Source organism: Moraxella sp. TY6, from assembly GCF_048551375.1.
Lineage (GTDB): Bacteria > Pseudomonadota > Gammaproteobacteria > Pseudomonadales > Moraxellaceae > Faucicola.
On the sequence record NZ_JBLYZJ010000016.1, the window covers coordinates 1 to 50429 of the forward strand.

Annotated in this window: 47 protein-coding genes and 1 pseudogene; 20 read left to right on the forward strand and 28 right to left on the reverse strand. The window is 42.5% G+C overall.

Features of this window, described 5'->3' with window-relative positions:
• The 5 genes and pseudogenes from ACK1U4_RS10340 to ACK1U4_RS10360 all read right to left on the reverse strand — a co-directional run.
• Positions 1-73: pseudogene (locus ACK1U4_RS10340) on the reverse strand (elongation factor Tu); the annotation flags it as partial.
• A gap of 169 nt (positions 74-242) precedes the next feature.
• Positions 243-2369: an elongation factor G gene (fusA, locus tag ACK1U4_RS10345; protein WP_419401615.1), complete on the reverse strand. Its 2127-nt coding sequence runs from the start codon at positions 2367-2369 to the stop codon at positions 243-245.
• 364 nt (positions 2370-2733) lie between these two features.
• Entirely contained in the window at positions 2734-3207 is a 474-nt protein-coding gene (gene rpsG / locus ACK1U4_RS10350; RefSeq protein WP_419401616.1) for a 30S ribosomal protein S7, read from the reverse strand.
• Positions 3208-3356: 149 nt separating this feature from the next.
• Positions 3357-3731 (reverse strand): 30S ribosomal protein S12, encoded by a 375-nt coding sequence (gene rpsL, locus ACK1U4_RS10355; RefSeq protein ID WP_007116468.1) that lies wholly within the window; start codon positions 3729-3731, stop codon positions 3357-3359.
• A 114-nt stretch (positions 3732-3845) separates the two neighbouring features.
• Positions 3846-4808 carry an EcsC family protein gene (locus tag ACK1U4_RS10360; RefSeq protein WP_419401617.1) on the reverse strand — a complete coding sequence of 321 codons (963 nt, stop codon included), beginning with the start codon at positions 4806-4808 and terminating at the stop codon, positions 3846-3848.
• A 229-nt stretch (positions 4809-5037) separates the two neighbouring features.
• On the opposite strand from ACK1U4_RS10360, the gene ACK1U4_RS10365 reads away from it, so the two are divergent.
• The 3 genes from ACK1U4_RS10365 (at position 5038) to ACK1U4_RS10375 (ending at position 8305) form a co-directional block, all read left to right on the forward strand.
• Positions 5038-6270, forward strand: a complete 1233-nt coding sequence (locus tag ACK1U4_RS10365; protein ID WP_419401618.1) for a beta-ketoacyl synthase N-terminal-like domain-containing protein — start codon at positions 5038-5040, stop codon at positions 6268-6270.
• A gap of 63 nt (positions 6271-6333) precedes the next feature.
• Positions 6334-6792 carry a hypothetical protein gene (locus tag ACK1U4_RS10370; RefSeq protein WP_419401619.1) on the forward strand — a complete coding sequence of 153 codons (459 nt, stop codon included), beginning with the start codon at positions 6334-6336 and terminating at the stop codon, positions 6790-6792.
• A gap of 10 nt (positions 6793-6802) precedes the next feature.
• A complete protein-coding gene (locus ACK1U4_RS10375; RefSeq protein ID WP_419401620.1) occupies positions 6803-8305 on the forward strand; it encodes an anthranilate synthase component I family protein in 1503 nt (500 codons plus the stop codon).
• Here the strand turns inward: ACK1U4_RS10375 and ACK1U4_RS10380 are convergent.
• Both ACK1U4_RS10380 and hisC read right to left on the reverse strand, forming a co-directional pair.
• Entirely contained in the window at positions 8302-8547 is a 246-nt protein-coding gene (locus ACK1U4_RS10380; RefSeq protein WP_419401621.1) for a hypothetical protein, read from the reverse strand. The genes ACK1U4_RS10375 and ACK1U4_RS10380 overlap by 4 nt on opposite strands.
• The gene (gene hisC, locus ACK1U4_RS10385; RefSeq protein ID WP_419401622.1) at positions 8544-9701 is read right to left on the reverse strand and encodes a histidinol-phosphate transaminase; all 1158 of its coding nucleotides are present in this window, start codon (positions 9699-9701) and stop codon (positions 8544-8546) included. Before hisC ends, ACK1U4_RS10380 begins: the two co-directional genes overlap by 4 nt.
• Positions 9702-9836: 135 nt before the next feature.
• Here hisC and ACK1U4_RS10390 point away from each other — a divergent pair, with 135 nt between their 5' ends.
• Positions 9837-11075, forward strand: coding sequence for a CynX/NimT family MFS transporter (locus tag ACK1U4_RS10390; RefSeq protein ID WP_419401623.1), 1239 nt, complete (start codon positions 9837-9839; stop codon positions 11073-11075).
• Positions 11076-11372: 297 nt separating this feature from the next.
• The gene (locus tag ACK1U4_RS10395) at positions 11373-11921 is read left to right on the forward strand and encodes a ferritin (RefSeq protein ID WP_419401624.1); all 549 of its coding nucleotides are present in this window, start codon (positions 11373-11375) and stop codon (positions 11919-11921) included.
• A 61-nt stretch (positions 11922-11982) separates the two neighbouring features.
• Here the strand turns inward: ACK1U4_RS10395 and lon are convergent, their stop codons facing one another.
• Positions 11983-14379: an endopeptidase La gene (lon, locus tag ACK1U4_RS10400; RefSeq protein WP_419401658.1), complete on the reverse strand. Its 2397-nt coding sequence runs from the start codon at positions 14377-14379 to the stop codon at positions 11983-11985.
• 392 nt (positions 14380-14771) lie between these two features.
• Between lon and gspE the strand changes: the two genes are divergently transcribed.
• The 3 genes from gspE to ACK1U4_RS10415 all read left to right on the forward strand — a co-directional run bounded on the left by gspE (position 14772) and on the right by ACK1U4_RS10415 (position 17594).
• Complete coding sequence (gene gspE / locus ACK1U4_RS10405) at positions 14772-16286, forward strand: type II secretion system ATPase GspE (protein WP_419401659.1); 1515 nt, start codon at positions 14772-14774, stop codon at positions 16284-16286.
• A gap of 219 nt (positions 16287-16505) precedes the next feature.
• Positions 16506-16838 (forward strand): hypothetical protein, encoded by a 333-nt coding sequence (locus ACK1U4_RS10410; RefSeq protein ID WP_419401625.1) that lies wholly within the window; start codon positions 16506-16508, stop codon positions 16836-16838.
• 18 nt (positions 16839-16856) lie between these two features.
• Positions 16857-17594, forward strand: a complete 738-nt coding sequence (locus ACK1U4_RS10415) for a hypothetical protein (RefSeq protein ID WP_419401626.1) — start codon at positions 16857-16859, stop codon at positions 17592-17594.
• A 99-nt stretch (positions 17595-17693) separates the two neighbouring features.
• On the opposite strand, the gene truD is transcribed toward ACK1U4_RS10415, so the two are convergent.
• Positions 17694-18761, reverse strand: coding sequence for a tRNA pseudouridine(13) synthase TruD (truD, locus tag ACK1U4_RS10420; protein WP_419401627.1), 1068 nt, complete (start codon positions 18759-18761; stop codon positions 17694-17696).
• A 25-nt stretch (positions 18762-18786) separates the two neighbouring features.
• The gene (locus tag ACK1U4_RS10425; protein WP_419401628.1) at positions 18787-19224 is read right to left on the reverse strand and encodes a DUF2147 domain-containing protein; all 438 of its coding nucleotides are present in this window, start codon (positions 19222-19224) and stop codon (positions 18787-18789) included.
• Between the two features lie 300 nt (positions 19225-19524).
• Between ACK1U4_RS10425 and trpB the strand changes: the two genes are divergently transcribed.
• The gene (gene trpB, locus ACK1U4_RS10430) at positions 19525-20760 is read left to right on the forward strand and encodes a tryptophan synthase subunit beta (protein WP_419401629.1); all 1236 of its coding nucleotides are present in this window, start codon (positions 19525-19527) and stop codon (positions 20758-20760) included.
• Between the two features lie 66 nt (positions 20761-20826).
• The gene (locus ACK1U4_RS10435) at positions 20827-21387 is read left to right on the forward strand and encodes a GNAT family N-acetyltransferase (RefSeq protein ID WP_419401630.1); all 561 of its coding nucleotides are present in this window, start codon (positions 20827-20829) and stop codon (positions 21385-21387) included.
• A 19-nt stretch (positions 21388-21406) separates the two neighbouring features.
• On the opposite strand, the gene ACK1U4_RS10440 is transcribed toward ACK1U4_RS10435, so the two are convergent.
• From ACK1U4_RS10440 to ACK1U4_RS10465, 6 genes are all read right to left on the reverse strand, one after another.
• Entirely contained in the window at positions 21407-22117 is a 711-nt protein-coding gene (locus tag ACK1U4_RS10440) for a glutathione S-transferase family protein (RefSeq protein WP_419401631.1), read from the reverse strand.
• A 17-nt stretch (positions 22118-22134) separates the two neighbouring features.
• Positions 22135-22515 (reverse strand): hypothetical protein, encoded by a 381-nt coding sequence (locus tag ACK1U4_RS10445; RefSeq protein WP_419401632.1) that lies wholly within the window; start codon positions 22513-22515, stop codon positions 22135-22137.
• Entirely contained in the window at positions 22512-22721 is a 210-nt protein-coding gene (locus tag ACK1U4_RS10450; protein WP_419401633.1) for a hypothetical protein, read from the reverse strand. The genes ACK1U4_RS10445 and ACK1U4_RS10450 overlap by 4 nt, the downstream gene beginning before the upstream one ends.
• A 42-nt stretch (positions 22722-22763) precedes the next feature.
• Positions 22764-24065 carry a glutamate-5-semialdehyde dehydrogenase gene (locus ACK1U4_RS10455; protein ID WP_419401660.1) on the reverse strand — a complete coding sequence of 434 codons (1302 nt, stop codon included), beginning with the start codon at positions 24063-24065 and terminating at the stop codon, positions 22764-22766.
• Between the two features lie 27 nt (positions 24066-24092).
• Complete coding sequence (locus ACK1U4_RS10460) at positions 24093-24551, reverse strand: hypothetical protein (protein ID WP_419401634.1); 459 nt, start codon at positions 24549-24551, stop codon at positions 24093-24095.
• 88 nt (positions 24552-24639) lie between these two features.
• A complete protein-coding gene (locus ACK1U4_RS10465; RefSeq protein WP_419401635.1) occupies positions 24640-25467 on the reverse strand; it encodes a phosphodiester glycosidase family protein in 828 nt (275 codons plus the stop codon).
• A gap of 265 nt (positions 25468-25732) precedes the next feature.
• Here ACK1U4_RS10465 and ndk point away from each other — a divergent pair, with 265 nt between their 5' ends.
• The 5 genes from ndk to ACK1U4_RS10490 all read left to right on the forward strand — a co-directional run bounded on the left by ndk (position 25733) and on the right by ACK1U4_RS10490 (position 31108).
• Positions 25733-26164 (forward strand): nucleoside-diphosphate kinase, encoded by a 432-nt coding sequence (ndk, locus tag ACK1U4_RS10470; protein ID WP_419401636.1) that lies wholly within the window; start codon positions 25733-25735, stop codon positions 26162-26164.
• A gap of 763 nt (positions 26165-26927) precedes the next feature.
• On the forward strand, positions 26928-27416 hold the full coding sequence (gene ispF, locus ACK1U4_RS10475; protein WP_419401637.1) for a 2-C-methyl-D-erythritol 2,4-cyclodiphosphate synthase: 489 nt from the start codon (positions 26928-26930) through the stop codon (positions 27414-27416).
• A gap of 79 nt (positions 27417-27495) precedes the next feature.
• On the forward strand, positions 27496-27834 hold the full coding sequence (grxD, locus tag ACK1U4_RS10480) for a Grx4 family monothiol glutaredoxin (protein ID WP_419401638.1): 339 nt from the start codon (positions 27496-27498) through the stop codon (positions 27832-27834).
• 8 nt (positions 27835-27842) lie between these two features.
• Positions 27843-29951 carry a DNA polymerase III subunit gamma/tau gene (dnaX, locus tag ACK1U4_RS10485; protein ID WP_419401639.1) on the forward strand — a complete coding sequence of 703 codons (2109 nt, stop codon included), beginning with the start codon at positions 27843-27845 and terminating at the stop codon, positions 29949-29951.
• A gap of 257 nt (positions 29952-30208) precedes the next feature.
• A complete protein-coding gene (locus ACK1U4_RS10490; RefSeq protein WP_419401640.1) occupies positions 30209-31108 on the forward strand; it encodes a LysR family transcriptional regulator in 900 nt (299 codons plus the stop codon).
• A 71-nt stretch (positions 31109-31179) separates the two neighbouring features.
• Here ACK1U4_RS10490 and ACK1U4_RS10495 read toward each other — a convergent pair whose 3' ends face one another.
• From ACK1U4_RS10495 to trmB, 7 genes are all read right to left on the reverse strand, one after another.
• Entirely contained in the window at positions 31180-32136 is a 957-nt protein-coding gene (locus tag ACK1U4_RS10495; RefSeq protein WP_419401641.1) for a sel1 repeat family protein, read from the reverse strand.
• A gap of 325 nt (positions 32137-32461) precedes the next feature.
• Positions 32462-33118: a 2-polyprenyl-3-methyl-6-methoxy-1,4-benzoquinone monooxygenase gene (coq7, locus tag ACK1U4_RS10500; protein WP_419401642.1), complete on the reverse strand. Its 657-nt coding sequence runs from the start codon at positions 33116-33118 to the stop codon at positions 32462-32464.
• A gap of 241 nt (positions 33119-33359) precedes the next feature.
• Complete coding sequence (gene phaC / locus ACK1U4_RS10505; protein ID WP_419401643.1) at positions 33360-35324, reverse strand: class I poly(R)-hydroxyalkanoic acid synthase; 1965 nt, start codon at positions 35322-35324, stop codon at positions 33360-33362.
• A 109-nt stretch (positions 35325-35433) separates the two neighbouring features.
• Positions 35434-36072, reverse strand: a complete 639-nt coding sequence (locus ACK1U4_RS10510) for a phasin family protein (RefSeq protein ID WP_419401644.1) — start codon at positions 36070-36072, stop codon at positions 35434-35436.
• A gap of 392 nt (positions 36073-36464) precedes the next feature.
• Positions 36465-37673, reverse strand: coding sequence for an acetate/propionate family kinase (locus ACK1U4_RS10515; protein WP_419401645.1), 1209 nt, complete (start codon positions 37671-37673; stop codon positions 36465-36467).
• Between the two features lie 132 nt (positions 37674-37805).
• Positions 37806-38717 carry a bifunctional enoyl-CoA hydratase/phosphate acetyltransferase gene (locus ACK1U4_RS10520; RefSeq protein WP_419401646.1) on the reverse strand — a complete coding sequence of 304 codons (912 nt, stop codon included), beginning with the start codon at positions 38715-38717 and terminating at the stop codon, positions 37806-37808.
• A gap of 216 nt (positions 38718-38933) precedes the next feature.
• Positions 38934-39695, reverse strand: a complete 762-nt coding sequence (gene trmB, locus ACK1U4_RS10525; protein ID WP_419401647.1) for a tRNA (guanosine(46)-N7)-methyltransferase TrmB — start codon at positions 39693-39695, stop codon at positions 38934-38936.
• A gap of 104 nt (positions 39696-39799) precedes the next feature.
• On the opposite strand from trmB, the gene ACK1U4_RS10530 reads away from it, so the two are divergent.
• Positions 39800-40747: a DUF2628 domain-containing protein gene (locus ACK1U4_RS10530; protein ID WP_419401648.1), complete on the forward strand. Its 948-nt coding sequence runs from the start codon at positions 39800-39802 to the stop codon at positions 40745-40747.
• A gap of 113 nt (positions 40748-40860) precedes the next feature.
• A complete protein-coding gene (locus tag ACK1U4_RS10535; protein ID WP_419401649.1) occupies positions 40861-41394 on the forward strand; it encodes a hypothetical protein in 534 nt (177 codons plus the stop codon).
• A 174-nt stretch (positions 41395-41568) separates the two neighbouring features.
• Here the strand turns inward: ACK1U4_RS10535 and ACK1U4_RS10540 are convergent, their stop codons facing one another.
• The gene (locus ACK1U4_RS10540) at positions 41569-42738 is read right to left on the reverse strand and encodes a pyridoxal phosphate-dependent aminotransferase (RefSeq protein ID WP_419401650.1); all 1170 of its coding nucleotides are present in this window, start codon (positions 42736-42738) and stop codon (positions 41569-41571) included.
• 217 nt (positions 42739-42955) lie between these two features.
• Complete coding sequence (gene htpG, locus ACK1U4_RS10545) at positions 42956-44893, reverse strand: molecular chaperone HtpG (protein ID WP_419401651.1); 1938 nt, start codon at positions 44891-44893, stop codon at positions 42956-42958.
• A 151-nt stretch (positions 44894-45044) separates the two neighbouring features.
• Here htpG and ACK1U4_RS10550 point away from each other — a divergent pair, with 151 nt between their 5' ends.
• Entirely contained in the window at positions 45045-45842 is a 798-nt protein-coding gene (locus tag ACK1U4_RS10550; RefSeq protein ID WP_419401652.1) for a hypothetical protein, read from the forward strand.
• A 367-nt stretch (positions 45843-46209) separates the two neighbouring features.
• On the opposite strand, the gene ACK1U4_RS10555 is transcribed toward ACK1U4_RS10550, so the two are convergent.
• A complete protein-coding gene (locus ACK1U4_RS10555; RefSeq protein ID WP_419401653.1) occupies positions 46210-46677 on the reverse strand; it encodes a pyrimidine dimer DNA glycosylase/endonuclease V in 468 nt (155 codons plus the stop codon).
• Positions 46678-46693: 16 nt separating this feature from the next.
• Complete coding sequence (gene ispH, locus ACK1U4_RS10560; RefSeq protein ID WP_419401654.1) at positions 46694-47635, reverse strand: 4-hydroxy-3-methylbut-2-enyl diphosphate reductase; 942 nt, start codon at positions 47633-47635, stop codon at positions 46694-46696.
• Positions 47636-47798: 163 nt separating this feature from the next.
• Here ispH and gmk point away from each other — a divergent pair, with 163 nt between their 5' ends.
• Positions 47799-48416, forward strand: coding sequence for a guanylate kinase (gene gmk / locus ACK1U4_RS10565; protein WP_419401655.1), 618 nt, complete (start codon positions 47799-47801; stop codon positions 48414-48416).
• Between the two features lie 145 nt (positions 48417-48561).
• Here gmk and ACK1U4_RS10570 read toward each other — a convergent pair whose 3' ends face one another.
• On the reverse strand, positions 48562-49551 hold the full coding sequence (locus tag ACK1U4_RS10570) for a LysR family transcriptional regulator (RefSeq protein WP_419401656.1): 990 nt from the start codon (positions 49549-49551) through the stop codon (positions 48562-48564).
• Positions 49552-49624: 73 nt separating this feature from the next.
• Between ACK1U4_RS10570 and ACK1U4_RS10575 the strand changes: the two genes are divergently transcribed.
• Entirely contained in the window at positions 49625-50362 is a 738-nt protein-coding gene (locus ACK1U4_RS10575) for a hypothetical protein (protein ID WP_419401657.1), read from the forward strand.
• Positions 50363-50429: the final 67 nt, after the last annotated feature.

A 50429-nucleotide genomic window follows, 5' to 3' on the forward strand; every position in this document is an offset into this window, starting at 1 on the left:
TACCGTGGTCAACGTGTCCGATAGTACCTACGTTAACGTGTGGTTTGGTACGTTCAAATTTGGCCTTTGCCATAATAATGTCCTCTTTGTTATTACTACTTAGTTGTGACTCGTTAATTGCTGAGAAGCACGAGTTTAAAACTGGATAATCTATGAATTACCCCATTAATTTTATGTTAACACATCAAATAATGGGGTAGTATTACTACATTTACAAATATATTCACACAAACAATGATAGATTATTCGTCATCATCTTTGTTAGTGAATTTTTTGATGATTTCGTCAGCAACGTTTTTAGGTGTTTCTGCGTATTTTTCAAAGTGCATTGAGTAGGTAGCACGACCTTGTGACATTGAGCGAAGTTGGGTTGCATAACCAAACATTTCGGCAAGTGGCACTTCAGCACGAATTTGTTTCACACCGCCAAACAAATCGTCCATACCTTGTACCATACCACGGCGACGGTTTAAGTCACCCATGATGTCACCCATGTAGTCTTCAGGGGTTTCAACTTCAACTTTCATCACTGGCTCAAGTAGTACAGGGCTTGCATTCATAAAGCCTTTACGGAATGCAATCGAACCTGCCATTTTGAATGACAATTCGTCAGAGTCAACGTCATGGTATGAACCATCGTATAGGGTTGCTTTTACGCCGACCACTGGGTAACCTGCAAGAACACCATTTTTCATACGTTCTTGGATACCTTTGTCAACCGCACCAAAGAATTCTTTTGGTACAACACCACCAACAACTTCTTCAGCAAATTCATATTCTTTGCCATCTGAAGTGTCCATTGGCTCAAGACGTAACCAAACGTGACCAAATTTACCACGACCACCTGTTTGACGTACGAATTTACCTTCTTGTTCAACAGTGTTACGAATCGTTTCACGGTAAGCAACCTGTGGTGCACCCACATTGGCTTCAACACCGAATTCACGTTTCATACGGTCAACCAAGATTTCTAAGTGAAGCTCACCCATACCGCTGATGATGGTTTGACCTGATTCTTCGTCAGTGTGAACACGGAATGAAGGGTCTTCTTTTGCCAAACGGTTCAAAGCGATAGACATTTTTTCTTGGTCAGCTTTGGTTTTTGGTTCGACAGCCAATGAGATTACTGGGTCTGGGAATTCCATACGCTCTAGCGTAATCACGTTGTCTTCGTCACATAGTGTATCACCAGTGGTTACGTCTTTTAGACCAACGAATGCCACGATGTCACCTGCACGCACTTCGCTGACTTCTTTTTGTGAGTTAGCGTGCATTTCTACGATACGACCGATACGTTCACGTTTCATTTTAACAGGGTTATAAACGCTATCACCTTGTTTTGTAACACCAGAATAAACACGAACGAAGGTTAAGTTACCAACATATTTGTCATTCATAATTTTGAATGCCAAACCTGCAAATGGTTCGTCATCTGATGATTCACGAGTGGCTTCAGTTTCAGCTTTGTCGTCTAAGATACCTTTAATGGCATCAACGTCATTTGGAGCAGGTAGGAATTCAATCACAGCGTCAAGCATACGTTGAACGCCTTTGTTTTTGAACGCTGTACCACAAAGCATTGGCTGAATTTCGCCTGCAAGGGTACGAGCACGCAAACCTGCAATGATGTCTTCTTTTGACAAATCACCTTCATCAAGGTATTTATCCATCAATTCTTCTGAAGATTCGGCAGCGGCTTCAACCATGTTGCTACGCCATTCATTCACGGTATCAACGAGGTCAGCAGGAATGTCGCCATATTCAAATTTCATACCTTGAGATGGTACATCCCAAATGATGGCTTTCATTTCTAATAGGTCAACAACCCCTTCAAAAGTGTCTTCTGCACCGATTGGCACAACGACTGGCACTGGGTTACCACCCAAACGGGTTTTAACTTGCTCAACCACACGGAAGAAGTTTGCACCCGTACGGTCCATTTTATTAACGAACGCTAGACGAGGTACTTTATATTTATTTGCTTGACGCCATACGGTTTCTGACTGAGGTTGAACACCACCTACCGCACAGTACACCATACATGCACCATCAAGTACACGCATTGAACGTTCTACTTCAATGGTGAAGTCAACGTGGCCGGGGGTGTCGATGATGTTGATGCGATGCTCTGGGAATTGGTTGCCCATACCTGACCAGAAGCAAGTCGTTGCTGCTGAGGTAATGGTAATACCACGTTCTTGTTCTTGTTCCATCCAGTCCATGGTAGCTGCACCTTCATGCACCTCACCAATCTTGTGGCTTTTACCTGTATAAAACAAAATACGTTCTGTGGTTGTCGTTTTACCTGCATCAATGTGTGCAGAGATACCGATGTTACGGTAACGATTGAGGGGAGTTGTACGTGCCATAGTGGATTCCTAAGGACTAGAGATTAAAATTATTCCGTTATCAATATGCGGTCATGTCAATCAAAAAACAAGATAGCTATTTATTTACCCATTATTTAATTAAAAAAACAAAAATAAGTTGGTTATCAATCTGTATTGGTTGGCATTTATGATGTTGCGATGATTAATAATTGATTGGTACAAAATCATTATCAAGGCTAGTTATTGTAGCTGTTCATCATAAAACAACGCCTTATTGATGACATAAGTGCTTTATGATAAGAGCTTGCCATGACAAAACCATGACAAGCTACTTGTTTATTTACGCCATACAATTGTTAAAATTATACGGCTGATAAAATTTAATAAAAAACAATCGCTTAAATTAGAAGCGGAAGTGTGAGAACGCTTTGTTAGCGTCAGCCATACGGTGAACTTCATCACGTTTTTTCAACGCATTACCTTTACCGTCAGCAGCGTCTAGCAACTCACCAGCAAGGCGTAACGCCATTGATTTTTCAGAACGCTTGGCAGCGGCATCAACTAACCAACGCATTGCCAAGGCGGTACGGCGGGAGGGACGTACTTCCATAGGCACTTGGTAAGTTGCACCACCAACACGGCGAGCTTTAACTTCAACCATTGGGCGAACTTTATCTAGGGTTTCTTCAAAAAAAGCCACTGGATCAGTGATATTGTTTTTTTCAACAACACGGTCTAATGCACCGTAAACAATTGATTCAGCAACTGATTTTTTACCATCAACCATTACGTGGTTGATGAATTTTGCAAGTGTTTTGCTACCGAATTTTGGATCTGGTAGGATTTCACGGGCTGCGATGACACGACGTCTTGGCATATTAAATTCCTTGTGTATTCAGGGTAGTCTGGTATAAAAAGTCGATAACCTTTGTATTAACCAGCCTTACTGCATAAGATAAACGGGGGCAACCGTCAGTGTTATGCAAACAATATTAAAAAGCAATTGGATTAAAACGTAACAAGCGATTAGGCTTTAGGACGTTTTGCACCGTATTTTGAGCGACCTTGTTTGCGGTCTTTTACGCCAGCACAGTCTAATGCACCACGAACGGTATGGTAACGTACACCCGGTAAGTCTTTAACACGACCACCACGGATTAGTACCACGCTATGCTCTTGTAGGTTGTGGCCTTCACCACCGATGTAGCTTGATACTTCAAAGCCTGAAGTCAAACGTACACGACATACTTTACGCATGGCTGAGTTTGGTTTTTTTGGTGTAGTAGTATATACACGAGTACATACGCCACGGCGTTGTGGGCAAGCCTTCAACGCTGGAACTTTTGATTTTTCGGTAATGGTATTGCGACCTTTACGAATTAATTGATTTGTAGTTGCCATAAGGCATCCTTCTCCCATTTGTTGTAAAAAATACCTAAAATTAGCTGTTAGTTAAAGAAACTAGCCTAAAGCTATTTTTAGGACAGCGTATTATATAGCTTTCGTAAAGACTTTTCAAGCCTCATTGTGACCATTGGTCAAGCGGGGCGGTGGGGCAAAAGTGGCATGGGCAATTTGTACAACTTCGTTAATAATCATATTGTTATAAGCTGTGCCGATGCCGACTGTGGTAATGGGTAATACTTTTTGTAAAAATGCAAAATTAAAGTTGGATAAGTTGACATTGAGTGAGGTGGCGATTTGTTCAATTTTTTGCACAACACCACGAATACCTTGTGCATCATCATTATCCGAATTTTGTAGGCTATCATGGGTGGTATCCGTGGGGTGTAAATAAGATTCAAGACCTTGCTCTGCCACCACATCAAATACGCCCAAGCCTGCCAAAAGGGTTTGTTTTTCTTGTAATTTATTGAGGTTGGCTTTCCCCAAAATTTCATAGGCAATGCTAATGCCTTGCTCGCCTGTGAGCGGTTTGTCGTAGATTTCGGCAAGCTGAAAAATACTGCGTAAACTCACCGCCAATAGCCATAGCGTATCGACCAAAATCCCTGCCAAACCAACCACATTTGACACACCACCCAAGGTCGCCAAACTACGATTTTGGTCGCAGATGGCTTGGGCAAGGGCGTGGCGTTGGTTAAGGTCAAGTTTTGTCCCTGCAAATCGTGGGTCGGTTTTTAGGTCGAGTTTTGCCCAGTTTTGAGCCAGTTTGCCCAGTTGTAAAAAGGCTTTATCGGTGGCTTTTTCAAAGGTGGTTTGCGGTACAACACGGCTGGTAAATTGGCTATATTTGCCTAATGGCATACTGACGAGTAGCTTGCGAGAAAGTTTGGGGATTTGCTCGTGAAAGGCATTTTTGGACTTTTTAAGGTCTTGGGTGAGTTGGTCTAAATTCAAATCTTGCAGTTGTTGTACGCTTAATGGTTGGCTTTTATTGAGTTTTGCTAATTTTTCCCCCATGCTTTCTAAGCCAGTGCGAGCGAATGAGCCAACAAGTTGAAAGGCGGTTGCCATGATAGTTCCTTAAAGTTATCAAAAAATAGGTATAGTAGTAGCTTAGTCAGATTTGACCTATTTTTCAATTACAATGCGTAAAGAAGTTGTTTGATGATGATTGGGTAATTGGAAATATTTCGTAACATTTTACCCAATTCGCTAGGATTTTGGCTTGCTAAAGTTTACAATGGGGGATTGTTTTTAACGGCTAAAAAATTTAATTTAAAGTTTTCAAAAGGAATTGCGTATGCGTCGTGTTGTCATTACAGGGACTGGGTTGGTATCGTGCATTGGTAATGACTGGCAAACCGTCAGCCAAGCCTTATTGCAAGGGCAATCTGGGCTAAAATTGAATCCAACCTATGCCGAAAAAGGCTTTAAAGCCTGCGTGTCTGGTTCGATTGATGAAGAAAGCCTAGATACCTCTGCGATTGACCGTAAACTTAAGCGTTTTTTGTCTAAGGCAAGTTTGTATGCGTATTTGAGCAGTTTGCAAGCCCTTGAACAAGCAGGATTAAGCATTGAGGCGATTGCCCATAACCCTCGTATTGGCGTGGTGGCAGGCTCTGGCGGTGCGTCCACCCTCGATGTGGTGAATGCGGTCGATGCCATGCGTGAAAAAGGCTTGCGTGGGGTCGGTGCGATGGCAGTGCCAAAAACCATGGCAAGCACGGTGTCAGCAAGCCTTGCGACTGGGCTACAAATCGGTGGGATTAGCTATTCGATTGCGTCAGCGTGTGCGACTTCAACCCATTGTGTCGGCAATGCGATGGAGCTGATTCAACTTGGCAAACAAGATATCGTGTTGGCTGGCGGTGGCGAGCTTGAGGACTGGACGCAGTCGTGTATGTTTGATGGCATGGGGGCGATGAGTACCCAGTACAACGACACGCCCACACAGGCAAGCCGTCCGTATGACAGTGGGCGAGATGGCTTTGTCATCGCTGGCGGTGGCGGTATGGTGGTGGTCGAAAGCCTAGAACACGCCCAAGCACGAGGGGCGACGATTTTAGCCGAGTTGGTCGGTTATGGGGCAAGTTCGGACGGTGCGGATATGGTCGCACCGAGTGGCGTAGGGGCGGTGCGTTGTATGCAACAAGCCCTTGAACAAGCCAATTTGACTACGGTTGACTATATCAATACGCATGGTACAAGCACGCCGATTGGCGATGTGACGGAGCTTGAGGCGATTCGTAAAGCCTTTGCAACCGCAGAAAAATTACCGCCAATTAGTTCAACCAAATCCATGACAGGGCATAGCCTAGGTGCGGTGGGCGTGCAAGAGTTGATTTATTGCGTGATGATGCTGAATGAAGGCTTTATTGCACCGAGTATTAATATTGAGAAAATGGACGAAAAAGCCCAAGATTTTGATGTGGTTCAGACCGCTCGTAAGGCGGAGTTAAACACCATTATGACCAATAGCTTTGGTTTTGGTGGGACAAATGCTTGCTTGGTGATTAAAAAGTTTGTCGAATGATGGTAAGATAGGGCAAGCCATTGATAAAAGAGGGTAAAATGGTAAATCGCTTAAGAGTTCAGTATGAAGCTGTTGTTTGACCAAAATATTTCGTTTCGTTTAATAATGCCTTTCATGTTACTGGTATTGTGTTTCTCCAATACCAGTTTTGCTCACACATACCCAAATGTTAAAACGACCTGTTATCAGTTCAATGCTAATAAATTAGCCAAGCAACAAAGCTGTACGATTGAGTCAGGCGGTGGGGCTGGTGGTGAAACAGAGATTATGCGGATGGGTAAAAACAGTTATCAATTCGATACCGTTTGGGATTATGATGAAAAAACCCAACAAAATGATGTGCATTACCAATATACGATAATAAAGGGTAATCGTTGGGTTTCACAGCCTGCCGAGCTTTATTTTAGAAATGCCAAAACACTAAAAATAGATAATGATGAGAAACTAAGCATTTATCAAATGCTGACTTGCTATCGAACGCAAGATAATAAACTTGACCTTTGCCATGCCAATCCAAAATAAATGTTAGAACATGATAAATATTCATTGCCCTTTTTTAACCGCATTACCGCCTACCGAATTGGTGTTAAAGTTTAGCCATTTTTCAACCATAAAACCGATTTGGCTGAATAATGACGGACAGAATATCATTGGTATTTTACCAAAAACCGCTTTTTTAGCAGATTTGGCGAACAATGATAATTCCCAAGCACAAACATTACAAATCCATCAACTCAATCGCCAAAGCATTGATTTCACCCAATCAAATTACAGCATTAACACCCTCGATAACGTCAACCAAGCGGATTTACAACGCTTATTGATTGACTATCAAAACATTCAAACCCCTCAAGAACCATCCAATCAAATCACAGAAAAACCCCATTTTTACAATGGCTATCTGGGTTTTATCAGTTATGACTTTTCAGCGGAAAATTTAGCCAATCAGTCGTTTAATGCTGACTATGTAAGCCAACCACAACCGTTAGCCTATTTTGGACATTATGATATTTATTTGACCTTGCAAGATGGCAAATGGTGGCTAAATCTGACCACTGAACAAGCGATTAAACAACGTGAGGCGATTGAGTGTTTTTTAAGCCAATTGTCGAAGCAGTTTTCTAATGTAGAAATTAATAACAACCCCAAGCCCTTACCGTTAGCCCCAGTATGGACAAAATCGGATTATGCCAAAGCCTTTGAGCAAGTGCAAAATTATCTAAAAGCAGGGGATTGCTACCAAATCAATCTAACCCAATGTTGGCAAGGCGATTTGGCTAACAATAAGGGTGGAAATAAATTGGTAGATTATTTACCAAGACTTCACCAAGCAACCAACGCCCCTTTTGCAGGTTATGTCAATTTAGACAACTCTTTATCCAATTATGAGTTATTAAGCTGTTCGCCAGAGTTGTTTTTTACTTTTGCCAAAAATACCAGTAGCATAAATAACAGGGATGAACATACCATTATCACCAAGCCCATCAAAGGCACAATTCCTCGTGGTTTGACGGTTGAACAAGATATCGCCAATAAAAATCAATTAGCCAATAGCGAAAAAGATACGGCTGAAAATGTGATGATTGTCGATTTGCTCCGTAATGATTTGGGGAAATATGCCAAAGTCGGCACGGTGCAAGTGCCGAAGTTGTTTGATATTGAGAGTTTTAGCAATGTGCATCACATGGTCAGTACGGTGACGGCAACGCTCAAAGAGGAAGTCAATCCGCTCACCGTGTTGTTGGATAGCTTGCCCGCAGGGTCGATTACAGGTACGCCAAAAAAACGAGCAGTAGAAATCATCCATGAGTTAGAAAGTCAGCCACGAGGGGCATATTGTGGGACGTTGGGCTATCTTAACTTTGATGGCACAGGACAATGGAATGTGTTGATTCGTACACTGCAAGCGGTGGATGATAAGGTGTCACTATGGGCAGGTGGTGGCGTGACCATCGCCTCGGCGTGCGAGGCGGAGTACCAAGAGTGCTTTGATAAAGTGGGGAATTTGTTAAAGTTATTAATGCAAAACGATTAAATTTTACCATCAATCGCCGTGTTAATTTCCCCACTATTAATGGGTAGGCTTTCACCATCAAACGGATTAAATAGCAAATCAATGTCATAAAAGGCGATGTGGGTATCGACAATCGCCAGTTTTTTATCAGCTAAAGTAGTGCTAAATGCCAATAATTCGTCTTGATGGGCGAAGCGGTAAGTCACAACTTCGCCTGTGTCTATGTTTTGACATTTTAAATAAAACTGTATTGTGGTTGTCATAAGCTTTTTAGCGTATCAATCAATCGCTGATTTTGTTCAGCTGTACCGATGGTAATGCGTAAATAATCACTAATTTTTGGCTTGTTAAAATGCCGTACAATCACCCCTTGCTCACGCAATTTGGTAAACACTTCGACCGTTTCACCCATGCTAACAGGCGGTTTGGCAAACACAAAATTCGCCTGTGACGGCAATACCACAAAGCCCAAGTCGGTCAGATTTTTCACCAAATCAGCACGCAAGGCAATCACCTTTTGGCAACAGGCTTTAAAATATTCGCCATCTTGCAAACTCGCCACCGCCCCCGCTTGAGCCATACGGTCTAGTGGATAGCTATTAAAGCTGTTTTTGTAGCGGTTTAACGCCTCAATCAATGAATGGTTAGCAAACGCCATCCCCACTCGCAAACCCGCCAATGAGCGAGATTTTGAAAAGGTTTGGGTCACGACTAAATTGTCATATTGATTGATTAGACTTACCGCAGAGGCATTTGGTGCATCGGCAAAATTTCCATCATAAAAATCCCCCTCGTAAAAATCAATGTACGCCTCATCAATGACAATCACTGCATTGGGATGTTCTTTGAGTAGTTTTTCAATATCAGCAAGCGGTAATAAAACCCCAGTCGGTGCGTTGGGATTGGCGATGATAATGCCCCCACACGGACGGCGGTAGTCATCCACATCAATGGTAAAATCGGCCTTGAGGGCGATTTTGGTGAGTTCGACATCAAAGGTATCGGCATACACAGGGTAAAAACTGTAGCCAATATCTGGGGTCAGCACTGGGCGGTCTTTCATAAAAAAACACGCAAAGACATGGGCTAACACCTCGTCTGAGCCGTTGCCGACAAATACTTGATTGCGTGCCACGCCATATACATCCGCCAAAGTTTGGCAAAGTTCATCCGACTCTGGGTCTGGGTACAGTTTGAGTGCGTCCGCTTGATTGGTTAAGACACTGGCAATGGCTTGGGCGACTTTGGGTGAGGGTGGGAAGGGGTTTTCATTGGTGTTAAGTTTGCACAGATTGGCAATTTTCGGCTGTTCGCCTGCGACATAGGGGGTAAGGTTGCGGACACGGTTACTCCACAGGCGAGTATCTGTGGTGGATTTTTGTATGTTAGAAGTAGGGGTGATTGATGTGTCCGACATGATTATCCTTATTTAAACTTTAAAACCGCAAAAATTTGCCAATTATTTTAGCATATTTGCCCATCATGCCATACAATAACCGAGCTAAACCACCAAAATTTGGCAAATTTTTTCAATCTAATTCGGTAAATTATTATGCGTCCGACACCTTCACAACCCTCAAATGCTTATCCCAAATCCTTGCTAATAGCAGTGGTGGTAGCGATTTTATTGTTAAGTATCAATATGCGGTCGCCGATTATTGGTTTTGGGGCGGTGGCGACTTGGATACAGCAGGATTTGCAATTATCCACGCAGGTGATTGGACTGATTGGGACGATTCCTGTCATGGCGTTTGCCTTTAGTTCGTTTATTGTGCCAACGGTGGCTCGTAAAATTGGCTTGGAAAACACCTTGGTTATGGCTTCGACAATGTTGGCATTGGGGATTTTTGGGCGGTCTTGGTTGCCGAATTTGAGTTTACTACTATTTGGAACAGTGCTGTTATCATTGGCGATTGCGTTTGGCAATGTGCTTGTACCTGCAGTGATTAAAAAATATTTGCCCAATCACATTAGCCAAGTGATGGGGATGTATTCGTTGATGTTGTCGGTGTTTGCAGGGCTGTCTGCAGGCGTGGCGAATCGTTTGGTGGCATGGCGAGATTGGCAGTTTGCGTTGAGTGTGTGGGGCTGGGTGTCGGTGTTGGCGTTGATGGGTTGGCTATGGGTCAGCCATCAACATACTCGCCAAAAACTTGCCATTAACGACAGTGAATTACGCAACCAAGCCATTGCCATGAGTGAACCCTCTAGCACTCGCTCAGTGTGGCGAATGCCAATGGCGTGGTGGATTAGTGGCTATATGGGGTTGCAGTCGTTGCTGTATTATACGTTGGCAAGCTTTTTACCTAGTTTGCTTCATGCCAAAGGCTTGAGCGATAGCCAAGTAGGGCAGGTGGGTATGGTATTTCAACTGATGGCATTTCCTTCGATTATGCTGTTAACCAAATGGGTGGGGGCAGGGTGGCATCTTCGTACACTTGGGGTATCGGCAGGTGTGGGGAACTTGTTGGGCGTGATTGGATTTGGGTTATTGCCTGCCAATGGTTTGATTTGGTTGTGGGCGGTGTGTGCAGGGTTTGGCTGTGGGGTGATTTTTACCTTGTGTATGATGATGTTTACCCTCAAAGCCAAGAATAGCCAACAAACTGCCGAGCTGTCTGGGATGGCTCAAACGGTGGGCTATAGCATTGCCGTGACAGGCCCTTTATTAACAGGATGGCTCAGAGATATCAGTTATGGTTGGACATTGCCAATGACGGTATTGACAGGGCTAATGGGGTTGTTATGTGTGTTTGCGTGGTTTGCCACAGCGGATAAACCGATTGAATAATGATGTAAACAAATATAATCCCTTGTAACTCGGCTGTTATGCTTTGCCCCTGTTTGCGTAAATTACCCTTACCAAGTAAGGGGAATTTTTTTATACTGTTACCGCCGTTAAGTTAGGTCGATAAGTACCAATAACAAAATTATCTTATAACATTTAGTCTAGTAGCTTGGGTTAGCAAAGCGTAACCCACGAAAAATCAGATTATAATTTAAATTTGTTCAGTTACTTAAGTTAGGTATTTGATTAAATTAAAAGTTATTCAATCGTCATTAAAATTACAATTTTAGGAGTCACACAATGGCAAACGATAAACGTATTTCAGACAGCATGGAAAAAGCGTTAAATAAACAAATGATGGAAGAAGCCACCCAAGCCCAAGCGTATTTGGCGTTGGGTAGTTGGGCGGAAGTCAATAACTATGCAGGTATGGCAGAGTTTTTTTATAAACACTCTGCCGAAGAACGTAACCATATGTTTAAGTTTTTATCATATATTAACGAGCGTGGTGGTGAAGCCAAAATCGGTGCAATTCCTGCCCCTCGTGATAATCCAAGTGATTTAGAAACTTGTATCGAAGACGTTTGGCAACATGAATTGGAAAATTCCAAAAAAATCTATGCCTTAGTTGACCAAGCGATGGCAGAAAAAGATTGGGCAACGTTTAACTTTTTACAATGGTTTGTCAAAGAGCAAATCGAAGAAGAAGCTCTTATTAATGATTTGCGTGATAAATTTGCCCTTGCCTCAAAAGACAAAGCCAATAATCAGAACTTTTATACCCTCGATAAAGACATGGCAACCGCCAGTCAAGAAGGCTCATTGCCTCGTGAAGCGAGCGTTGAGTAATTTTAACAAACCAAAAAAATCCCAATTCAACATTGGGATTTTTTTTTGGTAAAAATAACCATCAACTTCTTAAACTAATTTCCCCTGCTTCGACAGGCAGCTGGCTTGGTTTTAGGGCAATCGGCTGACGTACCAACGCTTCACGGAATACCTCATCAATGGTTTCGACAGGTTGAATGGTTAAGCCTGCTTTAACATTGTCAGGGATATCTTTAAGGTCACGTTCGTTGGATTTTGGAATCAACACGTGCTTGATACCGCCACGATGAGCCGCCAACAGTTTTTCTTTTAGCCCACCAATACGAAGTACTTTGCCACGCAAAGTCACTTCCCCAGTCATGGCGATGTCAGGGCGAATCGCAATGCCTGTCATCGCAGAGGCGAGGGCAGTGGTCAAGGCAATCCCTGCTGATGGACCATCTTTGGGGGTTGCACCCTCTGGCATATGCACATGAATGTCTGTACCTTTGAAGTTTTCGTAGCTAATGCCCAAGCTTTCGCCTCTGGCACGTACCACTGTCATGGCGGCACGGATGGATTCTTTCATCACATCGCCCAATGAGCCTGTAAAGTTAAGCTCACCTTTGCCCTGCATGGCGACCGCTTCGATGGTGAGTAGCTCGCCACCGACTTGTGTCCATGCCAAACCTGTGATACGCCCAACTTCTGGCTGTTGTTCGGCAAGCCCATAGTCAAACTGATATACGCCCAAATAATCAGCGATATTGTGATTATCTACGGAAATTTTGCCTAACGATTTAGCGTTAGTGTCTTTGTTAACCGTACTGTCATCCGTGCTTTGTTGCTGTTCAACATTGGCTTTGACGACTTTACGAGCGATTTTATTGATTTCACGCTCAAGGTTTCGCACGCCTGCTTCACGAGTGTAGCGTTGTACGATGGCTTGTAGGGCTTCTTCGCTAATTTCTACTTCGTCTTCGCTCAAGCCATTTTGTTTGATGGCTTTTGGCACAAGGTATTTTTCGGCAATATTGACTTTTTCGTCTTCGGTATATCCGGGTAGGCGAATGACTTCCATACGGTCAAGCAATGCAGGCGGGATGTCCATGCTGTTGGCAGTACAGATAAACATCACTTGCGACAAGTCCAAATCCATGTCGAGGTAATGGTCGTTAAAGCTGTGATTTTGCGATGGGTCTAGCACTTCTAGTAACGCAGACGCAGGGTCACCACGAAAATCTTGTGCCATTTTGTCAATTTCATCCAGCAAAAATAGTGGATTTTTTACTTCGACTTTTGCCAATGACTGCACGATTTTCCCAGGCATTGCCCCAATATAAGTACGGCGATGACCACGAATTTCGGCTTCGTCACGCACGCCACCCAATGCCATACGGATAAACTCACGACCCGTAGCACGAGCAATAGACTCACCCAGTGAGGTTTTACCGACACCAGGAGGCCCGACCAAGCATAGGATAGGACCTTTGAGGGTATCGACACGAGATTGCACCGCCAAAAATTCCATGATACGGTCTTTGACATCTTTTAGCCCATAATGGTCTTCGTCTAGCACGCTTTGGGCATTTGCCATGTCGATGGCGACTTCACTGGTTTTGTTCCAAGGCGTGTCAAGAATCCACTCAATGTAGTTACGCACCACAGATGACTCGGACGAGGCAGGGGGCATTTGCTTGAGTTTGCGAAATTCATTTTCGGCTTTTTTACGCACGTCTTCTGGTAGGTCGGCTTCTTTTAGGCGAGTTTCGAGTTCGCCAAGGTCGTCTTCATCTTCAAGCGGTTCGCCACCACGTTCTTCATGCAAGTCAGAAAGCTCATTTTTGATGGCTTTCATTTTTTCATTGAGAAAATATTCTCGCTGATTGTTGTCCATTTGACGGCGAACTTGTTCTTGTAGTTCTTGCTCAATGGTTTGCTCTGCCCCTTGTTGCACCAAGTATTCGGTCAAGGTTTTGATATGGGTTTCGAGGTCATCGACTTCGAGGATATTTTGTTTGATATCAAGGTTTAGCGACACACGAGTGGCGATAAAATACACCAATTCCTCAAGGTCGGTGATACGCTCGGCAACACGAGTTAGCTCACGAGCATTACGCAGACGGCTTTCGGCATATTGGGCAAACAGTCCGACCAATGCGGTTTTATACTCGTCTTGGGTCTTTTTATCCATGTTCATGCTGATGGGGGCAATGCTAAAATCAGCGGTCAAAATCCCATCATCATGTTGGTCAATGATTTCCAGTTTGGCACGATACAAGCCCTCGATAAGGACTTTGATGCAGTTTTCGTCATTCTCGTGAGGCATGGTGTTGATGACACGGCACACCGTGCCATATTGATACAGATTATCGTTGTCGATGGTTTCGGACAATGAGTCTTTTTGGGCAACAACAAAAACTTTGCTGTCAAATTTATCTTGAGCCAGCTCTACGGCTTTGACGGAAGGCAAACGTCCCACAAATAGGGCAATTTGCATATGTGGATACACCACCACGTCACGCAAGGCTAGCAATGGCAAATGGGTAGGCTCAATCGGTGTTGGCTCGTCAATGTTATCAATGTCATCAAGTAAGTGGTCGAAATCAAAGTTTTGATTGTCTTGCATTATTATCCCCTTCTTCGACAAAGGACGCAAAACCACGCCCCTTGTTTGGTATTAACGTTAATAATGGTGATAGCCAAAAAAATTACAAGACTTATCTATGGAAAAACCTTTGTAAAAAATATTCTTTGGCTTTAGCTTTTTTAAACATAGGGCTTATGCAATAAGCCCCTACCTTGGCTTTAGAGCCATGTAAAATTTGGGGCTGATTTGAGATGAGTTATGTTATAGTAAGGCATTGCTCAATGATACCGTTAGGATTCGCCATGCTCAACCCCATTGCCTTGCCTTATAGCTTTGCCAAACGCCACCAACTGCTCTTGCAATACCACAATATTGATAGTCTGCCTAATCTATTGATGACAGCCGATACCAGTATGGAAGCGGTCAACGAAGCCAATCGCTTTGCCAGTCAACAGGGTATTGGCTTGCCATTAAATTTGCAATTGGTCGATAGCGAAGCGTTTGAAAAGTTGCTAGGAAGCACCTACGCAGGCAACACAGGCGAAAGCCAACATATCGCTGCAGGGCTAGAAGACCACCCAGACCTCATGAGCCTTGCCGACAGCGTGCCAGAAACCGAAGACTTGATGGACCAAGAAGATGATGCTCCCATCATTCGTTTGATTAATGCCTTGCTGTCCGAAGCGATTCGTTTAAACGCTTCGGATATTCATATTGAAACCTTTGAAAAACGCCTATCAGTACGCTTTCGAGTGGATGGCGTGTTAAAAGAAATCGTCAGCCCAAAACGTGAACTCTCACCATTATTGGTTTCTCGTATCAAGGTCATGGCAAAACTCGACATTGCCGAAAAGCGTGTACCGCAAGATGGGCGGATTTCGCTACGTTTGGCAGGGCGAGAGGTGGATGTGCGTGTATCGACTTTGCCGTCCAACTTTGGCGAGCGAGTGGTGATGCGTCTGCTCGACAAGCAAGCAGGTCGCCTTAACATGACTTATCTTGGTTTATCCGACCATGATTATACGGTGTTAAAAACGCTGATTCACCGTCCGCATGGCATTATTTTGGTCACAGGTCCAACAGGTTCTGGTAAAACCACCACGCTATACGCCGCTTTGACCGAGCTAAATGACAACACTCGCAATATTTTGACTGCCGAAGACCCCATTGAATTTCAGCTTGATGGTATCGGACAGACCCAAGTCAATAATAAAGTCGATATGACCTTTGCTCGTAGCCTTAGAGCCATGCTCCGCCAAGACCCTGATGTGGTGATGGTGGGCGAGATTCGTGACCTTGAAACTGCCGAAATTGCGGTACAGGCTTCATTGACAGGGCATTTGGTGCTATCAACGTTGCACACCAATACTGCTATCGGTGCGGTGACACGCCTTGCTGATATGGGCGTTGAGCCGTTTTTGCTGTCGTCCAGTCTGATTGGCGTGGTGGCACAGCGATTGGTACGCACGTTATGTCCACATTGCCACACTTGGCATGAGGCAGATGCGTTTCAACAGCAAATTTTTAGTGAGATTGGTTTGCAAGGTGAACAGTTGGGCGAGATTAAATTGCCCAAACCAGTCGGCTGTGACAAATGCAATAATTCGGGCTTTCGAGGGCGAACGGCAATTTATGAAGTCGTGCCAGTTGATGATAAACTACGCCAATTGATTCATAGCCAAACCGCAGAGTTTGAGCTTGAGGCGTATGCTCGCACCAAAACGCCATCCATCCGAGCCGATGGACTTAAGAAAGTCTTGGCAGGTAAAACCACGCTAGAAGAAGTGTTAAGGGTGACTAAAGAAACGGATGGATAAACTATAGGTGTGTAAACTAGAAATAAATCAGTGTTGTAGGGGGGTATTGCATACGCCCACAATGCTAAAGTTTCATTTTTGATTTAATTCACCAACAGAAAGGTAAGTTATGTAAAATTATGCCATAAAAACATAATTATTTTTATAAAGCATAATTATGCAAAATAAAAATAATTATTTATAATTAAGCATTGTTAATCATCATGTGATGGAAAAATTATGTTAGCTTATCATAATGACCCTTTATATTACCCACGCACGGCTTTGGCTCAACTATTGGTGGATAATCTATCCATGGGGATTAGTTCGGCTTTTACCTTATTTGCCCCAAGGCGGATGGGAAAAACGCAGTTTTTATTAAATGATGTGCGAGCCGTTGCCAAAGACGCAGGATTTAATGTGTTTTATTTTAGCTTTATGAGTGAGCAACAACAGGCGATTCACAGCGATTTTACCCAAGCTCTACAGCAATTTGCCCATGATATTATGCCAAGCAAAACCCTAAAAGCCATCAAAAGTGTGGAGGTATTTGGGGTGGGTTTTGAGCGTTAAGAGCAAGCCACGTCTGCATTGTCGTTGACAGAGGCGATTGCCACCATTGCCAAAGATAATAAACCGACCTTGATGCTACTCGATGAGGTGCAAGAGTTGGCTCGTGTTCGTGGTACGGAGGGCTTGATTCGAGCATTACGCACAGGGCTTGACGTGCATAAAGATAAAATCAAAGTGATTTTTACAGGCTCATCGACCAATGGCTTACGGCTCATTTTTAATGATAGTAAAGCCCCATTTTTTCATTTTTCGCATGCGATTGACTTTCCAAAACTGGATAAAGGCTTTAGTGATTTTTTGGCAGATATATATGCCAAACGTACAGGGCAAGAAATTGATAAAGATGGTTTTTTTGAATTATTTCAACGACTTAATTATACGCCTTTATACCTAAGAGCCATCGCTCAAGATATGATTATCAACCCCAATTTGACCCTTGAACAGGCATCAGTCAGCCGTCTTGAGCAGTTGCACGAACAGTCCGACTTTAATACCCAATGGTTGGGTTTAACCGAGTTAGAAAAGCACCTTATATTGATGATTGGTCAAGGGGAAAGTGGGCTATATAAAAAGCACATTCGTCAAATTTTAGCACAAAAATTGGGTTTAGAAGGGGAAATCAGCACCAGTAATATCCAAACCAATCTCAAAAAACTTGAGCGTAAGGAATTGATTACCAAACAAATTAATGATTGTTATGTGATAAATAATTCATTATTTGCTCAATGGTTGGTAGAAAATGATACGCTTTATTAACACTGTTTCCATACCTAATTTTTGACAAAATATAGCGTGGTTAACACTTTGTTAACCTATGCTACTTAGTGGTTTGGTAACAAGTCTATTAACTGGTATTTAACTGATATGCCCCAATCCAGCCAATACCGCAGTCGCAAAACTTCCAGTCGGCAATGTAAAATCCAGTTGAAAGGTATCTTCCGCTAACCATTGCCAATTCAAATCCTGTGGTAATAGCCTAAGCGGACGGCGTTGTTGTTTTAGCCCATACTGTGCCAAACCTTGAGCCAGTTGTTGATATTTTTCTTCACTATCAATCACTTGCTTTTCAAGAGTACCAACTTCGCTATGGCTTTTTAACTCACCTTCGCCCCACATTGCCCCTGTCAAATGAATGTCTGCGGTTGCCAGTCGTTGCAAAATAGCCTCATCAACTTCTGCCACAAACACACTATGACTGCCATCAAGGTTAAACACCTCGCCTGTAAGTGGGGTTTGCCAAGTATTATCGCTGACTCGCTTTGCCAAAATCGCATTAAACAGCTCACTGCGAGCCGAAGATAGATACAGGCTGATTTTGTCACGGTCAAATTTGGGATGTGGTTTTTTGCCGTTAATTTTACCTGTGCTAAACAATTCTAAGGCAAAATTTACATTGTTATCCTCATGCCCAAAGCGTTGCTCACCAAAATAATTGGGAACGCCTTGCTTTTTAATCAAGTTGAGTTGGTTTTCAATGTCTGCTTTTTCACCAACCACATCACGCAAAGTAATGATAAATTGATTGGCTTTATGCGTGCCTCGATTGAGTTTTTTATTGTGCCAATGTTGGGCTAAAATCTGTATATTTTCGCCCTCTTGTAATTGAGCGGTCAAATATTCTGCCAAATCAGTTTTCGGCAGTGTCTTAGTTGGCAGGCGTAAACTAAACCATTGGCTTGTCACGGCAAGGCGGTCTTTTAGCCCAGAATAGCCCACATCTTTGACAGGAATATTCGCCCAATTTGCCAATAATTTGGCGAGATAGGCGGTGTTAAGATTAGTTTTTTGAAGCTGTAACCATAAATGTTCGCCCTCGTCCGTAAACTCGATATCCATGATTTCATTGACAATAAAATCTTGAGGGGTGGCTTTATAAATGGCGTGCTGAATACTAGGCATGTAGGTTTGGGGGTGTTGTTTCATAAAGCCTTGTTATCTTGAGAATCAGTTATCGTGGTACATTTTTAAAGGTATAGCCTTTGGGCAAACGTTGTAATGTCGAGCTAATCCCAAAATTCGGTAAGCCCTTATAGGCACGCATCGACAGGGTATCACCATTCAAGGTCAAATTAACATCATAGTTTGAGCCAGTGTAAGGGTTATAGGCCTTTCCACCACTATATTTGCCATTGCCTAATGATGAAATACCAGATAAGACAGTTTCACCAATGTGGTACTTGCTACCTGATGCCAATACACCCACAAAGCCTTGAGCTGTTTGGCTAATGGTGACGACATATTTGGGCTTTTGATTATCATAATAGACCCAATGCCCCTCGATGGGGTCGGCAACTGCTACGTTGGATGCACCCAACAACCCCATGACAACAAGGGGCGTGATGGATTTTTTGGTAGCAGAAAGCAAAAATGGTTTTAAATTTAGCATACAACACTCTTCTATAGCAATGGCAAAATAATTCATGGTTGTAAAAAATGCCTATCCTAAAACCATCGTATAAAAAACTCCATAAGGCTTTTGTTTCAATACCTTTCGCTTCATTCACTTTTACTTTATATGGTGCATGAAATTAGAAATCATACGTTTCTCTACTTCGCTAGGCAAAGATTAATCGTTATATATTATTTTGTACTAGTTTGTTGAAACATGAAAAATTATGCATTATAATAATTGCCATGATAAACAGTTATTTTAATTTCACAAACGAATACAATAAAAGGAACTCCCATGACTACACTTACTTACGGCTTAAACCCTCGTGTAAAACCAGATACTCAAGGCAATTTTGGCGAATTTGGTGGCAAAATCAACCACCCAGACTTGGCAAAAGCCATGCAAGAAATCGAAGACGGCTTTCATGCCATGATTGCTGACCCAGAATTTGTCAAACAAATCATCGAGTTGCAACAGCACTATGTCGGCAGACCCAGTCCGATTTTCCATTGCAAACACCTATCCGAACACTTGGGTGGTGCGGATATTTACCTCAAACGTGAAGACCTTAACCACACAGGCTCACACAAAATCAACCATTGTCTAGGTGAGGCGTTACTTGCCAAGCGTTTGGGAAAAAAGAAAGTCATCGCCGAAACTGGGGCAGGGCAACACGGCGTGGCATTGGCGACTGCCTCGGCACTGTTGGGGCTTGAATGTGAAATTCACATGGGCGTGGTCGATATCGCCAAAGAACACCCCAATGTGTCACGCATGAAAATCTTGGGAGCGACCATTGTCCCTGTCGAGCGTGGGGCTGGCACGCTAAAAGAAGCGGTGGACAGTGCGTTTGAATCGTATCTCGGACAGCTTGAAGACAGTATGTTTGCCATTGGTTCGGTGGTCGGTCCTGCTCCGTACCCTGAGATGGTGGCTTATTTTCAGTCGTTGGTTGGGCATGAGGCACGCCAACAGTTTCAAGCCATGACAGGCAACCTGCCCGATGTAGTGACTGCTTGTGTGGGTGGCGGTAGTAATGCGATTGGGATTTTTAATGCATTTTTGGACGATGCTGATGTCAAAAAAGTTGGTGTTGAGCCTGCGGGTGAGGGTTTAGATAGCCACCACCGCCATGCCGCCACCATGACCAAAGGGGTAAAAGGCGAGATTCAAGGCTTTAAATGCTATGTGTTATTGGACGAAAATGGCGAACCTGCCCCTGTCCATTCGATTGCATCTGGGTTGGATTACCCTGGCGTTGGACCTCAACACAGTAACCTCAAGGATACAGGCGTAGCTTACTATGACTCGGCAACCGATGCGGAATGTTTAGACGCATTTATGATGTTGTCACGCCTTGAGGGGATTATTCCTGCCCTTGAAAGCTCGCACGCTGTGGCATATGCGATTCGTGAGGCGAAAAAGTTGGGTAAAGGTAAAACTATTTTGGTGAATTTGTCGGGGCGTGGTGATAAAGACATTGATTTTGTCTTGGGGCAAATGGATGTAGCGAATTATCAAGTGAAATAGTGTATTGCTAAAAATTCAAAAGGGGTTATTATGGTTTTGATACCCCTTTTTTTGTGAGATTTTACCATGCGAGCCATCACTAAAACCGATATCAAACTCCGCCAAGCCACACTGTCCGATATTCCCCAAATTGTCGCCTTACTCAACCGTTGTTACCGCTCAGATGAGGGCTGGACAAATGAAGCGGACTTAATCGGTGGTATTCGTACCACGGAAGAGGAAATCCAAAACGTCATACAAGACGATTTACAGTACCTTTTTGTGTTTCCTCATCCCCAAGATGACAGCCAAATTCTTGGCACGGTGGCGGTGGACTTTACCCCCATTGATGGAAAACCATCTGCCTATATCGGTACATTTTCGGTATCGCCAGAGCTACAAGGACAGGGGATTGGTGATGCACTCCTATCAGCGGTGGAAACCTTTGCCAATCGCCATGCCAAAGCCAAAGGTTTAACCCATTTATCCATGAGTATTTTAAGCGAACGCCCAGAACTTTTAGCCTATTATCAGCGTAGAGGTTATGCGTTGACAGGCGAAACCATGCCATTTCCCACCGATGGCAATAATGGCGAGCCAAAGCGAGAGGATTTGGTACTGAATTTTTTGCAAAAATCCATCACCTAAATTTGGTAAACAATAAAGATTAATAAGCTAAATTACCCACGTATTCCCCTGCCTCATCTTCTACCACAATATCCGTTTCTTGTAAGGCTTGCTGTTGCCAAAGTTGAATACTGGGGTGGGCGAGCATGGCTTGAATATAGGCTTGCGTAGTCGGTTTTAGCTCGATGTTAGACGCTGTGGCGTAAGTATGCAGACGGAAAATAACAGGGGCAAAAAACACATCCGCTACGCTAAATTCACCCAATAAAAACCCTGTTTCACCATTCAAGCCGAATCCCTCACTGACAATCGCCTCAAACCGTGTCAAGTCTTTTAGGCAGTCTTGGCTTGGGGTGATTTTACGTTTGGCTCGGATATTCATTGGCATTTCATTGCGTAAGGCGACAAATCCGCTGTGCATTTCAGCGATTAGGCTCATGGCGAGGTGTGGTTGATTGCCCCATACGTTTTGTTTTATCAAATACTTTTCGGCGTATAACGCAATGCCAATCGTATCCCAAATGGTTTTGTCTTCATGCAATAGTACAGGGACTTTGCCAAGTGGGGTGTATTTGGTCAAAATTTCTTGGTTGCTTGGGTGAAAAAGTTTAATCGGCATTTCGTCAAATGCTACGCCAAAGGCATCAAGCATCAGCCATGCACGAAGTGACCAACTAGAGTAGTTTTTATTGCCAATGATTAAGGTGGGTTTGGAAAAGTTGTTGTTTGGATTGCCGAGTGGATGGTTCATGTTTTTCCTTGTTAAAATTATTCATGAATCAAATAACTTTCAGACGGCAGTTTAAAGGGTGGATGGTCGGAAAAATCGACAATCTTTATCATGTCGTCATATAACACATAATGCAAGATATATTCTGATGTTCTATCACCAAAAACTGTATTCACGTCATAGCTAGGAATACCAATATGATAATGCCAAAGATTGTATTGTTGAGCAAATTTTACTTTGCTCAGCCAATTAGGATTATCTTTTGGTACATTGTCAGATTTTTTGTTACGTCCTTCCAGTTGGTTTAAGCCATGTAATTGAACGTGTTCGATAAAGTTAGCGATTTTTTCTTGGTCAGCGGTGGGGAAGTGGCGTAATTCTTCACGGAATTGTTTGCCTAAGATTACTTTCAAACTCATTCCCCATTCTTTATCCAGTTTAGCAAGTCTTGTGTTTGGCTAAACTGTGGCACTTCAACCGTTTCATCATTGACCCGCTCTTGCAAGCGAGCCAAATCAAAATCAAAAGGGCGTTGAACAGCCAGCATTTTAGGTTGAGATTGTAAGGGTTTTCTTTTGACAAATTTTTTATCAGATAAGGTGGGGTGATAAGCCAAAGTTGTCATTTAACCGCTCCTTTTTTAATTGCCACTATTTTAACACAAAAATTAAACTCTTATTTCCCCATGCCCAAACACAATCCATTTTTGCGAAGTCAATCCCTCAAGCCCCACAGGGCCTCTGGCATGGATTTTATCGGTCGAAATGCCAATTTCCGCCCCCAATCCATACTCAAAGCCATCCGCAAAACGGCTAGACGCATTCACCATCACACTTGCCGAGTCCACCTCACGCATAAACTGCAACGCCTTGCTATAATTTTCCGTGATAATCACATCGGTATGCTGTGAGCCGTGACGGTTGATATGGGCAATCGCCTCATCAATCCCATCCACCAGCTTGACTGCCAAAATCGGCGCAAGATACTCGGTATCCCAATCGCTATCAGTTGCCAATGCCAAATGCCCTTGCAACGCCTCATTGTTTTTGACCAAATCCAACGCTTGCTGTGATAAGCGAAACTGCATCGCCTCATCCGCTTGTACCATCGCCACGAGGATTTTTGCCAAATTATCGTTGGCAATTGGGGTATCCATCAGCAAGGTTTCCATTGTGTTACAAGTGCCATAGCGACTGGTTTTGGCATTGACGCTCACGCTAATTGCCATGTCAATATTGGCTTCACGGTCGATAAAAGTATGGCAATTACCGTCCAAATGCTTAATCACAGGGACTTTTGCCTCAAGGCTAATCCGCTCAATCAAGCCCTTACCGCCACGAGGAATTACCACATCGACAAATTTGGTCATGGTAATGAGTTCGCCCACTGCCGAGCGGTCAGTAGTTTCGATGACTTGCACGGCTGAGGCAGGCAAGCCGACTTTGGTTAGACCTTGTTGCACGCATTTGGCAAGGGCTTGATTGGAATAAAACGCCTCCGAACCGCCACGCAAGATAATGGCATTACCAGATTTTAGGGCAAGGCTTGATGCTTCGATAGTGACGTTGGGGCGAGATTCATAAATCATCCCCACCACGCCCAGTGGTACACGCATTTTGCCCAGTTGAATCCCCGATGGGCGGAATGTCATGTCAGTCACCTCGCCAATTGGGTCGGGTAGGGTAGCGACATCTTTTAGCCCATCACACATGGCTTCAAATCGGTTCTCGGTGAGTTCAAGGCGGTCGAGTAGGGCATCGTCTAGCCCTTTTTCACGCCCGTTTGCCATGTCTTGGGCGTTGGCAGATAAGATGTTGGCTTTATTGGCTTGTAGGGTGTCAAAAATCGCCAATAATGCGTCATTTTTGCGTTTGGTATTGGCACGAGCAAGGACGGCAGAGGCTTCACGAGCTTGTTTGCCAACGGTTTGCATATAAGTTTGGGTGTCTGACATATTTATCTCTTTAATATTAAAACAATGATTTTAAACAATTAATTAGCTACCACATCCAACATAATAAATAGGCAAATCTGCATGGCTTTCAAATTCTTCACCAAATCCTTCAAAAAAAACATGGTCGCCCAACTCTTTATTGACCATTTGGTTATGGGTTTTTTGCAGTAGTTCGATAGCCGTAAAATGCTGACCATTATCCGCTTGTAGTTTTGCTAAGATATCAACTTGATAACCATATTCATCTTCATAAGGCTCAGTATTGGTCACATAATCCAAGTCTTCAGCCGTCAATTCTTCATTGGCTAACAAATCTTGTTTGCCTTTTATCCATGCTTGATATTGAATATAAACTTGCGATAAATCTATAATGATTTCAGTCGGTTGCCATTTATCAGCAGTTTCAAATATTTTTATTTGATATTCGGTCACTTGCTCGTTGAATATCGCATTATTGGTATATGGCGTTTTATTAAAAGTCCAAGCGATAGCGTCTAACATGACATATTCCTTTTTATACTTTTAAAGATTGAAGTTGACTTTCAAAGCATTTTAACAGGAATTCTGGGCGAGTGGTTTATTTAATCGCTTAGTTAACACCAACCACCATCACACCCATATATTCGCTGTCATTGCGTTGTAATTCTTGGCTATACAGTGCCGAGGCTTGCCCACCGTCCAAAAATAACGCATTATCACAGCCCAACTGGGTTTTGAATACATTGGCAAATTGATAAAAACTCACAGGCGTATCACTAATCACCAATTTCACCTGTCCATCACGGCACACGCCTACGCCATTTCGCATTTTATACGAGGTGCTTTTGGGGTCAAAACTGGGATGAATCTTGCCATTAATCACCAACATCGGGCCCGATTGTGTGGCATACAGTGGTTTTTTGCCCGCTTGCAATAGCTTTGCCATCGCATTGCTTTCAGTCACATAAAAGCCTGTCTTATCCCACCAAAACACGCCATTTGGCATCAGATGGAAATTACCACCGCCTTGTTTTAGGTTTAATGAGCGAATTTCTTTGCCATTTATCACTGTATAGCCAATGGGAGCGAATTTTTCATCATACATGCCTGCATTCATACCAAATAGCAAGGTTTGTGGTTTAGTTTGGTCGGCTTGTGATTTACTTTGCCAATGAGTTGAAGTCGTAGGGGAGGCGAGGTATTGGCGTAATTGATTAAACGTGAGCAACGGCTGATGATTTGCCCCTTGCCATACAAGGCGTAATTGCGTATTGGCTTTGGGGTTGAATTGGCACAGCGTATAAGTGAAAGGCTGGCGAGCCTCGACACAGCTTGGCTTAGGATGAGGCTTTAAATCATTGACTGCCACCGCCCCCAAAGTCGCTCCTAACGCTAGCACGCTGATGATTATCAATCGCATCATGGTTATCTTTGTCATTTGCACCCCTTAACCCACCCCAAAACACCTATTATAAAGCAAGCGTTAGCGTTTGGACATCCTTTTACCCATGTTAAACTGGGTAAAAAATGCCAAAATATTTATGATTAAAGACTGTATTTTTATGCCAATCTGACTATAATACGCTCAAAATCACCTACACGCACCGCATTGACATCAAATCGTCAATAACTTGTGTTATACTCATGCAGTATAAATGATTAATTGTTTAATTTTACTCACCTCAACTATAAGGATACCTAACATGGCTATCGAACGTACATTATCTATCATCAAACCAGATGCAGTCGCAGGCAACCACATTGGCGAAATCTACAGCCGTTTTGAAAAAGCAGGTCTAAAAGTCGTTGGGGCAAAAATGTTGCACCTAGATGATGAAAAAGCAGGCGGATTCTATGCAGAACACAAAGAGCGTCCATTTTATGGCGACTTGGTCAAATTTATGACCTCAGGTCCAGTGGTGGTATCGGTATTAGAAGGCGAAAATGCGGTATTGGCTCACCGTGACATCATGGGTGCAACCAACCCAAAAGACGCAGCTGAAGGCACGATTCGTAAAGATTTTGCGACCAGCATTGACGAAAATGCAGTACACGGTTCAGACTCTACCACCTCTGCCGAGCGTGAAATTGCTTATTTCTTTGCTGACAACGAAGTTTGCCCACGCACTCGTTAATTCAAAAAAATAAATAGCAAAAAAAGCGGTTGAATCAGTTATTCAATCGCTTTTTTTATTGGTAAATTAGATAAGAATTGGTAAATTAAATCGTATGATTAATCAAATAAATTGATTGAAAAAACAACAATTTACAATATCTGTCTAAAAAAAGAACAATCGTAAGCCCAAAATTGTAACATCATGTAATCAATGGGTTTGATTAAATAGAACCTTGATTGTTTAAAAAATGAACAGATAAATAAACAACCTATTTTTCTTTAGTTTAATCAGTAATTTATAGATAGAATTTAATTGATTTAAATAAATCATAAATAATGTTTAGAAATGATGAAGAAACGTAACTTTTACATTCAGTCACAAAACCTGTGTATTATAAGTAACTGAAAATAGGTAATATACACACATCAAAGGGAAAATGATTAAAAAATATACAAGTATCGCAAACAAAGCAGTCAAAACAATCATCAAAATAATAATAAGTATATAACTAGAAGAAATCTAACAATAAAAATAACTAATGAATCCCCTTACCCACACCCATTAAGTTTCCCCACTTAATGGGTTAATTTTTTTAGTATAAATTAGAAAAACCAATTATACCAGTTCTATATATTAAATAAAATAAAATATTTGCATTAATTAAATAAATTAATGAATTATTGTTTGTTTATTTGGATATTGATTGCTATTTTGTCAAACGTGGTGAATAATTTACGATTTATAATCCATAATCATTCAATTAAATCAATCCGAGGTAATTATGATAAGAATTGGTCAAGGTATTGACGTTCACGCATTTGTCAATGATGGCACAGCCGAGCAGTTTGTGACGTTGGGTGGGGTTAAAATTCCGCATACCCACAGCTTGCTGGCACATTCTGATGGCGATGTGGTGTTACATGCTTTATGTGATGGGTTACTTGGGGCGTTGGCGTTGGGCGATATTGGGCAATTTTTCCCTGATAATGATGAGCGTTTTAAAAATATTGATTCACGCATTTTGCTGTCACAAGTGTATGAATTTATCAAAAATAAAGGCTATCAATTGGTGAATGCCGATATCACCATCATGGCAGAAAGACCTAAGATTTTACCGCACCGCCAAGCCATCCAAGCCAGCATTAGCGAGGTGATGGGCGTGGCGATTGACCAAATTAGCGTCAAAGCCACCACCACCGAAAAACTCGGTTTTACAGGTCGCCAAGAGGGGATTATGGTGAGCTGTGTGGTATTGTTAAGTGATGAATAAGGCTAAATTGTCATCGCCAATTTTGGCAAAATAGCTTATAATGGCGGTTCAAATTTTTATTATTTTGATAGGAATTACCATGACTGACAGCACCCAACCTAGCATTGAACAAACCATCCGTGACCAAATCGCTAATCATAGCGTCTTGCTATATATGAAAGGCACACCACAATTTCCACAATGTGGTTTTTCGGCTCGTGCGGTGGAAGTATTGACCCAAATCGGTCGTCCGTTTGCCTTTGTTAATATTCTTGAAAATCCAGAAATCCGTGCCACTTTACCAAAAATCGCTAATTGGCCAACGTTTCCACAGCTTTGGATTGCAGGCGAATTGATTGGTGGTAGTGATATCATCGCTCAAATGTTCCAAGATGGTGAATTACAGCCTTTGGTTGAAGCCAACAGCCAAGCGGTGTAAGCCCAGTCATGTATCAAGTCCTAGCACGCAAGTACCGTCCAAAAAATTTCCACCAGTTGCTAGGGCAAGACCATGTCGCTCGTGCGTTGACCAATGCCATTAACCATCAGCGATTGCACCACGCCTATTTGTTCACAGGGACACGAGGTGTTGGCAAGACGACCATCGCTCGGATTTTGGCAAAGTGTCTAAATTGCGAAACAGGTATCACCAGTGAGCCATGTGGCGTGTGTGCTACCTGCCAAGCGATTGATGCTGGGCGGTTTATTGACCTTATTGAGATTGATGCCGCCTCTCGCACCAAGGTTGAGGACACTCGAGATTTATTGGACAATGTGCCGTATGCTCCGAGTCAAGGTCGCTATAAAGTCTATCTGATTGACGAAGTGCATATGCTATCGACCCATAGCTTTAATGCCTTGCTCAAAACCTTGGAAGAACCCCCCGAACACGTCAAGTTTTTATTGGCGACCACCGACCCACAAAAACTCCCGATTACCATCGTATCACGTTGTTTACAATTCGTACTGCGTCCGTTGCCTCAGCCGATGTTGGCGGATTATTTGGGACAAATTTTGACCACTGAACAGGTCAAATTTGACGCAGATGCGGTATGGCAGTTGGCAAGCAGTGGCAAAGGCTCGGTACGTGATGCCTTGTCATTGACCGACCAAGCCATCGCTTATGGTAATGGTGAAATCCATGCTGATACCATTCGCCAAATGTTGGGTTTGATTGACCAAGCCGATGTGGTACAGTTATTGATGACCATTTATCAAGGGCAAACCCAAGCATTAAGCGACAGTATGGCGTTGCTACGTCAACAAGTGGTCGATGCCAAAGCCGTATTTGACCACCTTGCCGATGTGTTGCACCAAGTGGCATTGTTACAGCTATTACCCAATATTGACCTGCAACTTAATCGCCAACAAACCCAGCAATTACAACAACTTGCCCAGTTGCTTCCTGCTGATATCATTCAGCTATATTATGAAATCGTGGTCAAAAGCCGTGATACCATTGCCCTTGCCAACACCCCATTACAAGCCCTTGAAATGGCATTGCTTCGTTTGTTGGCATTTCGTCCGCTGACACCACAACAGCTTACCCCACAACAGACTGCCCCACAGCCGTCAATTTCACCGCCAGCAATATCCCAGCAAGCAATACCACCATCAGCCGAACCACAACCACTGCAATTAGCACCTGCCGAACTATCAGAGCCTTCTGTTGACCAACCTCAGCCCTTACAACTTGTACAATCACCACAATACTTAGATAGCAATGAAGTCGAGATTCAAGCGGTAATACCATCTGCGATATTGCCGATTAATGAATGTGATAATGGTGATTTCAATCATTTAGAAGGCGTAGATAATTTAGATAGCCTAGATAATACAGTTACTTTCGATAATATGGCTAATTTAGATGATACGGTTACTTTAGACGCTGACTTAGATAATATCGACACCTTAGGTATATCTGATTATTCTGATACGCCAATGCCATCCACTATTCCAAGTATTTTAGATGATGTCGAAGTAGTTAATTTAGCCAATGTCAATGCTGATGAGCTTGTTACTGAGAGTTTTGCTACTGAGAATTTCGCTACTGAGCATAATACTAACGTGGAAGTGGATAAGGTTGAAACTGAATCTGAAATTCAGCCAGTAGAATTTGTGATAAATACCACCTTACACCAAATTAAACAACCACTTGTTCAAGATTTAACAGGGGAATGGACAGCGGATAAATGGGATTTTTGGGTATATGAAGCCCGTGAACATGGCTGGCTTGCTGATGATGAATTGGTATTGGCAAAACGTGGCGTGATGCAAGGGGAGATTTTGGGTCAAAGTGAGTTTATCACCGATGAAAGTGTATTGACAGATACAGCGACTTTTAGCCAATTTCGCCAAAAACTTGAGGCAAAGTTTGTTGGTTTGCAGGTCAAATTGCATAAAGTTGCCCAAGCTGAGGTTGTCACGCCAGAACAGCACCAACAACAGCGAGATGCGTTGTTGCAGGTCAAAATGGTAGAACATATTGAAAAACAACCTGTTATGCAATATTTATCTCAGCAACATGCCAGTGTTGGTTTAGTAAAACTAAAATAAAGAATATTTTAATGTAACTAAAATATATGGGATTTTAACTAAAAAAACTTATAATAACAAAGCACTAACTTGCATAGTATGGTATGCACCCCTCAATAATCATAAAAAAAAATAACAATTCGCTTTAATTTACATTTAAAAAAAAGGTGTAATGACTTATAATAGTCACTTGGGTAACTGAATTTGACAGTTATTTTGGGTATGTTTTTTTTATAAACGTTGCAATACACGTTTGATACAGGATCGTTAGGTGACTTATGTTAGATAATCTCAGAGGTATGGCAGTCTTTGCCAGTGTAGTACGACATGGCTCATTTAGTGGGGCAGCAAAAGAATTGGGTATTACCACCAGTGCCGTCAGCCAACAAATCCGTTCATTAGAAAATGATATGGGCGTGGTTCTGCTTCATCGCTCGACACGTAAACTCAGCTTGACCGAGGCAGGCTCAAGCTTTTACGAATGTGCCAGAGATGTGGTAGAGGCTGCCGAGCAAGGGCGGATTCGTGTCAATCAATTGCGTGACGAATTGGCAGGTAATTTGCGTATCGCCACCACCCCTGAATTAGGGGTCAATCATATTTTGCCTGCACTCTCATCATGGATGTCGGCTCACGATGATTTGAATATTCATTTTGAAGCGGATAATCAATATGTCGACATGATTGAAGAGCGAATTGATATCGCTGTGCGTATGTCGCCCAATACCCATGATAATAGCGTGTCAATGTTTCCTTTGACCGAAGTGCGTCAAGTGTTGGTGGCTTCACCCCATTATTTACGCCAGTTCAGCAAAGTGACTGAACCAAAAGATTTGGCAAACTTGCAGATGATTGGGGTTTCATTGGTGAAAGACCCACTGCAATTGGATTTTACCAATGTTGAAACAGGTAAAAAATCCCGTGTGAAAGTCAATTCACGCATTCAAACCAATAATATCTTGCTTGCCACCACCTTAGCCAAAGAAGGTCATGGTATGGCTCGCATTATGTCATTGGATATCCAAAAAGAACTGGCAAATGGTGAATTGGTTGAAGTTTTGACAGGCTATCAATTGCCTAGCTATATGCTATATGCCGTCACCCCACGCCGTGAACAACAGCCTGCGAAAGTGGTACGCTGTCTTGAAGTATTGACCAAATACTTTGAAAAAGTATAAACTATCCATTATGAAAATAAAAAGGGCGTATCAAATACGCCCTTTTATTTTGCTTGATGCTTTAGTCCAAATTATTGTGCAGGCATCATACCCAGTGGGAGTTTCCAAATATAATATTGACCACTGTTGACAATACGTAGTTGCTCGTCAATCATCGGATCAGTTGGGTATTTGGCTTTAAATTGGGTAAGGCGTTGTAACGCACGGTCTTTTTTATCATCTAACAAATCTGCCTGTGCAAGGCTTTGGGTGGCTTCACGATAGCCCATGCTTTCGGCTTTTTCAAGGTATTTTGAACCCTCTTTAAAACCACCGCCTTCGGCTAACATCATGCCATATAAAAAGTTGGCTTCAGCAGTGTCATTGATGCGAATGGCTCGTGCCACATAGTTTCCTGCACGTACCGCATAATCTGAACCTAGGTCAAGGTTGCGTCCGATGGCGTTGATTTTGGCAGCACGTAATAACACGTCATACGAGGCGTTAGAATCTTGGGCATAATTTTCAATCCATGCTGTCAATTGTTTGACACGTTGAGTCGAATTATAGCGGTCAGTTGGATTGGTAAATACAGGTGGATAATGGCGTGCTTTGGGTGATACTTCTTTGAGGAAGTCATCCAAAATACTGACATCAAGGCTTGAATTATCAGCGGTGGATTTGCTAATCATTACCGTACTGAGCATGGCTACATCACTGATGCTGACGCTAGGCACAGGGACATTATTTGCCAAATTGTTGGTCAAATTTGTGCCACGAAGACTGAGGCTTTGAGCTTTTGGGTAGCTGATGTCAGTTAGTGTGGGTTCGCTGAGAATCGGCGTTAATGCAGAGCCAGTGTTTGAACTGGTGATGGGAGCAGGGGTTGTGGTAGTCGTGGTCTTTGCAGGGGTTTTAGCGGTGGTCTTGGTGGTAGTGGCTTTGGTGGGTTTGGTCACTTTGGTGGCGGCATTAGCATTGGCTAAAGGGTAGCTTGCCAAAACCAATAGCCCCAGTGAATAGCCAACAGATTTAACCGTTTTTTGCATTTGATAATCCTTGTAATATGTCGTATAAATAATAGGGCTGAGTTGCCAAATAGGGCGTTTGTCATCAGGCAAAATGCCGATTACATGACTCATCACATAATGGGAAATTTTGCCCAAAATGTCAGTAATGGTATTGTTAATTTTTCTCGCAATACAGCAGATTCATGCAACAATTAAGCTTGATGCTGACTTATACCTTGTCATTGCATGTCGGTTAGGTTGAGTGTGCGAACTCCAACATGATTCATAAATTATTTTAAGTTTTGGGCGTATGCAATACGCCCCTACCATAATGCTAATTTTACGAACTATATTTGCCAAATACTTAAACTCGATACGCCACGGCTTTCATACAGTTTGCCAAAAAACGCATCCCTGTGCGGACAGGTGGTGGTAATTTGCTTGCACCGACTTCGATGGCTTTGTCACGGTGTTGCAGTTCTTCTTTATCCATCTGTGCCAAAATTTCGGCACTGCGTTGGTCTTGTGGGGGGAGTTTTTGGATATGTTCTTGTAAATGTTCACTGACTTGAATTTCAGTTTCTGCGACAAATCCTAAGCTAAATTCATCCGAAATCACCCCAGCGACCGCCCCAATCCCAAATGACAACCCATACCATAATGGGCTAAAAATACTGGGGTGACTGCCAAGTTCATCCAGTCGAGTTTCACACCAAACCAAATGGTCAATTTCTTCTAATGCGGATTGGTGCATGGATTGACGCACATAGTCACGTTTTGCGGTGAATGCTTGTCCATGATATAGCCCTTGGGCACATACCTCGCCTGTGTGGTTGATACGCATTAGCCCTGCGACATGGCGAGATTCTTGTACAGAAAGCTGTGGAATATGGTCACTGGTGACAGGGAGGGGGCGAGTGCTAGGATTGCTGTGGGGTACAAATGAGCGTAACGCTCGGTCAAACACCATGATACCACGGTCAAGTTTGGATAATGTGGGGGTTGGGCTAGTTGAAGCCATGACATTCCCTCTAATAATCGGTTTGAAGTTGTTATCATTTTACCCAAATTATGCAGGTTTCGCTATGTCAATGAGATAAAAAAAGGGGGATGTAAAAATAGTCAGCATTATTTGCTCTTTTAAATCTCCCCCAACCCCTTCTTTATGAAAGAGGGGGCTTTGCTTTTTACATAAATCTGATACGAAAAAAAGCCCCACGATTAACGTGAGGCATTTTGTAAAAACAATGTCGAAAATAATTTTAGCTCGTTGGTAGCTGTGAAACGTAAGCTTCTGCCCCATTATTACCCAATAAGGCTTGGTCAGCTTTGACTAGTACATAACGCCCCGGAGCATTTTCGATGGTGTTGATATCTTTCCCTTGGGCGTTTTTGCCGACTACACGGGCATCAATTTCTTTACCTTCGTGAGGTTTGACCCATTCTGCCCAGTGATTCCACCAAGTGTCAGCAGTGTAAGTCGCTTCTTTATACCATTGGTCAGCATCTGCGGTGTAGTTAGGGTTGCTATAATAGCCGTATTTGCTACCCGGTGGGTTCATAATACCAGCGATATGTCCTGATTCACCGAGTACATAGACTTTTTCACCGCCAAATACTTGTGTACCTGGATAACAGCTTTTCCATTTGGCGATATGGTCTTGTAAGGTCGCTACCATATACACAGGGGTTTTGACTTTTGACAAGTCGATTTTGACCCCATCAATCTCAACGCCACCTGCTTTTCTAAGGTTGTTGTTGATATAAAACTCACGTAACAAGAAGTGATGTAAAGCGGCGGTCACGTTGGTACAGTCTGAGTTCCAATACAACAAATCAAACGGCATTGGACGCTCGCCTTTGAGGTAGTTTTGGACGTAATAGTTCCAGTATAGGCTGTTTTCACGGAGTAGGCTAAATGACACGCCCATCATACGCCCATCAAATACGCCTTTTTCGGTGTTTTGCTTATCAATGGCAGTGACGATTTTGTCATCAATAAACACGCCAATATCACCCGGATCACTAAAATCAATAATCGTTGCCCAAAGGGTGGCACTGGCGACTCTATCGGCTTGATTGGTGGCGGTTAAATAGGCTAGCGTGACAGCGGTTAACATACCACCGATACAATAGCCTGTGATATTGATGGTTTTTTCGCCTGTGATGGCTTGGATTTGATCCATAGCAGCCAACACACCATCTTTCATATAATTACCCATACTTACGTGCTTGTAAGCTGGGGTTGGATTTGCCCAAGAAATCACATACACGGTATGACCTTGACTGACCGCCCAATGAATAAATGAGTTATTCTCACGCAAGTCCATGATATAAAACTTGTTAATCCAAGGTGGCACCATCAACAACGGACGTTGTTTGGCTTTCTCGGTGGCAGGTTCGTATTGAATCAACTGCATCATATAATTTTCAAACACCACTTTACCTTTTGAGGTAGCGATGTTATCACCCACACGAAACGCACTTTGGTCAGTCATGCGAATGTTCAAGGTATCCGCACTGTTGCTCATGTCTTCGGCAAGTTGCTTCATCCCTTGTACAAGGTTTTGTCCACGAGATTCGATGGTCAACCGTAGCACTTCTGGATTGGTCATTAAGAAGTTGGTAGGGGCAACGGCATTAATCCATTGGCGAGTAAAGAAGGCAAGACGTTGGCGAGTTTTTTCATCCACACCTTCGACATTATCAATGGCTTCCATCATTGCTTGGGTGGTTAATAAGTAGTTTTGCTTTAAGAAATTAAAGATAGGATTGTCTTCCCATTCTTCATCGCTAAAACGCTTATCTCCTTTTTCAGGCTTTGCCACAGGCTCTGGCATTTTACCAACAAATTGTTGCATGGTATTTTGCCAAAGGTGCATTTGGTCTTTCATCAGTTGAGCTTGCTCTTCGACTAACTGCCCTGGATGATTGGTCATCATTTGAGCCATTTTTTTCCAACCATCCATCAAATCCATCGCAATCGAAGTATTGGTGTATTGCGGTGTTTGATTGGCACGCATCGACTGCTGGGCGATAGATTGGCTCAGTTTGGTCATATTGTTAAAAAACTGATTGTAAAAATCACCAACGGCAGGATTAATGGGAGGCAAGGTTTGGGTTACTTGGGTAAACGGATTGAACTTGCTCAAAAACTCTAGCGGATTTTGGGGCATGCCATAGTTGCTAAAGGGGGGGAGATTGTCTTTGTTGGATTCTTCTGACATAAATGGGGCTTCCTTTATTTACTTATAATCTATTTGTTTATCATCTTAAAAAAATGGTGAATTAGCCAAGCTAACCCACCAATTTACATATTAATTTATATAAAACCAATTACTTAGCAGTGGCGGTGGTTTTAGCTGTTGCTGGTTTGGTTGCTGAAGCAAGTGCTTCGCTAGCAGGTTGGGTGCTGTTTGCCATGCCTGCAGTGGCTTTTTTGGCAACACTGCTGATTTCGGTAGCAGTTTTGTTTAGGTTTTCGGTGGTTTGTTTGACGGCTTCGTTCATTTGTGAGGCAGCTTTATTGACGTTTTCGCTCACTTTACGACCGAATTCTTCAGCGGTTTTTGAGGCATTGGTGGTGGCTTGTTGCATGGCTGATTGCACAGTGGTAGCATTTTCACTGTAGATTTCATTCATGGCACTCATCACTTCATTGCGGATTTCGTTACCAAGCTCAGTCAAGCGTTGAGCATCTGCCAACATTTTTTGACCTAGCTCATTCATTAATTCAGTTTGTTTTTGGCTAAAGTTGCTGGCGGCTTCTGGTGAATCCACACTTGATACATTGCGTAGTTGCTCAAGCCCCATTTCTGAATAATGGCGGATAGATTCGATTGAAAAGTCAGTCATTTTTTCGGCATTTTTTAGCAAAGCACGATTAAAGCGGGCAAATGGCTCGTACATTTTACGAGTGGTATCATTGATATTCATGTTGTCAAAAAAAGGATTGTTTTGATTAAAGTTATTCATAGGAGGCTCCAAAAAGTTGTTTATAGAAGTTGTATGATTTGACAAACAAAAAATAGCCTAATAAATAGTCAAAGTTAAACGGATAATTCATAGAAATTAGTTAATTTTTTGGGGTATTTAAAGGCGATTAATTAATGACATTGATTTTATCAATTTAAACTTTTCTATAGTATATTTGCTGATTATTACAATAGCATGAAAACAAAAAAATTAAAACGATATTTGTAAACATTTGATGTTTTATGCGTGTGTTTTGTAATTTTTTGTTAAACTAATAAATGACCTTTGATAAAATCACATAATCAATAAAAAAAGGTTATAAAATAAACATTTTCATTATAAAAATTCGACATAATCAAAGGTTTGGTAATGGTTAATAAATGGTTATATGTTTATGTCAATCTATTCACTTCATCAAAAGCCAAATAAAGTTCAAGTTGTTCATCGGTTAATATAACCAATATTTGTTTTTCTTTGTTATTGTTTATTCTAAAGATAGGCTTTCCATTTCTACCATCATTGTTTAGTGAATCTATGATTTCAAAGCCAAGGAAATTTAAGTTATTAATAATTTTTTGGCGAATTACCGATGAATGTTCGCCAACACCTGCGGTAAAAATCAACGCATCACAACCTTGCATGCTAATCATAAGACTGGCGATTTGTTTGGCAGTATGGGTGACAAAAAATTCAATGGCAAATTTAGCATGTTCGTCATTGCTTTCAAGCAAATCTCGCACGTCATTGCTAATTTCAGACAAGCCCAACAAGCCTGATTCTTTATACAAGCACTGGTTCATTTGGTCAAGTGTCCACCCTTGCTCGACCATGTACAAAATTACCCCTGCATCTAGATGTCCGACACGAGTTCCCATCGGTACGCCATCCAGCCCACTAAAGCCAAAGGTGCTATCTTGGCTTTTGCCATGATGGATGGCGGTGATACTACAACCACTGCCAAGGTGGGCGACAATCAGACGTTTATCAGCAATTTCAGGTTCGTAGGTTTGTAGTTTTCGCATGATGGCTTGATAGGATAAGCCATGAAATCCATACGACCGCACGCCCTTATCTCGCAAATATTTGGGTAAGGCGTACTGCGACCATAGCTCTGGGCGACCGTGATGAAAGGCGGTGTCAAAGGCAGCGATATGAATTAGACTCTCATCCAAGGCGTGTAGGGCATTGACCACGGATAGGGCGGGCGGTTGGTGCAGTGGGCAAATCGGCGATAGCTCGACCAATTTTGCCATCACGGTATCATCAATGATGACGGCTTGATGGTAGCTATTACCGCCATGTACCACACGATGGACGCAGACGATTTGACGCTCTGGAAACGCTTGTCTTAGCTCACTAAACAGACTGGTGGCGGTGTCGGTCAAGTCGTCTTTGGGTTGCCAATTTGCCAAACGTTGGGGCATGGCGTGCCAAATGGCTTCTTTGGTTTTGAGGTTAATATTGACATCAAACAGGGCTTTGCGTTCCAGTGCAGGAATTTGGCTGTCACGACCGCTGTCATAGCCTGCTATTTTGATGGTGGCAGAGCCGACATTAAAGGTTAGTACAATGGGGTTGTTAAAAATTGGATTTGACGGCATGGGGTTTCCTTATTGTTATGGTTATATTCTGATAGCGAGCAAGAAGTAAGTTTAGACAATCGTAAGGTGCGTTATACGCACCCTTAAAAAAGCTGATTCTCGCTAAATGGTGCGTAAGACGCACCTTACATTTTATTGTTTGGTTTGTTGAGCGACTAACGCCCCTAACGCAATCGAGTATAGACGGTCAAGTTCGGCATCTGAGCGACTGGTCAATACGATTGGCACTTTTGACCCCATGACAATCCCTGCGGCTTTGGCATTACCTAAATAAATCAATTGTTTACCAAGCATATTACCTGCTTCAAGGTCTGGGACAAGTAGAATGTCAACATCACCTGTGACAGGTGAGTGAATGTGTTTGATATCAGCAGAATGTTGGCTGATGGCGTTGTCAAATGCCAAAGGACCGTCCAAAATTGCCCCAGTGATTTGTCCACGGTCTGCCATTTTGCACAAGGCGGCGGCATCAATGGTCGAAATCATTTGTGGTTTGACTTCTTCTACCGCTGATAAAATCGCCACTTTGGGTGTTTCAATGCCAATGGCATGGGCAAAATCAATGGCATTTTGTAAAATATCTTTTTTGGTCAATAAGTCAGGCACGACATTTAACGCACAGTCGGTTAAGGTCAATAATTTATGATAAGTGGGGCTTTCCATCAGCCAAACATGGCTCATACGGCGACCTGTGCGTAAATTTTGGCTTTTATCCACCAACACGCCCATCAATTCATCGGTATGCACTGAGCCTTTGATGATAAAATCCGCTTGTTTTTCACGCACCAGTTTGGCAGATATTTCTACGGCTTCATGGCTATGAGCAGTTTCTATCAGTTGATAGCGACTGATGTCTAGCTTGGCTTCATCAGCGGCCGCTTGGATTTTGTCTTTGCGTCCGACCAAAATGGGGGTGATGATTTTATGTTGCTCGGCTTCGATACAAGATTGTAAAATAATATCGGTGGTCGGCTGTACCACCACGGCAGGGACGGGCTGGGTGAAATAGTTATTGTCTAAAAGTTGTGATAGTTTTGTTAGCATAAAGTCACCTTGCTTATTGTTGGTATAAAATTGTTGTGTTAGCTTAACTATAAGAAATAGGAATGACGAAAAGAGTTTTAATTACTTGTCACCCCTGTGTATGCAGGGGTCTAGCGTCTTTATTCAGCAAGATAAATTTAAAATTTGCGTAACTCCTAAGAAAATCATTATCAAAAAAATTGATGACATACTGATGAAATCTGCCTATTTTACTGCTTATCGCTTACGATACATGACATCAAAAATCGCTCGCCCTTCGTCTATCCCTCGTTTTTCAAACTTTGTCAACGGACGAAAATCTGGGCGAGGTAAAAATTGCCCCACGCCCTCGGCATTTTTACCGACCACATTGTCAAAGCCTGTTAGCGAATCCATCACCTCAATCATCCAATGGGCGTAATGTTCCCAGTCAGTTGCTGAGTGGAAAATCCCACCTTTTACCAACACACGCTCGACCACTGCCATGCGTTCTGCGGTGACAAAACGGCGTTTATAATGACGCTTTTTTTGCCAAGGATCTGGGAAATATAACTGCACCGTGTCGATATGTTCAGGCGGTAATTGCTTCATCAGTTCAATCGCATCACCACTAATCAGCTTGAGATTGCTCAAGCCTTGCTCACCTGCCATAAATGCACAGTTGCCTAAGCCCGCTTCATGTACCTCAATACCGACAAAGTTACGATTGGGTTCGGCGGTTGCCATTTCGACCAAACTTGTCCCCATGCCAAAGCCAATTTCTAAGGTCAATGGCTGATTGGGATTGGCAAAAAGCTGACGTAAATTATCAATGCCGTCAATGTCCATCGCCTGTAACTGGGGCAAAGTCTGAACATAATACTGGCGATAGTCCGCTCCCAGTCCAATTTCGGCTTTTTTGCCCATGTGGGTTTTGCGTTTCATAAAGGTTTGGATGGTGCGTAGTGAAACGTTTGCTTTATCCGTGTTAAAACTAGCTTCTAGGGTTTGGTTTGGCATGGGGATATCAGTCGTCATCATTTGCAAAAAAACTATAAGGTTATGGTAAAATGGGGCTATTATAAGCGAAAATCGTTTTGGGTTAAACGTGGAAAATTGACCGAATGTTATTTATCGAAGAAACCTCACCGCCCCCATTTTGGCAAGACCAACTGACCGACAAACAACGGCTAATGTACGACAAAGCCTATATTGGTAATCGCTCACAAGCCTATTACCTCAAGCGATTTGCCCAGTTTGACAAGGCGGGCAAGCTGTCGGCTAAGTGGCATTGGTCGGGGTTTTTTATGACATTTGCGTGGTTACTGTACCGCAAACGCTACCTTGATAGCATTGTGTATTCGGTGGCAGGTTGGTCGTTTATCCAAGTCAATGTCACGATTTTGTTGGTTGTGCTTGAGTACCTTGTGGTGGGGAATTTGCCAGAGGCGTGGCGATTGCCGATACGTTTTGGGCTGGCAGGCATGGTTTGGCTATTTTGGGCGTATATGGTGGCACGCTGGACGGATGCCTATTATTATCGTATGGCTCGCCGAGAGATAGCCGATGCGATTGAAATGTACCCAAAAGATGAAGAAAAACAACTGGCTCATATCCGTCAGCATGGTGGTGTTAGTTTGGTAGGGATGGGACTAGCATTTGGATTTTTTGCGTTTGTGTTGATGGTGATACAGGTGCAGTTTTTACCGATTTATGCCAAGCAAAAAGCCAATGAAACCTTATTTGAGGTGTATGATATTGTTGAAAATGCCCAAAAGCGAGTCGAGGTGATTTATCAAATGACAGGGCAATGTCCTGTGAATACGCCTCTCACTACCGATAATCAAAAGGTACGCCTTACGGTGTTGACACAGGCAGAAGGAATGCCAAATACCAGTCCGTGTATGGTACAAGCAACGGTGCAGGGGGTGAGTTTTCCGAATCGCTGGCTCAATGGACAGAAGTTGACCATGTATCGAGTGGATGGGGCAAAAGGTGAGGGGAGTTGGGGCTGTATTACGTCACTCAATCGCAAACAAACCCCAAAACAATGTATGGTGGCGGAGCGGTGAGTTAGCGGTTGGTAATGGATATAAATAGTTGCTGATTGGTTAATATTCTGATAAATCTAAGTTGTTTAAAAGCCCGATTAAATCCTTATTAAAATAACATATAGAGGAAACGCATGAAAAGTTTAGTAATTGGAATAATAGCTTGTATCTTGATAGTGCCTTTTAGCCATTCAGAAACGCATACAAAAACAGTGGCAGGCTACAATTTTGATAACTATAAAGTTGATGTGTATCAGGGTAAAAAAGCTCCAATCAAATTTGATAAGGCTTCAAAGGTTTTTAGAACCCAAATCTCTAACGATTATGCTTTGGCAAAAGATAATTTTGGAGGGCATTACACGGTTGCTATGTGGGGCTGTGGTTCGGATTGCATTAGTGCAGTGATGGTCGATAGAAAAACAGGGGCGGTATTTTATTTTCCTGTGGGGGATTTCTATTATGGTTGCTCTCTTGACGAAAATGAAGATTATTATGATAGCAGTATTTTATTCAAGCAAGATAGCCGTCTATTGATAACCACGAGTTGTCAAAATTACGAAGATGAAAAAGTTGCTAAACAAACCAAAACTTACCATATCAAGATTTGGAATGAAAAAACCAAACAATTTGAGAAGCGTGCTGATGTAGAAAAGGTAAAATTTTATTAAGCTGTTTTCTAAGCTATTAAGCTTAATTTTTGTAGTCACCACTCAATAAAAATTGGCGTACCAACTTTTACTAAAGTGTTGACATTTCATATTGCTATATAAGTAACATGCAACTCAAAGCTGATAACCATCATAAGTCATTATCAGCTTTTTGCAAGTTATAACGATAAGCTATTAAACCCAGCCTTTTTCACGGAATGACTTTAATACGGTGACGAAAACGCTCATTTCTTCTGGCGTACCAAGCGTTAAGCGATTCCAACCTGTAATTGGTAAAAATTCACGACCGACCCATACATGGTTTTCTTTCATACGAGCTTGATAGGTTTTGACATCGCCTTTGATTTTGTGAAAAATAAAATTACCGTTTGATGGCACATACGCCAATCCCAGTTCATCCAAGGCTTTTTGTACGATTTGGCGTGAGCGTAAATTGCTTGCGACAATATATTCTTTGAACTGTGTATCTTTGATGGATGCCAAACCTGCCACTGCTCCTGCCAAGTTGGTATTGTCAAATGACATAAAGGCTTCGGTAAGCTCAATCAATCCTTTTGAACCGATAGCAAAGCCCACTCGCATCCCTGCCAACGCATACAGTTTTGAGAAAGTACGGGTGACTAACACATTCTCATTACCTTGTTTAATCAAATCAAGCCCAGAGGCAAAATTTTTGTCCGCTACATAATCAGCATACGCTTCATCAAGCAAGAAATATTGGTGTTTTGGGGCTTGTTGAATCAGGCTAAATAGTGAATTTTTTGGTGTAATGGTCGCCGTTGGGTTGTTTGGATTACATAAGTAAAATAAACTGATACCGTCAAACTGATTGGCGATTTGTTGCATTTTAGCAAGGTCAAAACTAAAATCTGTTGGATTAAGTGGCACTTTTACCACAGTCGCATTTAACGATTCAGCATAAAGCTGTGCATAGTTAAAAGTAGGGTCTGGCACAATCAACTGGAATTTTTTGCCCTCTTTTAAGGCTTTGGTGTAGATGGCTTGTACGAAAGCTTGAATATTCTCTGATGAACCATTACCCAATGACACTTGCTTGCTATCGACTTGATAGACTTTAGCAATCTCATCAATTAGGCTAGCACGTTGGTCATCTGGGTAGCGAAAACCGATGTCTAACTGCTCTATCACGGCTTTTTTCGCTGATGGCGACATACCCAGTGAGTTTTCATTAAAGTTAAGTAATAGACGGTTTTTATCGGATAGTATAGGCAATTTTTTTAGGCTGTTAGCAGGTATCGCTGTGGTAGTTTTGGCATGAGCGGTGGCAGTAGATAATACGGTGCTCGCTCCAGCAATTTTGAGAAAATCACGACGGTTAAACATAAAACCCTCCTATGGGTGTGGTAGCAAGTGAAACATGATTGCATTAACTGATAAATAGGTGAAACCTTTGCACAATTCTTTCATTATGTAATGGTTAGGTGATTATCTATCTTTCCATAGTTTTTACCAACATACAAGATGTTTACCAATGATTACGCATAAAAAAAGCCGAGCAATCGCCCGACTTCTTTTGCTAAGATAACAGTTACTTTATCAACTACTTCATCAACAACGCATTAATCCGCTTTAGATACCCTGCTGGGTCTTCAAGCTGACCGCCTTCTGCCAATAACGCTTGGTCAAAAATCACTTGGGCAAGGTCATCAAACTCACTCGAATTTTCCAATTTTTGAATCAACGGATGGTTCGGATTAACCTCAAGAATTGGTTTGGTTTCTGGCACGGCTTGCCCCATTTGCTTAAGAATTTGTACCATTTGAGGCGATAGCTCACCGTCAGCGGTGACTAGCAACGCAGGGCTATCGACCAGACGGTTTGACACACGCACATCTTTGGCACGATTTGACAATACGCCTTTGAGTTTATCGACCACAGGTTTCATCGCTTCGCTGGCTTTTTCGGCTTCGGCTTTTTCTGCTTCATCGGTCAAATCACCCAAATCTACCGCACCTTTGGCGATATTTTGTAGTGGCGTACCGTCAAATTCAAACAAGAAATTCATCGCCCATTCATCGACACGGCTAGTCATCAAGATGACTTCAATGCCTTTTTTCTTAAACACTTCCAGTTGTGGGCTAGATTTGGCACTCGCTAGGCTGTCGGCAGTCAAGTAATAGATGGCTTTTTGACCGTCTTTCATGCGGGCTTTATAGTCGTCAAAACTGGTCGCCACGTTGTCATCGGTGGTGGTGGCATAACGCAATAATTTGGCGATTTTCTCTTGATTGCTTTGGTCTTCACCCAAGCCTTCTTTGATAACATCGCCAAATTCGGCATAGAATGCCTTATATTTGTCTTGTTTTTCTTGCTCATCACTATTTGCCAAACTTGCCAACATGGTCAACACACGGCGAGCGTTACCGTCACGAATGGCTTTGACATCACGGCTTTCTTGCAAAATCTCACGGCTGACGTTCAAAGGTAAATCCGCAGTATCAATCACGCCTTTGACAAAACGCAAGTACATCGGCAATAGTTGCTCGGCATCATCCATGATAAACACACGTTTGACGTACAATTTTAGACCGTGTTTTTGCTCACGTTGGTATAGGTCAAACGGGGCTTTTTTCGGGATGTATAAAAGCTGGGTGTATTGCAAACGCCCTTCGACACGGTTATGCGACCATGTGAGTGGGTCATCGTAATCGTAGCTTAGGTTTTTATAAAATTCGTTATATTCGTCATCGCTAATGTCGCTAGATGAACGAGTCCACAAGGCATTGGCTTGGTTGATGGTTTCCCACTCATCACTCACCACCATTTCGCCTTTGGCAGTTTCGCCTGCTTCTTTCTGCTCATCTGTCAGTTCTTCTTCTTGCCACACTTCTTTACGCATCTGAATTGGCAAGCTGATGTGGTCAGAGTATTTATTGACTAAGGTTTTGATTTTATGGCGGTCAAGGTAGTCGGTTTGGTCGTCTTTAACGTGCAGAATCACAGTCGTGCCACGTTCGGCTTTGTCGATGGTTTCGGTGGTAAATTCGCCTGTGCCGTCCGATACCCAACGCACGCCCTGTGAGCTTGGTTCGCCTGCTTTACGGCTTTCCACGGTGATTTTATCCGCTACGATAAAGCCAGAATAAAAGCCCACGCCAAATTGACCGATTAAATTGCCGTCTTGTTTTTGGGCATCGGATAGTTTTTCCAAGAACGCTTTTGTGCCAGATTTAGCAATCGTGCCGAGATGTTCGACCGCATCGGCTTCGTTCATACCGATACCGTTGTCGATAAATTTGATGGTTTTAGCTTCTTTATCAATGTCAATGCGAATGCGTAATTCGCTGTCACCCTCAAATAGGGTATCGTTTTGGTTACCCTCAAAACGCAATTTGTCGCAAGCGTCCGAGGCGTTTGACACCAATTCACGCACGAAAATATCGGCGTTTGAATACAATGAGTGAGTGACGAGGTGAAGCAGTTGTGATACTTCCGCTTCAAAGCTGTGTTTTTTAAGTTCAGGTGTTGTCTGAGTCATTCTTTTTCCTTAAAATTTAACAATAACCAATCATAAAAAAAGGTTAACCCTATATCAGTTAACACTGTCTTTTTATTATGGTTAATGTTAACCTTTTTCAAGCTAAGGAAGAATTTTTTCTCCACCTAACTAATAACAACATGGAGCGGATATGAGTGATTTAAGTGAAGATGAGTTATTGTTCAGTGATGATTTGGATGAGGATGCACTTGAAAAGCTATTGGCAGAAATGGTGGATGAACCGCCTACTGATACGGTCAGTGATGATGCACCACAAATAAAGCCCCAAACAGAGCTGGCGATTGAGCATGAAGCCCCACAGCGATTGACCGATGAGCATTTGGAGCAATTACTCCATAAAGCGAAAGCCGTACTAAATACCGTGAGTTCAGAGCCAAACAATGATGAAGAAGTGGTAACATCCCCAATAGTCGATGCGGTTTTGGCAAATCCGCCAACAACGGATATCAGCGATGATGAAACCCAACCATTAGCCTCATTAAGCGTTGAGCAACATCCTACTTTCACTAATTCGGTGATGGCTGATTCACCGATGATAGCAACGCATAAGGCATTCGATAAAAAACTTACCATGACAACAGATGATATCAAAGTAGCAACCCAAGGAAGTCAAAGCATGAATCAACAACCAGTGAATCAAGAAGCTAATACGATTAAACAACAAATTGCCATACTACAAAGCCAAATCCATGAAATGACAGGGCAGTTTTTTTCGGCAAATGAGGCATCAGCCAAATTAATTAGCCAAGTGCGTGAATTGCAACTGGCGAATCCAACTGATTTTGTGATGACCTATGAGCAAACCCAAGAGCTACGCACCAAGCTTGTCACCGCTCGTAAGCAGTTTTTGGAGTTGACGAGTTTGCTTGATTTGGTGGAAGAAGCATTAGAAAGCGAATCTTATACCAAGCTCACTCGTCCTAATTAATATAGGACTTACGCATAAGACACTGGATTCCTGCATTCGCAGGATGAGAGCCGTTAAAGCAAAACACTGTTTTGCAGGCTTGCAAGACGAGGGCTATGTCCGAAGTAACGAACATTTAATAACTCGTCACCCCTGTGAATACAGGGGTCTAGCGTCTTTATTCAGAGAAATTAAGTTATAATTTGCGTAAGTCCTATAATAATCTTAGGCGTATTTAACCAAATCGTAGGTTGGGTAGAGCTTGCGATACCCAACAATTTCAATGGTTTATGTTGGGTGTCATTCTTCCACCCAACCTACAAATGGCATTTTTGCGTAAGTCCTAAATCTATAAGTACCAAAAAAAATTAAATACCAATATTATGATTTATTGATTTGCTATTAATTGGTGCAATCCATCACAATAAGCATCGTCATTAATTATTTCTCCACGTATTTTATACCAGTTTGGTTTTGCCTGAATTTTTTCAACCAATCGCTCAATATTCACCGCTAAATCCGTGTTACTGGGTGAAAAATCTTGATAAAAATGTTCATCAATGATGTGCCGAAAATCGACAATATCATCCTTTAACGTGACCTTAAACCCTCGTTGAATAACTTCATCACGTAACGCAAAATAGCGTTGTTCAATAAAACCCAATTTATCATAAAAAAACAGCACATGACCTGTCTGCATACGGTAGGTCGGTGGGATTTTTGCCAAAATTTTAGCTTGCGGATATTTGTCACAGGCTTGCTTAACCAATGCAAATAGCCGAGTAATCTCTCGATACTCGGCAAATAAATGTTGGTCGGTCAGCAAAGTTGGCTCAATAAGATTAATACGAGTCATTTTCGGAAGCCATAATTCAAGCAGGATTTTTTAGGGATTTTGGTAAGCTAAAAGTCACATTTTCTTCAATGCCTGATAATTCCACAGGCTTATCACCACCCCATGTTTGTAAGGTATCAAGCACTTCTTGAATCAGCACTTCAGGGGCAGATGCACCTGCGGTCACGCCCACAGTTTGCACACCATCAAACCAAGCTTTTTGCATTTGACTGGCATTGTCAATCAAAAATGCCTTTGCCCCCAATCGTTCTGCCAATTCTCGTAAACGGTTGGAATTAGAAGAATTAGGCGAGCCGATGACTAGCACGATTTCACATTGTTCTGCCAAATCTTTGACCGCATCTTGGCGGTTTTGAGTGGCGTAGCAAATATCGTCTTTGCGTGGGGCATGAATTTTGGGAAATTTTTCCTTTAACGCATCAATCACCCCGGCGGTGTCGTCCATCGATAGGGTAGTTTGGGTGACGAATGCCAGCTCGCTATCTCGTGGCAAATCCAATTGCTCTACATCACTCACGTCTTCAATGAGATGAATGCGTCCGCCAAACTCTGGGTTAAAACGCCCCATCGTGCCTTCAACCTCTGGATGTCCTGCATGACCAATCAAAATCGCATCCATGCCTGTTTTGGCGAATTTATTCACTTCAATATGGACTTTGGTGACAAGCGGACAAGTGGCGTCAAATACCGTCAAATCACGGCGTTCAGCCTCGTCTTCCACCGCCTTTGACACACCATGAGCCGAAAAAATCACAATCGCCCCATCGGGCACTTCGTCCAATTCTTCGACAAACACCGCACCACGCCGTGCCAAGTCTTCGACCACGAATTTGTTATGTACGACTTCATGACGGACGTAAATCGGTGGGGTAAAGCGTTCTAGGCAGACATTGACGATTTCGATGGCACGGTCAACGCCTGCACAAAAACCACGTGGATTGGCGAGTAAAATTTGCATAATCTTTTCCAAGCATATTTAAAATAATACAATTTTACCTAAGTTAGGCACTAATAACCATTTTTAAATGGTGAAAAATTGATGGAAAAAATCGTAAATTCATCATCAAACCTTGTTACAATAGATGATTAATTTTTCCCTTTTAGATAATTTAGGAATTTCTATGACCAAAGGCTCACTTTTTATTGTCACCGCTGCCAGTGGCACAGGCAAAACTTCATTGGTCAAACAATTAGTCGCCACGACCAATGATTTGGCAGTAAGCATTTCTCATGCCACACGCACCCCTCGTCCGGGGGAGGTTGACGGACAGCATTATCATTTTGTTAGCCGTGACCATTTTAATGAGATGATAAAAAATGGCGAATTTTTGGAATTTGCCGAAGTATTTGATAATTGTTATGGTACATCGCAACAGTCAGTGGAATTTATGCTGAATAATGGCTTGGATGTGATTCTCGAAATCGACTGGCAAGGGGCGTTACAAGTCCAAAAATTGCGTCCAGATGCCACGATGATTTTTATTTTACCGCCAGACCGTCAGTCACTTCGTCAACGTTTGTCTAACCGTGGACAAGACAGCGAGCAAGTGATTGAAAAACGCTTGGCAGGCTCGGTACATGAAATGTCGCAATATTTGCATTTTGATTATGTGGTGATTAATGACAATTTTGATGTGGCATTGGCTGAACTCAAAGCCATTATCATCGCTAATCGTTTGACCCTTACCAAACAACAAGAACGACATCACAATAGAATTTTGCAATTATTGACGGAATAAGTTTTATTCAGACCTTATGCAAAAGACACTGGATTCCTGCATTCGCAGGAATGACGAAGGTTTTTAATTATTCGTCACCCCTGTGGATACAGGGGTCTAGCGTCTTTGTTTAATAAAATGAATTCATAATTTGCGTAAGCTCTAATTATAAAAACACCGCAAAAATCCTTTCCCTTAACCACCGATGCAATGGGTCATCATGCTGTGAGGCGTGCCAATAGCCATGTAACGCAATACTTGGCAAGGCAAACGGTAAAGCTGAAACCTGCCAATCCGCCGTTTTGGGAATAAAGGCGTGAGCAAGCTGACTGGGCAGGGTCAACAGTAGTGGACTTTCTTTTAATAATTGGCAAGCGGTAGCGTAATGCTGACAGCGTAAAGTCACCTTGCGTTGCCGACCTGCTTGCGACAATAGCCTATCTTCCAAACTATCCCCCAATCGCCGTGATGACACGGTGATATGCGACTGAGCAAAATAGGTCGTAGCGTCCAGTACAGGGTTAAACCTGTCAAACTGTTTTTGGTCAAACGCTCTTTGCTCAAACTGGGGCTGATAATACGCCACCACAAAATCATCATGTAGTAGCGGTTGGTGATGAATGTCTTTATCCACCGCCCTTGCCACATCAATCGCAAAATCCAACGTACCATTTTTGAGTTCTTGCCCCAGTGCTTGGCGTTTTAGACGGCTACTGGTGAGCTGGCAGTGGGGGAGTTCGCTATTGAGTTTGGCAAAAATCTTAGCAAATACAATCAGTTCAATCTCATCCTGCATGGCGATGGTAAGTTTGCCAAAGGTTTGTTTGGCGAGGCTGGTGAGTTGCTCATCGGTCATGGATTCGTTGATGGCAAAGGCGTTTTCGAGTTGAGTAAAGGCGTGTTGAACGGTGGGATACAGGCGTTTGGCGTAGGCGGTGGGGTGGAGTTGCCCTTGTTCTCGATAAAATAATTCATCATCGAGGGCGGTACGCAGGCGGTTGAGGGCGTGGCTGATGGCGGATTGGCTAAGGTGTAGTTCTTGGGCGGTGTGGGTGAGATTTCGGCTGTGGTAAATATGCAAAAATAGCCTAAGTAAATTTAGGTCGAGTTGGGATAGTGGGGTTTTACTTTGAGCATTTTTTGAGGTGTTTGACATGATAATAGAATATTTGTTTGGTAGTGTGTTATAGTTTGGATTGCGATTGATTTGAGAAGTTTAGGGGAATTTTATGCTAAAGTCATTGGGTAAATTTGCTATTTTAGTTGTGATATTGGGTTTGTGTGGCTGTGATAGGCAAAATCAATCGGAGCAACATAAGCAAGTAGCTGATTATTTACCATTTTTGAAAAGTCAGTGCAGTGGTTTGCATAAGGTGACGGATGTTGATGATTTGGTTCAGCAGATGTATGCTAATATTGATTCGACTTGTTTGTTTGATATGCCTGCTAGTGAGCTTGAAAAAGTTTGGGGCTTAAAAGTTTTCGATTGGCAACTTTTTAAAAAAAGAACTACAGAAATAGATAAAAAAAAGTTCGATGAGTTTTTACAAGCACGAAATAAACATAATAAAGAAGGAAAAGGAATTTATGTTGAGATAGATGACAAAGATGAGAAAAGAAGATTACGTATAGTAACAACAGAGTCTTATAGTAGAGAAAATAACAATGGTTGGGGTGGTAGTTTGGGTCAAGGTAACTTTCCTCAAAAATTGCCACAGCCTAAAGTTATTAGTTTAGCGTCAATGGGAATTGCCTCGCCAACTGCCTCAACTGAACACCCAGAATATAATATCATACATTATTTTGGCAAATATGCCCCTAGAGCCAACTATTTATGGATGAATTCAGGAAAGGATAAACAAAAACCAGTCTTTATAATAACAACAGGAGTAGATAGCAAACCTGTCAATCCAACGTTATACAGGACAATCAACTCAACAGCTTTTGCAGACTATATTAATAACTGAAGTTACGCAGTCTTCAACAGCTTTAATTCGGCAAAAGCCGACTGAGAAGCTGAGAGTAATAACCGAT

What these genes read in the sequence shown, in the direction of transcription:
- ispH (WP_419401654.1), bottom strand. Translation starts at nt 47,635, where the DNA reads ATGCAAATTTTACTCGCCAATCCACGTGGTTTTTGTGCAGGCGTTGAC.
- ACK1U4_RS10390 (WP_419401623.1), top strand. Translation starts at nt 9,837, where the DNA reads ATGCGTCCGACACCTTCACAACCCTCAAATGCTTATCCCAAATCCTTG.
- dnaX (WP_419401639.1), top strand. Translation starts at nt 27,843, where the DNA reads ATGTATCAAGTCCTAGCACGCAAGTACCGTCCAAAAAATTTCCACCAG.
- ACK1U4_RS10370 (WP_419401619.1), top strand. Translation starts at nt 6,334, where the DNA reads ATGAAGCTGTTGTTTGACCAAAATATTTCGTTTCGTTTAATAATGCCT.
- ACK1U4_RS10435 (WP_419401630.1), top strand. Translation starts at nt 20,827, where the DNA reads ATGCGAGCCATCACTAAAACCGATATCAAACTCCGCCAAGCCACACTG.
- ACK1U4_RS10520 (WP_419401646.1), bottom strand. Translation starts at nt 38,717, where the DNA reads ATGCTAACAAAACTATCACAACTTTTAGACAATAACTATTTCACCCAG.
- truD (WP_419401627.1), bottom strand. Translation starts at nt 18,761, where the DNA reads ATGAAACAACACCCCCAAACCTACATGCCTAGTATTCAGCACGCCATT.
- rpsL (WP_007116468.1), bottom strand. Translation starts at nt 3,731, where the DNA reads ATGGCAACTACAAATCAATTAATTCGTAAAGGTCGCAATACCATTACC.
- ACK1U4_RS10495 (WP_419401641.1), bottom strand. Translation starts at nt 32,136, where the DNA reads ATGCAAAAAACGGTTAAATCTGTTGGCTATTCACTGGGGCTATTGGTT.
- rpsG (WP_419401616.1), bottom strand. Translation starts at nt 3,207, where the DNA reads ATGCCAAGACGTCGTGTCATCGCAGCCCGTGAAATCCTACCAGATCCA.
- ACK1U4_RS10360 (WP_419401617.1), bottom strand. Translation starts at nt 4,808, where the DNA reads ATGGCAACCGCCTTTCAACTTGTTGGCTCATTCGCTCGCACTGGCTTA.
- ACK1U4_RS10490 (WP_419401640.1), top strand. Translation starts at nt 30,209, where the DNA reads ATGTTAGATAATCTCAGAGGTATGGCAGTCTTTGCCAGTGTAGTACGA.
- ACK1U4_RS10440 (WP_419401631.1), bottom strand. Translation starts at nt 22,117, where the DNA reads ATGAACCATCCACTCGGCAATCCAAACAACAACTTTTCCAAACCCACC.
- ACK1U4_RS10530 (WP_419401648.1), top strand. Translation starts at nt 39,800, where the DNA reads ATGTTATTTATCGAAGAAACCTCACCGCCCCCATTTTGGCAAGACCAA.
- ACK1U4_RS10410 (WP_419401625.1), top strand. Translation starts at nt 16,506, where the DNA reads ATGTTAGCTTATCATAATGACCCTTTATATTACCCACGCACGGCTTTG.
- ACK1U4_RS10395 (WP_419401624.1), top strand. Translation starts at nt 11,373, where the DNA reads ATGGCAAACGATAAACGTATTTCAGACAGCATGGAAAAAGCGTTAAAT.
- htpG (WP_419401651.1), bottom strand. Translation starts at nt 44,893, where the DNA reads ATGACTCAGACAACACCTGAACTTAAAAAACACAGCTTTGAAGCGGAA.
- ndk (WP_419401636.1), top strand. Translation starts at nt 25,733, where the DNA reads ATGGCTATCGAACGTACATTATCTATCATCAAACCAGATGCAGTCGCA.
- ACK1U4_RS10555 (WP_419401653.1), bottom strand. Translation starts at nt 46,677, where the DNA reads ATGACTCGTATTAATCTTATTGAGCCAACTTTGCTGACCGACCAACAT.
- ACK1U4_RS10535 (WP_419401649.1), top strand. Translation starts at nt 40,861, where the DNA reads ATGAAAAGTTTAGTAATTGGAATAATAGCTTGTATCTTGATAGTGCCT.
- ACK1U4_RS10450 (WP_419401633.1), bottom strand. Translation starts at nt 22,721, where the DNA reads ATGACAACTTTGGCTTATCACCCCACCTTATCTGATAAAAAATTTGTC.
- ACK1U4_RS10540 (WP_419401650.1), bottom strand. Translation starts at nt 42,738, where the DNA reads ATGTTTAACCGTCGTGATTTTCTCAAAATTGCTGGAGCGAGCACCGTA.
- gspE (WP_419401659.1), top strand. Translation starts at nt 14,772, where the DNA reads ATGCTCAACCCCATTGCCTTGCCTTATAGCTTTGCCAAACGCCACCAA.
- phaC (WP_419401643.1), bottom strand. Translation starts at nt 35,324, where the DNA reads ATGTCAGAAGAATCCAACAAAGACAATCTCCCCCCCTTTAGCAACTAT.
- ACK1U4_RS10445 (WP_419401632.1), bottom strand. Translation starts at nt 22,515, where the DNA reads ATGAGTTTGAAAGTAATCTTAGGCAAACAATTCCGTGAAGAATTACGC.
- ACK1U4_RS10510 (WP_419401644.1), bottom strand. Translation starts at nt 36,072, where the DNA reads ATGAATAACTTTAATCAAAACAATCCTTTTTTTGACAACATGAATATC.
- ACK1U4_RS10365 (WP_419401618.1), top strand. Translation starts at nt 5,038, where the DNA reads ATGCGTCGTGTTGTCATTACAGGGACTGGGTTGGTATCGTGCATTGGT.
- ACK1U4_RS10465 (WP_419401635.1), bottom strand. Translation starts at nt 25,467, where the DNA reads ATGACAAAGATAACCATGATGCGATTGATAATCATCAGCGTGCTAGCG.
- trmB (WP_419401647.1), bottom strand. Translation starts at nt 39,695, where the DNA reads ATGCCAAACCAAACCCTAGAAGCTAGTTTTAACACGGATAAAGCAAAC.
- grxD (WP_419401638.1), top strand. Translation starts at nt 27,496, where the DNA reads ATGACTGACAGCACCCAACCTAGCATTGAACAAACCATCCGTGACCAA.
- fusA (WP_419401615.1), bottom strand. Translation starts at nt 2,369, where the DNA reads ATGGCACGTACAACTCCCCTCAATCGTTACCGTAACATCGGTATCTCT.
- ACK1U4_RS10425 (WP_419401628.1), bottom strand. Translation starts at nt 19,224, where the DNA reads ATGCTAAATTTAAAACCATTTTTGCTTTCTGCTACCAAAAAATCCATC.
- ACK1U4_RS10380 (WP_419401621.1), bottom strand. Translation starts at nt 8,547, where the DNA reads ATGACAACCACAATACAGTTTTATTTAAAATGTCAAAACATAGACACA.
- coq7 (WP_419401642.1), bottom strand. Translation starts at nt 33,118, where the DNA reads ATGGCTTCAACTAGCCCAACCCCCACATTATCCAAACTTGACCGTGGT.
- ACK1U4_RS10460 (WP_419401634.1), bottom strand. Translation starts at nt 24,551, where the DNA reads ATGTTAGACGCTATCGCTTGGACTTTTAATAAAACGCCATATACCAAT.
- trpB (WP_419401629.1), top strand. Translation starts at nt 19,525, where the DNA reads ATGACTACACTTACTTACGGCTTAAACCCTCGTGTAAAACCAGATACT.
- ACK1U4_RS10575 (WP_419401657.1), top strand. Translation starts at nt 49,625, where the DNA reads ATGCTAAAGTCATTGGGTAAATTTGCTATTTTAGTTGTGATATTGGGT.
- hisC (WP_419401622.1), bottom strand. Translation starts at nt 9,701, where the DNA reads ATGTCGGACACATCAATCACCCCTACTTCTAACATACAAAAATCCACC.
- ispF (WP_419401637.1), top strand. Translation starts at nt 26,928, where the DNA reads ATGATAAGAATTGGTCAAGGTATTGACGTTCACGCATTTGTCAATGAT.
- ACK1U4_RS10570 (WP_419401656.1), bottom strand. Translation starts at nt 49,551, where the DNA reads ATGTCAAACACCTCAAAAAATGCTCAAAGTAAAACCCCACTATCCCAA.
- ACK1U4_RS10515 (WP_419401645.1), bottom strand. Translation starts at nt 37,673, where the DNA reads ATGCCGTCAAATCCAATTTTTAACAACCCCATTGTACTAACCTTTAAT.
- lon (WP_419401658.1), bottom strand. Translation starts at nt 14,379, where the DNA reads ATGCAAATTGCCCTATTTGTGGGACGTTTGCCTTCCGTCAAAGCCGTA.
- ACK1U4_RS10550 (WP_419401652.1), top strand. Translation starts at nt 45,045, where the DNA reads ATGAGTGATTTAAGTGAAGATGAGTTATTGTTCAGTGATGATTTGGAT.
- ACK1U4_RS10375 (WP_419401620.1), top strand. Translation starts at nt 6,803, where the DNA reads ATGATAAATATTCATTGCCCTTTTTTAACCGCATTACCGCCTACCGAA.
- gmk (WP_419401655.1), top strand. Translation starts at nt 47,799, where the DNA reads ATGACCAAAGGCTCACTTTTTATTGTCACCGCTGCCAGTGGCACAGGC.